44 protein-coding genes (1 of these 44 cut by a window edge) are annotated in these 57,671 nt (G+C 75.1%); 30 read left to right on the top strand and 14 right to left on the bottom strand.

From position 1 onward, the window contains the following. Window positions 1–144: 144 nt before the first annotated feature. Genes ACTMTB_RS22920 through ACTMTB_RS22910 form a run of 3 tightly spaced genes read right to left on the bottom strand, consistent with a single transcriptional unit; the run spans window position 145 to window position 3,361 of the window. Window positions 145–1,011 (bottom strand): carbohydrate ABC transporter permease, encoded by an 867-nt coding sequence (locus ACTMTB_RS22920; protein WP_280837708.1) that lies wholly within the window; start codon window positions 1,009–1,011, stop codon window positions 145–147. Then, entirely contained in the window at window positions 1,011–1,970 is a 960-nt protein-coding gene (locus ACTMTB_RS22915) for a carbohydrate ABC transporter permease (RefSeq protein ID WP_441148298.1), read from the bottom strand. The genes ACTMTB_RS22920 and ACTMTB_RS22915 overlap by 1 nt, the downstream gene beginning before the upstream one ends. Continuing rightward, window positions 1,967–3,361 carry an ABC transporter substrate-binding protein gene (locus tag ACTMTB_RS22910; protein WP_441148297.1) on the bottom strand — a complete coding sequence of 465 codons (1,395 nt, stop codon included), beginning with the start codon at window positions 3,359–3,361 and terminating at the stop codon, window positions 1,967–1,969. The genes ACTMTB_RS22915 and ACTMTB_RS22910 overlap by 4 nt, the downstream gene beginning before the upstream one ends. A gap of 116 nt (window positions 3,362–3,477) precedes the next feature. Between ACTMTB_RS22910 and ACTMTB_RS22905 the strand changes: the two genes are divergently transcribed. The 3 genes from ACTMTB_RS22905 to ACTMTB_RS22895 all read left to right on the top strand — a co-directional run bounded on the left by ACTMTB_RS22905 (window position 3,478) and on the right by ACTMTB_RS22895 (window position 6,742). Further along, complete coding sequence (locus ACTMTB_RS22905; RefSeq protein ID WP_441148296.1) at window positions 3,478–4,515, top strand: zinc-binding dehydrogenase; 1,038 nt, start codon at window positions 3,478–3,480, stop codon at window positions 4,513–4,515. After that, entirely contained in the window at window positions 4,515–5,333 is an 819-nt protein-coding gene (locus ACTMTB_RS22900; protein WP_441148295.1) for a TIM barrel protein, read from the top strand. The genes ACTMTB_RS22905 and ACTMTB_RS22900 overlap by 1 nt, the downstream gene beginning before the upstream one ends. Window positions 5,334–5,452: 119 nt before the next feature. Continuing rightward, complete coding sequence (locus tag ACTMTB_RS22895) at window positions 5,453–6,742, top strand: MGH1-like glycoside hydrolase domain-containing protein (protein ID WP_441148368.1); 1,290 nt, start codon at window positions 5,453–5,455, stop codon at window positions 6,740–6,742. A gap of 50 nt (window positions 6,743–6,792) precedes the next feature. Here the strand turns inward: ACTMTB_RS22895 and ACTMTB_RS22890 are convergent, their stop codons facing one another. Next, window positions 6,793–7,182 (bottom strand): hypothetical protein, encoded by a 390-nt coding sequence (locus tag ACTMTB_RS22890; protein WP_441148294.1) that lies wholly within the window; start codon window positions 7,180–7,182, stop codon window positions 6,793–6,795. Between the two features lie 122 nt (window positions 7,183–7,304). Between ACTMTB_RS22890 and ACTMTB_RS22885 the strand changes: the two genes are divergently transcribed. From ACTMTB_RS22885 to ACTMTB_RS22835, 11 genes are all read left to right on the top strand, one after another. Then, on the top strand, window positions 7,305–7,703 hold the full coding sequence (locus ACTMTB_RS22885) for an NUDIX hydrolase (RefSeq protein ID WP_441148293.1): 399 nt from the start codon (window positions 7,305–7,307) through the stop codon (window positions 7,701–7,703). Window positions 7,704–7,946: 243 nt separating this feature from the next. Then, a complete protein-coding gene (locus ACTMTB_RS22880) occupies window positions 7,947–8,357 on the top strand; it encodes a DUF2267 domain-containing protein (RefSeq protein ID WP_088962485.1) in 411 nt (136 codons plus the stop codon). Window positions 8,358–8,687: 330 nt separating this feature from the next. Then, window positions 8,688–12,185 carry an AMP-binding protein gene (locus ACTMTB_RS22875; protein WP_441148292.1) on the top strand — a complete coding sequence of 1,166 codons (3,498 nt, stop codon included), beginning with the start codon at window positions 8,688–8,690 and terminating at the stop codon, window positions 12,183–12,185. Next, window positions 12,182–15,325: a thioesterase domain-containing protein gene (locus ACTMTB_RS22870; protein ID WP_441148291.1), complete on the top strand. Its 3,144-nt coding sequence runs from the start codon at window positions 12,182–12,184 to the stop codon at window positions 15,323–15,325. The genes ACTMTB_RS22875 and ACTMTB_RS22870 overlap by 4 nt, the downstream gene beginning before the upstream one ends. After that, window positions 15,322–17,625, top strand: a complete 2,304-nt coding sequence (locus tag ACTMTB_RS22865; RefSeq protein ID WP_441148290.1) for a lantibiotic dehydratase — start codon at window positions 15,322–15,324, stop codon at window positions 17,623–17,625. The genes ACTMTB_RS22870 and ACTMTB_RS22865 overlap by 4 nt, the downstream gene beginning before the upstream one ends. Beyond that, a complete protein-coding gene (locus tag ACTMTB_RS22860) occupies window positions 17,622–21,137 on the top strand; it encodes an amino acid adenylation domain-containing protein (RefSeq protein WP_441148289.1) in 3,516 nt (1,171 codons plus the stop codon). The genes ACTMTB_RS22865 and ACTMTB_RS22860 overlap by 4 nt, the downstream gene beginning before the upstream one ends. 11 nt (window positions 21,138–21,148) lie before the next feature. After that, complete coding sequence (locus tag ACTMTB_RS22855; RefSeq protein WP_441148288.1) at window positions 21,149–26,623, top strand: type I polyketide synthase; 5,475 nt, start codon at window positions 21,149–21,151, stop codon at window positions 26,621–26,623. Between the two features lie 27 nt (window positions 26,624–26,650). Then, window positions 26,651–27,604, top strand: coding sequence for a TauD/TfdA family dioxygenase (locus ACTMTB_RS22850; RefSeq protein ID WP_441148287.1), 954 nt, complete (start codon window positions 26,651–26,653; stop codon window positions 27,602–27,604). Further along, window positions 27,604–27,792, top strand: coding sequence for an MbtH family protein (locus ACTMTB_RS22845; RefSeq protein ID WP_154937773.1), 189 nt, complete (start codon window positions 27,604–27,606; stop codon window positions 27,790–27,792). The genes ACTMTB_RS22850 and ACTMTB_RS22845 overlap by 1 nt, the downstream gene beginning before the upstream one ends. After that, window positions 27,789–30,908 carry a non-ribosomal peptide synthetase gene (locus tag ACTMTB_RS22840; protein ID WP_441148286.1) on the top strand — a complete coding sequence of 1,040 codons (3,120 nt, stop codon included), beginning with the start codon at window positions 27,789–27,791 and terminating at the stop codon, window positions 30,906–30,908. Before ACTMTB_RS22845 ends, ACTMTB_RS22840 begins: the two co-directional genes overlap by 4 nt. After that, window positions 30,905–36,457 carry an amino acid adenylation domain-containing protein gene (locus ACTMTB_RS22835; protein WP_441148285.1) on the top strand — a complete coding sequence of 1,851 codons (5,553 nt, stop codon included), beginning with the start codon at window positions 30,905–30,907 and terminating at the stop codon, window positions 36,455–36,457. The genes ACTMTB_RS22840 and ACTMTB_RS22835 overlap by 4 nt, the downstream gene beginning before the upstream one ends. Before the next feature lie 60 nt (window positions 36,458–36,517). Here the strand turns inward: ACTMTB_RS22835 and ACTMTB_RS22830 are convergent, their stop codons facing one another. Then, complete coding sequence (locus ACTMTB_RS22830) at window positions 36,518–37,753, bottom strand: hypothetical protein (RefSeq protein ID WP_441148284.1); 1,236 nt, start codon at window positions 37,751–37,753, stop codon at window positions 36,518–36,520. Window positions 37,754–37,794: 41 nt separating this feature from the next. Beyond that, on the bottom strand, window positions 37,795–38,310 hold the full coding sequence (locus ACTMTB_RS22825; protein ID WP_441148283.1) for an NUDIX hydrolase: 516 nt from the start codon (window positions 38,308–38,310) through the stop codon (window positions 37,795–37,797). A gap of 33 nt (window positions 38,311–38,343) precedes the next feature. Between ACTMTB_RS22825 and ACTMTB_RS22820 the strand changes: the two genes are divergently transcribed. Beyond that, on the top strand, window positions 38,344–39,090 hold the full coding sequence (locus ACTMTB_RS22820; RefSeq protein WP_441148282.1) for a class I SAM-dependent methyltransferase: 747 nt from the start codon (window positions 38,344–38,346) through the stop codon (window positions 39,088–39,090). A gap of 60 nt (window positions 39,091–39,150) precedes the next feature. Here ACTMTB_RS22820 and ACTMTB_RS22815 read toward each other — a convergent pair whose 3' ends face one another. Then, window positions 39,151–39,753: a DUF4291 domain-containing protein gene (locus ACTMTB_RS22815; protein WP_441148281.1), complete on the bottom strand. Its 603-nt coding sequence runs from the start codon at window positions 39,751–39,753 to the stop codon at window positions 39,151–39,153. A 95-nt stretch (window positions 39,754–39,848) separates the two neighbouring features. Here ACTMTB_RS22815 and ACTMTB_RS22810 point away from each other — a divergent pair, with 95 nt between their 5' ends. From ACTMTB_RS22810 to ACTMTB_RS22800, 3 genes are all read left to right on the top strand, one after another. Then, window positions 39,849–40,343: a type II toxin-antitoxin system PemK/MazF family toxin gene (locus tag ACTMTB_RS22810; protein WP_441148280.1), complete on the top strand. Its 495-nt coding sequence runs from the start codon at window positions 39,849–39,851 to the stop codon at window positions 40,341–40,343. 102 nt (window positions 40,344–40,445) lie between these two features. Further along, on the top strand, window positions 40,446–40,793 hold the full coding sequence (locus tag ACTMTB_RS22805; RefSeq protein ID WP_280837688.1) for an ArsR/SmtB family transcription factor: 348 nt from the start codon (window positions 40,446–40,448) through the stop codon (window positions 40,791–40,793). Further along, window positions 40,777–41,250 (top strand): SRPBCC family protein, encoded by a 474-nt coding sequence (locus ACTMTB_RS22800; protein ID WP_441148279.1) that lies wholly within the window; start codon window positions 40,777–40,779, stop codon window positions 41,248–41,250. Before ACTMTB_RS22805 ends, ACTMTB_RS22800 begins: the two co-directional genes overlap by 17 nt. 27 nt (window positions 41,251–41,277) lie before the next feature. Here the strand turns inward: ACTMTB_RS22800 and ACTMTB_RS22795 are convergent, their stop codons facing one another. Further along, the gene (locus tag ACTMTB_RS22795; RefSeq protein ID WP_441148278.1) at window positions 41,278–41,928 is read right to left on the bottom strand and encodes a GGDEF domain-containing protein; all 651 of its coding nucleotides are present in this window, start codon (window positions 41,926–41,928) and stop codon (window positions 41,278–41,280) included. 270 nt (window positions 41,929–42,198) lie between these two features. Here ACTMTB_RS22795 and ACTMTB_RS22790 point away from each other — a divergent pair, with 270 nt between their 5' ends. From ACTMTB_RS22790 to ACTMTB_RS22765, 6 genes are all read left to right on the top strand, one after another. Next, entirely contained in the window at window positions 42,199–42,441 is a 243-nt protein-coding gene (locus ACTMTB_RS22790) for a DUF397 domain-containing protein (RefSeq protein ID WP_441148277.1), read from the top strand. A gap of 127 nt (window positions 42,442–42,568) precedes the next feature. After that, on the top strand, window positions 42,569–43,456 hold the full coding sequence (locus ACTMTB_RS22785; RefSeq protein ID WP_441148276.1) for a helix-turn-helix domain-containing protein: 888 nt from the start codon (window positions 42,569–42,571) through the stop codon (window positions 43,454–43,456). A 109-nt stretch (window positions 43,457–43,565) separates the two neighbouring features. Next, the gene (locus ACTMTB_RS22780) at window positions 43,566–44,414 is read left to right on the top strand and encodes an SAM-dependent methyltransferase (RefSeq protein WP_441148275.1); all 849 of its coding nucleotides are present in this window, start codon (window positions 43,566–43,568) and stop codon (window positions 44,412–44,414) included. A gap of 137 nt (window positions 44,415–44,551) precedes the next feature. Continuing rightward, window positions 44,552–45,589, top strand: a complete 1,038-nt coding sequence (locus tag ACTMTB_RS22775; protein WP_441148274.1) for a LacI family DNA-binding transcriptional regulator — start codon at window positions 44,552–44,554, stop codon at window positions 45,587–45,589. Window positions 45,590–45,591: 2 nt separating this feature from the next. Further along, window positions 45,592–45,795, top strand: a complete 204-nt coding sequence (locus tag ACTMTB_RS22770; protein WP_154937752.1) for a hypothetical protein — start codon at window positions 45,592–45,594, stop codon at window positions 45,793–45,795. A gap of 120 nt (window positions 45,796–45,915) precedes the next feature. Continuing rightward, on the top strand, window positions 45,916–47,355 hold the full coding sequence (locus ACTMTB_RS22765; RefSeq protein WP_441148273.1) for a serine/threonine-protein kinase: 1,440 nt from the start codon (window positions 45,916–45,918) through the stop codon (window positions 47,353–47,355). A 6-nt stretch (window positions 47,356–47,361) separates the two neighbouring features. Here the strand turns inward: ACTMTB_RS22765 and ACTMTB_RS22760 are convergent, their stop codons facing one another. The 3 genes from ACTMTB_RS22760 to ACTMTB_RS22750 all read right to left on the bottom strand — a co-directional run bounded on the left by ACTMTB_RS22760 (window position 47,362) and on the right by ACTMTB_RS22750 (window position 49,615). Continuing rightward, window positions 47,362–48,171 (bottom strand): MOSC domain-containing protein, encoded by an 810-nt coding sequence (locus ACTMTB_RS22760; RefSeq protein ID WP_441148272.1) that lies wholly within the window; start codon window positions 48,169–48,171, stop codon window positions 47,362–47,364. After that, window positions 48,168–48,812 (bottom strand): phosphotransferase, encoded by a 645-nt coding sequence (locus ACTMTB_RS22755; RefSeq protein ID WP_441148271.1) that lies wholly within the window; start codon window positions 48,810–48,812, stop codon window positions 48,168–48,170. The genes ACTMTB_RS22760 and ACTMTB_RS22755 overlap by 4 nt, the downstream gene beginning before the upstream one ends. Before the next feature lie 98 nt (window positions 48,813–48,910). Next, entirely contained in the window at window positions 48,911–49,615 is a 705-nt protein-coding gene (locus tag ACTMTB_RS22750) for a carbon-nitrogen hydrolase family protein (RefSeq protein ID WP_441148270.1), read from the bottom strand. Window positions 49,616–49,694: 79 nt separating this feature from the next. On the opposite strand from ACTMTB_RS22750, the gene ACTMTB_RS22745 reads away from it, so the two are divergent. The 5 genes from ACTMTB_RS22745 to ACTMTB_RS22725 all read left to right on the top strand — a co-directional run bounded on the left by ACTMTB_RS22745 (window position 49,695) and on the right by ACTMTB_RS22725 (window position 55,370). Then, window positions 49,695–50,489, top strand: coding sequence for a DedA family protein (locus tag ACTMTB_RS22745; protein WP_441148269.1), 795 nt, complete (start codon window positions 49,695–49,697; stop codon window positions 50,487–50,489). Window positions 50,490–51,316: 827 nt separating this feature from the next. Further along, complete coding sequence (locus ACTMTB_RS22740) at window positions 51,317–51,910, top strand: hypothetical protein (protein ID WP_441148268.1); 594 nt, start codon at window positions 51,317–51,319, stop codon at window positions 51,908–51,910. A gap of 617 nt (window positions 51,911–52,527) precedes the next feature. After that, complete coding sequence (locus tag ACTMTB_RS22735; RefSeq protein ID WP_441148267.1) at window positions 52,528–53,457, top strand: hypothetical protein; 930 nt, start codon at window positions 52,528–52,530, stop codon at window positions 53,455–53,457. Between the two features lie 225 nt (window positions 53,458–53,682). Continuing rightward, the gene (locus ACTMTB_RS22730) at window positions 53,683–54,654 is read left to right on the top strand and encodes a pirin family protein (protein WP_280837675.1); all 972 of its coding nucleotides are present in this window, start codon (window positions 53,683–53,685) and stop codon (window positions 54,652–54,654) included. Between the two features lie 41 nt (window positions 54,655–54,695). Next, a complete protein-coding gene (locus tag ACTMTB_RS22725) occupies window positions 54,696–55,370 on the top strand; it encodes a hypothetical protein (protein ID WP_441148266.1) in 675 nt (224 codons plus the stop codon). 229 nt (window positions 55,371–55,599) lie between these two features. Here ACTMTB_RS22725 and ACTMTB_RS22720 read toward each other — a convergent pair whose 3' ends face one another. Both ACTMTB_RS22720 and ACTMTB_RS22715 read right to left on the bottom strand, forming a co-directional pair. Continuing rightward, the gene (locus ACTMTB_RS22720) at window positions 55,600–56,253 is read right to left on the bottom strand and encodes a DUF1345 domain-containing protein (protein ID WP_280837673.1); all 654 of its coding nucleotides are present in this window, start codon (window positions 56,251–56,253) and stop codon (window positions 55,600–55,602) included. Between the two features lie 49 nt (window positions 56,254–56,302). Continuing rightward, window positions 56,303–56,572 carry a DUF2795 domain-containing protein gene (locus ACTMTB_RS22715; protein WP_210777755.1) on the bottom strand — a complete coding sequence of 90 codons (270 nt, stop codon included), beginning with the start codon at window positions 56,570–56,572 and terminating at the stop codon, window positions 56,303–56,305. Between the two features lie 154 nt (window positions 56,573–56,726). Between ACTMTB_RS22715 and ACTMTB_RS22710 the strand changes: the two genes are divergently transcribed. Next, on the top strand, window positions 56,727–57,140 hold the full coding sequence (locus tag ACTMTB_RS22710) for a DUF2267 domain-containing protein (RefSeq protein WP_441148265.1): 414 nt from the start codon (window positions 56,727–56,729) through the stop codon (window positions 57,138–57,140). An 18-nt stretch (window positions 57,141–57,158) separates the two neighbouring features. Here the strand turns inward: ACTMTB_RS22710 and ACTMTB_RS22705 are convergent, their stop codons facing one another. Further along, window positions 57,159–57,671, bottom strand: the final stretch of a protein-coding gene (locus ACTMTB_RS22705) for a CaiB/BaiF CoA transferase family protein (protein ID WP_441148264.1). 654 nt of this gene lie beyond the right edge of the window; the window shows 513 of its 1,167 coding nt (coding positions 655–1,167); its start codon lies beyond the right edge, outside the window; the stop codon is at window positions 57,159–57,161.

Raw genomic sequence — 57,671 nt, 5'->3', positions numbered from 1 at the left:
CCCCCGTACCCGCCGGGGCGGGTTTTCGAACGATGCTACGGACGACGTGGCCGTTCGGCACGATGATCTGGCAGGTGTTTCGAGGCGTGATCGCGGTGTCCACGGACGGTGACCGGAGGTCGGTCACCGTCCGTGGGCGGGTGGTCAGCCCTTCTCCGCGCCGGCGGTGAGACCCTCGGTGAGCAGCCGCTCACTGGCGAAGAAGAGGATCACGATGGGCAGGGTGAGGATCACCGACCCGGCCATCAGCACGGTCTTGGGCACCTCGACGCCGTCGGCGAGCAGGGAGAGCCCCAGCGACACCGTCCACCGGTCGGGCTTGTCGACCAGGAAGAGCAGCGCGAAGAGGAACTCGTTCCAGGCGATCATGAAGTCGTAGAGCGCGACCGCCATGATCGACGGGGCGGCCAGGGGCAGGCTGATCCGGCGGATGATGCCGAGTCGGCCGGCCCCGTCGATTGCCGCGGACTCCTCCAGGCTGATCGGGATGGTCTCGAAGTAGTTCTTCAACATGTAGACCGAGACCGGCAGGGTCTGCGAGATGTAGACCAGCACCAGGCCGAACAGGGACCCGCGCAGCCCGGCCCGGGTGAAGACCACGAAGAGCGGGATGGCGATGACGATCGACGGGAACAGGTAGACGGCCAGGAACAGGACATTGACCTGCCGACGGCCGAAGAACCGCAACCGGGAGACGGCGTACGCGCCGGGGATCGCCACCAGCAGCGTCAGCAGCGTCGCGGCCAGGGCGACCAGGCCGCTGTTGCGGATGAAGGTGAGGAAACCCTGGCCGCCGTCCTCGGCGGCCTTCAACACCTCGGTGTACGTCGCCACGGTGAGCTCGCCCAGCGGCACCCACAGCGAGCCGGGGTCGAGCAGCAGCCGTTCGATGGGGCGTACCGAGAGCACCAGCATGTACCAGAACGGCAGCAGGGTGACCAGCAGGAACGCGGTGACCACCAGCCGGCGCAGCCAGCGCAGCGAGACGGTCTCGATCCGGTCGCGGTCCATCACGCCTCCCTGCGTCCGGCGAAGAAGCGCAGGTAGATCGCGACGAAGACGATCAGCACCACGGCCAGCACGACGGCCTGCGCCGCCGCCGCTCCGATGTCGGTCCGCGCGGTGAGGAACTGGTAGACCCGGACGCTGACCACCTCGGTGCCGGCGGAGCCGCCGGTGAGCAGGTAGACGTCGTCGAACTTGTTGAACGTCATGATGAACCGCAGCACGCCCAGCAGGGCGATCACCGGCATCAGCTGGGGCAGCAGGATGTGCCGGAACCGCTGGGTCGGGGTGGCGCCGTCCACCCGGGCGGCCTCCTCCAGCTCGCCGGGGACGGCCTGGAGCCGGGCCAGCAGGAACAGGAACGCGAACGGGAAGTAGCGCCACGCCTCGAACGCGATCACCGTGGCGAGGGCGGTCGAGTCCTGGGACAGGAAGGGGATCGGGGCGTCCCAGCCGAGGAAGCGCTGCCCCCAGTCGTTGACGATGCCGAGCTGGGGGTCGAGCATCACCTGCCAGACGAAGGCCACCGCGACCACCGGCGCCACGTACGGCAGCAGCATCGAGGCCCGGACCAGCGTCCGGCCCCGGAACGGCCGGCGGACCACCAGCGCGGCGACCAGGCCGAGCGCGATCGACCCGGCGGTGCCGCCGAGGCTGTAAAGCACCGTGGTCCACAGCGTGTCGGCGAAGCCCGGCGTATTCAGCACCCGGTCGAAGTTGCTCAGCGTCAGCTCACCGAAGAGCCCGGTCTTGCGCAGGGTGGCCAGGCGTACCCGCTGGAAGGCCAGCACCACCGTCCAGACGATCGGGATGCCGATCACCGCGACCACGACGAGCAGGGTCGGCGCAACCAGTGCGAGCCCGGCGCGCGACTCCCGGCGACGCAGCGTGAGCGGGCGTCGGCGGCCGGGGCCGGGCCGCTCCCGGGTGGGGGAGCGGCCGGCCTCCGGCGGAGCCGTCGTCAATTGACGCCCGCCTTGATCGCCTCCACGTCCTTCTTCGCCCGGGCGGCCGCCGCGCCGGCGTCGCTCTTGCCGCCGACGACGTCCGCGAGGGCCTTGGGTACGGGCAGTTCGCCCAGGATCGCGCCGACCAGCTTGCCCTGGCCCTGGGTCAGGCCCCAGCGCTGGAAGGTGTCCGGGCTCGTGCGCAGGCCGGTCAGCACCTCGGCGCCGTACACCTCGGAGAGTGGCTTCTTCGCGTCCACCCCGGCCTGGCTGGTGTTCCAGGCGGTGAGGAATTTCTCCTTGTCGTCGGCGGTGCCCTTGCGGACCGGGAAGCGCCCCTCCGGGGACATGCCGAACCAGCGCGGGTAGCCGTCGGAGAGCAGGTACTCCACGAAGGACTTCGCCGGGTCGGCGGCGGCCTCGTTCAGCACCGCCCAGGAGCTGATCTCGCCGTACTGGGCCGGCTCCGCGCCGTTCGGTCCCTTGATGGCGGTGACGAAGCCGCTGTTCTTCGCCAGCCAGCTCGGATCCTTCGCGCACTGGGGACAGGTCGGCTTGGCGTCGTTGCGCAGCCCGGCAAGCTCATCGAGGATGAACGGCGACCAGATCAGCATGGCGGCCTTGCCGGCGAAGTAGGTGGCCCGGGTGGTGTCCACGTCCTGCGCGCCCTTCACGGAGTGGTTGCGCATCAGGTCGCCGTAGAAGCGGAACGCCTCGACGCATTCGGGGGAGTCCAGCTTGACCGCGCCGGAGTCGTCGGTGAGCTGACAGTTGTTGGCCAGGGCCAGGTGCTCGAAGGTCTGCTGGGTGAAGACGTCGCCCGGGGCGGTGGCCGCTGTGATGCCGGCGACCCCGCCGGTGTTCAGCTTCGCCGCCGCGGCGGTGATCTTCTCGTACGTGTCGGGGGCGGGCAGGCCGGCGGCGTCGAAGAGGTCCTTGCGGTAGACCAGCAACTGCCCCCACCCGTCGCTGGGTACCGAGAGCTGCTTCCCGTCGTCGGAGGTCAGTTCCAGGGCCCGTGGCGAGAAGGTGTCCCGCCCCAGCTTGTCGACGATCTCCTTGTTGGCGTCGGGATGCAGCAGCTCGTTGCCGGCGAGGGTGCGGATGCCGGCGAGCGACACCGACCCGACGACGTCGGGCAGCTCCCCGGCGGCGGCGCTGGAGGCGATGAGAGAGGGGAACTGGTCCTCGTTGACGGTGACCAGATTGACCTTCACGCCGGTCTTGGCGGTGTAGTCGGCGATGATCGCCTTGGTGGCGGTGACCCGGTCGGCCACGTCCTCGAGGCTCCAGACGGTTATTTCGGAACTGTCGCTTTTAGACTCGTCGTCGCTGCAGGCCAGCAGGCTCGCCCCGGTTACTGCGAGGATCAGGGTGGCGGCCAGCATCCGCATCGGAGGGGATGACATCTGTGGCACTCCTCTCGAAGGGTACATGAGGGATTCAACGTGCTGGATTGATCAATCACAAGACATATAGCGATTTTTTGTTAAGATTGAGCCCGGTACGTCCCGGGAGTGGCACCATGGGCAACTGGGTTGTCTCGCTGGCCGGGCCGCGGCGCGTGAGCCTCGAGCCCTGCCCCACCGATCCGCTCGGCCCGGGCCAGGTCCGGGTCCGCACCTGCTATTCGGGCATCTCCGCCGGCACCGAGCTCACCCTGTTCCGGGGGAGCAATCCCCGGCTCAGCAAGGACTGGGACGACGCCAGCCGGATGTTCGTCCCCCGGCAGACCCCCGTGCCGTACCCGCTGGTCGGCTTCGGCTACGAGGAGGTCGGCGAGATCGTCGAGGTCGCCGACGACGTGGCCGACCGACATCCGGGCCAGCTCGTCTGGGGCATCTGGGGGCACCGGGCCGAGGCCGTCCTGCCGGCCGGCGCGGTCAACCCGCTCGCCCCCGGGCTCAACCCGCTCGCCGCCGTCTTCGCCCGCCCCGGCGCCATCGCGCTGACGGCCGTCCTCGCCGGGGACCTGCACCTCGGCGACTGGGTCGGGATCTTCGGGCAGGGCGTCATCGGGCTGCTCGCCACCCGGCTGGCCAGCCTTTCCGGGGCCCGGGTGGTCGCCGTCGACCGGGTGCCCGCCCGGCTGGAACGGGCCGCCCGCCTCGGGGCCCGGCGCACCGTCGACGCCGGTGTCGACTCCGCCGCCGCGGTGCTGCGCGAGGCCACCGCCGGCCGGGGCGCGGACGTCTGCCTGGAGCTGTCCGGGGCGTACCCGGCGCTGCACGAGGCGATCCGCGCCACCACCCACGCCGGCCGCGTGGTGGCCGGCGGCTTCTACCAGGGCCAGGCCGACGGGCTGGGCCTCGGCGAGGAGTTCCACCACAACCGGATCCAGCTGGTGGCGGCCCAGGTCTCCGGGCCCGCCCCGGCGCCCGGCCTGGCCGGCCGGTGGTCCGGTACCCGCATCGCCCACACCTTCATGGACCTGGTGGCCGAGGGCAGCGTCGACCCGCTGCCGCTGGTGAGCCACGTCGTGGACGCCCGCGCGGTGGCCGACGCGCTCGCGTTGCTCGACCGCGGTGCCGGTGACGTCCTACAAGTCGTGCTGGAGTTCTGATGTCCATCCCGCTCGCCTGCCAGGAGCAACTGCTCCCGGGCACCAACCTGCCCCAGAAGTTCGCTCTCGCCACCGCCCTCGGCTACCAGGGCATCGAGCTGCGCGGCCGGGGCGACCTCGCCCTCGCCCGCCGGCTGCCGGAGCTGCGCCGGGCCCGCGCCGAGGGGGTGGTCATGCCCACCGTCTGCGTGGAGATGGACCACTTCATCGGCGACTTCGACCCGGCGCGCTCCCGCGACGCGGTCGCCAACCTGCGCTCCCAGCTCACCGTGATCGCCGAACTCGGCGGGATCGGCGCGATGACCCCCGCCGCCTGGGGGATGTTCTCCCGCCGGCTGCCCCCGTTCGAACCGCCCCGCCCGCCCGGCGGCGACCGGCAGGTGCTCGTCGACGCCCTGGGCGACCTCGGCGAGCACGCCCGCGCCGAGGGCGTCACCCTCTTCCTCGAACCGCTCAACCGGTACGAGGACCACATGGTCAACCGGCTGGACGAGGCGGTCGCGCTCTGCGCCGCCGTCGGCCTGCCCTCGGTGCGGGTGGTCGCCGACACCTTCCACATGAACATCGAGGAGGACGACGTGCACGCCGCCCTGCGCGCCGCCGCGCCGTACCTGGGGCACGTGCAGGTCAGCGACTCCAACCGGTTCCAGCCCGGCGCCGGGCACCTGGACTGGCCGGCGCTGCTGCGCACGCTGCGCGACATCGGCTACCCGGGCTGGCTGGCGTTGGAGTGCCGGCTGCGCGGCGACCCGGTCCGGGCACTGCAACAGGCGGCGACCGTGCTCCGGCACGCCCAGCCCCGGCAGGCGGCGGCGTGAGCACCGGCGCTGCCGGCCCGTCCGGCCTCGGCGCGCCCCCCGCCGACGACCCGGACGGCGGCCCCGCCCCGAGGGCCGGCGCGCCGGCCCGGCCGGCGCCCGCCGGGCACCTCGCCGACCTGCGCCGGCTGGCCATCGCCACCCTCGACGCCAACTGGGAGCACGACCACACGGTGCCCTCGCGCACCCTCTACCCGCACCAGTGGAGCTGGGACTCGGCGTTCATCGCGATCGGGCTGGCCCACGTCCGCCCCGACCGGGCCTGGCGGGAGCTGCGCACGCTGTTCGCCGCCCAGTGGGCCGACGGGCGGGTGCCGCACATCGTCTTCAACCCGGCGCTGCGGGTCGGCTCGTACTTCCCCGGGCCGGAGTTCTGGGGCTCCGCCGCCGCCGAGGGCGCTCCGGCCGCCGCCACCTCCGGCATCGTCCAGCCGCCGGTGCACGCCCAGGCGGCCTGGCTGGTGCACCGCCGCGCCCCGTCCGAGGCGTCGGCCCAGGCGCTGCGCCGGCTGTACCCGAGGCTGGTCGCCCAGCAGCGTTACCTCACCGGCCGGCGGGACGTCGGCGGGGCCGGGCTGGCGGCCATCGTGCACCCCTGGGAGTCCGGCCTGGACAACAGCCCGGCCTGGGACGCGCCGATGGCGGCGGTGCCGGCCGACGCCGCCGTCATGCGGGCGTACCGTCGGCACGACACCGCGCACGCCGACGCCGCGCACCGCCCCACGGACCTGGACTACGCGCGGTACGTCGCGATCGTCGCCTCCTACCGCGACCGTCGCTACACCGACCAGGCGCTGGCCGGGTGGCATCCGTTCCTGGTGGAGTGCCCGCTGTTCAACGCGGCGCTGGGCGCGGCGGAGCACGCCCTGGCTCGGATCGCCGCCGTGGTCGGGGCCGATCCCGGCCCGCACCGCGACCGCGCGGCCCGGATCACCGAGGCCGTGGTCCGCCGGCTCTACGACCCGGCCACCGGCACCTTCCACCCACGCGACCTGCGCACCGACCGGCTGGTCCCGGCCCGTACCGTGCTGGGGCTGATGCCGCTGATCCTGCCCGACCTGCCGGGGCGCCAGGTGCGGGCGGTGCTGACCGAGGCGTGCTCGGCGCGGTTCGGCCTGGCCCCGCGCATGCCGCGTCCGCTGCCCACCCACGACCGCACCGCGGCGGACTTCGAGCCGCTGCGCTACTGGCGAGGCCCCAGTTGGATGAACACCAACTGGCTGCTCTGGCGCGGGCTGCGGGCGCACCACCGACCGGACCTGGCCGCCGGGCTGCGCGAGTCGATGCTGGCGCTGGTCGCCACCGGCGGCTGTCACGAGTACTTCCACCCGGACACCGCGGCGGGGCTCGGCTCGGCGGCGTTCAGCTGGACGGCGTCGCTGCTGCTCGACACCCTCGCCGAGGGGTGAGCGGCATCCGAACCGGCCCGTCCGGTCGGCCTCCCGGCGCGAGCCGGTCGTCAGTCCAGTCGCCGCCAGTCCGGGCCGGCCGGGGGCCCGTCCGAGGTCAGCGCCGCCAGCATCACCGACTCGACCTGCTCGGGCGTGAGGTGTTCGCGGTGGCCCGCGCCGGGGACGTAGGCGGCCCAGGAGCGTCCCTCGGCGTCCGACATCACCACGGCCACCGGATCGCGGTGGTCGCTGACCGCGGCGACCGTCCCCCAGGGGCGGTGCACGAAGACCTGCTGCCCCAGGTCGGGATCGAGCTCGCGCAACCACCGCCGGACGGTCTCCCGGTCGCCGAGCTCCACCTGTTCGCCGGCGACCCGGAACAGTCCCGTGCTGGTCAGGAGTTCCGCCACGTCTTCCGGCGGCTTCCGCCGCCGCCACCGGTCGCGCCACCAGCCCACTCGCGCCCCTCCTTCCGGGAGCACCCCGTGCGCTCCGATTGCCCCGCCGGCCTCCGCCGCCAAACCCGACATGCCGGGGGACGCCGTCTACAGTGGGTTCCCGTCGCACCGGAGGACCGCCCGTGGAACCCATCGACAAGATCGCCTGGATCCGGATCGCGCATGGCCGGATCCTCAGCACCCGCTCCCGGGGAAAGGATGTCTGGTACCTGCCCGGCGGCAAGCGCGAGCCCGGCGAGACCGACCGGGAGACGCTCACCCGCGAGATCGCCGAGGAACTGGGTGTGGTGATCGACCCGGAGACGGCCGTGCACCTCGGCACGTTCACCGCCCAGGCGCACGGCCACCCGGCGGGCACGCTGGTGCGGATGACCTGCTACACCGCCGAACACCACGGCGACCCCCGGCCGGACCACGAGATCGAGGAGGTCGCCTGGCTCGGGTACGCCGACCGGGACCGGGTCTCCCCGGTCGACCGGATCATCTTCGACGACCTGCGCCGGCGGGCCCTGCTGGCCTGAGCGACCTTGCGGGTGCCGCGCCACGAGTTCGCCCCCGAGGCGGGCGGTTTCCCGCTCGTCCCGGGGGGCGCGAGCCGCGCCGGAACCGGTCGGGTGAGGCGGCCGTTTGCGGCCGGCCGGGACGGGTAACCGCGGTCGGATTCCCGACCCGGCGGGACGGCCGCCGAGGGTCGGATTTCCGACGGACGACCCGGGGACTCCGGGTCGGAGGTACAGCCGATCGGCGGAACGGGAGGAGGACCGGTGCGCTTTCCCCTCTTCGTCGACGCGGTCGCCCGGCGGGCAGAGTTGCCGCCGGAGCGGGCCGCCGCGATCGCCCGTGCCGTGCTGGTGACGGTGGCCGAGCGGGTCCAGGCCGGCGAGGTCGACGACCTGAGCGCCCAGCTCCCCGACGAGCTCAGCGCATACCTGGCCGGGCCGCCGCCGGAGACCACGCCGGGCGCGGCGGAGACCTTCGGACCGGTCGAGTTCCTGCGCCGGGTGGCCGATCGGGCCGGCGTCGAGCCGGCCACCGCCCAGGTCGGGGTCCGGGCGGTCTTCGCCACCCTGCGCGAGGCGGTCACGGTCGGCGAGTTCCAGGACCTGGTGGCGCAGTTGCCGAAAAGTTTCACCAGGGACGTCGATCCAGCGCCACCGCGGCCGTACGATGAGTGACGTCGCCGCCACTGCGCACCCCGCCTGAGCTGCCATAACGGGAGCCGACCGGGCGGAAGATCCCCGGCCTACGGCCCCTTTCGCCGGAAATTTGCTCGCTGAAATTCCCTTAAGCTGAAACTCCTCTTCGCGCTAGGTGGATGATCGGCCGAATTTCCACGCCCGATCACCGAGGCGTCGTGGCCCCTTCGGGCTGACTCCGATCAATGGCCTGTTCCAGGAGTCATCGAGCCCTATTCTGGCTCCATTGTGAAGTCCTGGGGGGGATCATGATCACAATTGTCGATACCTGCGTGCCTGTCCACAGTGGAGTCGAGTCAGCTCCCTGAGATGGCACAACCAATGATCATCCAGCGTTTCGTGGACGTCGCTGCCGCCCATCCCGACCGGCCGGCGATCCTGGGCGAGACCCACGAGGTCGACTACGCCGAGCTGGCCGGCAGTGCCGGTGGCCACGCCGCCGCGCTCGCCGCCGCGGGCCTGCGCGCCGGCGACCGGGTCGCCCTGCTCACCGGGCACGGCGCGCCCACCGTCGCCGCCGTCCTCGGCGCCCTCGCCGCCGGCTGCGCGTACGTGCCGGTGGACCCGGGGTTCCCCGACGCGCGGCTGCGGCACCTGCTCGCCGCCGCCGAGGTGCGCGCCGTCGCCTGCGCCGCCGCGCACCGGGAACTGGCCGAGCGGCTGTGCGCCGACCGGCCCGGCACCCCCGTGATCGTCCTCGACGGGGTCGGGCGCGCCCCGCTGCGTCCCGTGCCGGTGCACCCGGACGCGCCGGCGTACGTGCTGTTCACCTCGGGCTCCACCGGCACGCCCAAGGCCGTCGCGCAGACCCACCGCAACCTGACGCACGTCGTGGACAACCAGATCCGCGACCTCGCCCTCGGCCCGGACGACCGGCTCAGCCTGCTCGCCTCGTTCAGCTTCGACGCCGCCATCCCCGACCTGTACCCGGCCCTGCTCACCGGCGCCGCCGTCGTCCCGGTGGACCTGCGCCGGCACGGCCTGGCCCACGCCGCCGACCAGCTGGTCCGACGCCGGGTGACCGTCTACCACTCCACCCCGACCGTCTACCGGTTCCTGCTCGACACCCTCGGCGCGCGCCGGCTCGACTCGGTGCGGGTGGTGCTGCTCGGCGGCGAGCAGGCCACCCACGCCGACGCCGCGCGCGGCCGGGACCGGTTCGCGTCGGACTGCGTCCTGGTCAACGGCTACGGCGCCACCGAGATGACCTTCGCCGCCCGGCACACGCTGCCGTTCGCCGAGGCCGACCCGACCGCCACCGGACCGCTGCCGATCGGCACCCCGTTGCCCGGGTACGAGCTGTCGCTGGACCGGGACACCGGCGAGATCGTGGTGCGCAGCCGGTACCTCGCCCCGGGCTACCTGGGGCAGGACAGCGACCGGTTCAGCCTCGGAGACGACGGCGTCACCCGGGCGTACCGCACCGGGGACCTCGGGGCGCGGCTGCCCGGCGGCGAGCTGGTCTGCCTCGGCCGGCTCGACCGGCAGGTGAAGGTGCGCGGGTTCCGGGTCGAGCTGACCGAGATCGAGGCGGTCCTCGCCGCCCAGCCCGGCGTCGCCGCCGTCCGGGCCATCGCCCGCGACGGCGAGCTGCTGGCGTACGCGACGCCCGCCGGCGGGCCCCTCGACCCGGCGGCCCTGCGCGCCGCCCTCGCCCGGCGGCTGCCCGAGTACGCCCTGCCCCGCGCGGTGGTCGCGCTCGACGCCTTCCCGCTCACCGTCACCGGCAAGGTCGACGAGCGGGCGCTGCCCGACCCGCCCCGGGACGTCCCGGCCGGGCACGGGCCGACCACCGAGACCGAGCGGGCGGTGCACGACATCTGGTGCGCGGTGCTCGGCCGCGACGCCGTCGGCCGGCAGGAGAGCTTCTTCGACGCGGGCGGCCAGTCCCTGCTCCTCGGCCAGGTGCAGCAGCGCCTCGCCGAGCGGTTCGGGGTGGCGCTGCCGATGGTGCGGCTCTTCGCGCACCCCACCGTGGCGGCGCAGGCCCGGCTGCTCGACGCGGCGGCCATCGACGACCGGCCCGGCGCACCGGCCCCCGCGCCCAGCCTGCCCGCCCCGGCCGCACCGACCGTCGCCGCCCGCGAGTACACCGGCGACGAGATCGCCGTGGTCGGGCTCGCCGGGCGGTTCCCGGGCGCGCCCGACCTGGCCACCTTCTGGTGGAACCTCTGCGCCGGGGTCGACTCGATCCACGATCACAGCGACGCCGAGCTGGCCGCCCTGGGCATCGGGCCCGGCCTACGAGCCGACCCCCGGCACGTGCGGGCCGCCGGCCGGCTCGACGGCGTCGCCGACTTCGACGCCGAGTTCTTCGCCATGGGCGAGCAGGAGGCCGCCCGCACCGACCCGCAGCACCGGCTCTTCCTGGAGACCGCGTGGGAGGCGCTTGAGGACGCCGGGCACGACCCGACCCGCTTCCCCGGGCTGGTCGGGGTCTACTCGGCCACCTCCGCCAACCGGTACTTCCTGTTCCACCTGCTGGACAACCCGGCCGTCGTGGGCGACGTGGACCCGGACGACTGGGAGGCCCGGCTGATCGGCCGGCAGTTCACCGACCACCTGCCCGGCCAGGTCGCGTACCGGCTGGGGCTGACCGGGCCGGCGGTCGCCGTGCAGAGTGCCTGCTCCAGCTCGCTGGTCGCGGTCTGCCTCGCCGCGCAGAGCCTCGCCGACTACCAGTGCGACCTCGCCCTCGCCGGCGGCGTCAACGTCACCTGGCCCCGCTACCGGCACACCCCCGGCGGCCTCGCCTCACCCGACGGCCGCTGCCGCGCCTTCGACGAGGCCGCCGACGGGGCCGGCTTCGGCTCCGGGGTCGGGGTCGTCGCGCTGCGCCGCCTCGCCGACGCCCAGGCCGACGGCGACCGGATCTACGCGGTGCTGCCCGGCTGGGCGGTCACCAACGACGGGCCCGACCGGGCCGGCTTCGCCGTCCCCGGCCCCGCCGGGCAGGCCGCCGCCGTCGCGAACGCGCTCGCCGCGGCCGACGTCGCGCCCGGCGAGGTCCGCTTCATCGAGGCCCATGGCAGCGGTACGCCGCTCGGCGACGCCATCGAGGTCGCCGCGCTGCACGAGGTGTACGGCGGCGCCGCGCCCGCCGAGTCCTGCGCGCTCGGCTCGGTCAAGACCAACATCGGCCACCTCGACGCCGGCGCCGGCGTGGCCGGGCTGATCAAGACCGTGCTCGCCGTGCAGCACGGGGTGATCCCGCCGAACCTGCACTTCACCCGGCCGCACCCGGAGATCGACCTGGCCGGCGGCCCGTTCTACGTGCCGACCAAGGCGCGCGACTGGCCGCCGGGCCCGCGCCGGGTCGCCGGGGTCAGCTCGTTCGGCCTCGGCGGCACCAACGCGCACGTGGTGGTCGAGCAGCCCCCGCCGGTCGAGCCGGTCGAGGCGCCCGAGGGTGCCGCGTACCTGCTGCCGGTCTCGGCGCGTACCCCCGGGGCGTTGCGCGCGGCGCTCACCCGGCTGCGGGCCCACCTGGCCGGCGCGACGCCGGCGCTGCCCGCGGTGGCCGCCACCCTGGCGCTGGGCCGGCGGGCCTTCGACTGCCGGGCGGCGGTGGTCGCCACCGACCCGGCCGGCGCGGTCGCCGCGCTGGACGAGCTGCTCGACGCCGACACCCGGATCGCCGGCCCGGCCGGCCGGCTGCGGGACCTCGCCGCCGACTGGGTCGCCGGCCGCGACGTCGACTGGGCCGCGCTGCACCCCGGCGAGGGCGTCCGCCGCACCGGGCTCCCCGGCTACCCCTTCCAGCGCCGGCGGTACTGGATTGACCCTGTTCAGAAAGGTGCGCGGTGAACTGGTTCGTCTCGCCCGGAAGCCGACCCCAGGCGCCGGTGCAACTGTTCTGCCTGCCCTACGCCGGGGCCGGCGCGAGCGCCTTCCGGCGCTGGCCGGAGGGGATCGGCCCGGACGTCGAGGTGCTGGCGGTGCAGCTGCCCGGACGGGAGAACCGGATCAGCGAGGACCCCCGGTTCAACGTCGGCGAGGTCGCCGACGCCATCGCCGGTCGGGCCGACCGCCCGTACGCGATCTACGGCCACTCCATGGGCGGCCGGGTCGGCTTCGAGGTGGTCCGCGAGCTGCGCCGCACCGGCCGCCCGCTGCCGCTGCGGCTCTACGTGGGTGGCGCGCGGGCGCCGCACGTCACCGCCCCGAGCCTCTTCGACGGGCTGTCCCGGGTGGACGACGACGAGCTGCTGCGCCGCCTCGGCGCCGGCGGCGGGCTCCCCGCCGAGCTGCTGGAACATCCCGAGCTGGTGCAACTGCTGCTGCCGCTGCTGCGTGCCGACTTCGGCCGGGTGGACAGCTACCGGTACGTCCCCGGCGAGCCGCTGCCGGTGCCGCTCGTCGCGTTCAGCGGCCGGCACGACCGGGCGGTCAGCCGGGAACAGAGCGCCGCCTGGGCCGCGCACACCGCCGCCGGGTTCACCCTGCACGAGATCGACGGCGGGCACTTCTTCCTCACCGACCGGCTGCCCGAGCTGCTCGCCGCGATCCGCGCCGACCTGGCCGAGGCCGTCCGCCCCCGCGCCGCCCCCGCCGCGTCTGCCGATGCCGGCTCCGGCGGCGCCGGGTCCGACGTGGTCGCGTCCGACCCTGGCGGGTCGACCGGCTCGTCCCCCGCGCACCGGGTGCCCCTGGGGGAGACCGGCTGGTCGGTGTGGCGGGACGCGGTGCTGCGCAGCACCGGCTTCCCCGCCGACGGGCTGACCCTGCTCGCCGCGCCGCACGCCGCCGCGGCCGCCGACGACCTGCTGGCCACCGGGGCCGGCGCCGACCGGTTCGACAAGGAGTTCGACGAGGCCGTCCGGGCGGCGGCGCACCGGATCAGCGAGCTGGCCGGCCAGCCGCTGCTGCGCGAGGCGGTCACCTGGCAGAACCGCGGCGCGCTCGTCGCCCTGGACGGCCTGGCCCGCGGCGGCGGCGACGCGGCCCGCAACGTGCGTCGCCGCGACCGCGAGCGGGCCCTGCTCAAGTACTGGCAGCGGTACGCGGGCAAGAACGAGACGGTCGGCTTCTTCGGGCCGAGCTGCTGGGTCACCCTCGACCCGGAGCAGCCGGAGGTGGCCCGGATCAGCCAGGGGCCGGGGCTGACCCGAAGCCGCTGGGTCTGGTTCGAGTCCTGGGCGCTGTCCGCGTACGCCGACCGGATCGGCACGGACCTGGCGGTGCGCCGCTGGTGGCCGCCGATGCTCTGCCCGCACCTGAGCGTGCGCGGACGCAGCGTGCTGCGCCCCGGCCGGCCGCCGGTGCCGCTGTCCCCGGTGGAGGCGGCGGTGCTCGCCGCCGTCGACGGCCGCCGGCCGGCGTGCCACCTGGTGGCCGACCCGGCGCTCGGGCTGCGCCGACCGGAGGACGGCTACGCACTGCTGGACCGGCTGGTGGCCCGGGAGCTGATCACCTGGGACGCCGCCCTGCCGGTCAGCCCGGACGCCGAGCAGGTGCTCACCGCCCGCATCGACGGGATCGGCGACGAGCCGGCTCGGGCCGCCGCGCGGACCGGCTGGGACCGGCTGCGCGCGGCCCGCGACGAGGTCGCCGCCGCGGCCGGCGACCCGGACCGGCTCCGGGTCGCACTCGACGACCTCGACGCCACCTTCACCGCGCTGACCGGGGCCGCGTCCCGGCGACGGGAGGGCCAGATGTACGCCGGGCGGACCATCTGCTACGAGGACACCAGCCGCGACCTCGACGTCGTCTTCGGCGCGCCGCTGCTGGCCGACCTCGCCGCCCCGCTCGACGTGCTGCTGCGCGCCGCCCGCTGGATGGTCAACGCCCTGACCGAGGCGTACGGGGCGGTGTTCCGGGGGCTCTACGAGGAGCTGCGCGCCGAGGCGGGGGACAACCCGGTCGCCCTGTCCGACCTCTGGTTCCTGGTCCAGGGCCTGTTCTGGGGCGGGGGCGAGCGCCCGGTCGACACCGTGGCCGCCGAGTTCGCGGCGCGCTGGGCCGGGCTGTTCGCGCTGGACACACTGCCCGCCGGCACCGACGAGGTCCGGCTGCGGGTCGCCGACCTCGCCGAGCGGATCGACGAGGTCTTCCCCGGGTCCCGGCCGTCCTGGTCCAACGGGGTCGTACACAGCCCCGACCTGCAGATCTGCGCCTCCGACGCCGATGCGCTGCGCCGGGGTGAATTCACCGTCGTCCTCGGCGAGCTGCACGCGGCCTGGTCGTCGTTCGACTGCGCGGTGTTCACCCCGTCGCACCCGGACGTGGAGCGGCTGCGCGCGGCGCTCGCCGAGGACCTGGGCGAGCGGCGGATCCGGCTGCTCTTCCCGAGCGAGTGGCCCCGGCGGACCAGCCGTACCGCCGAGTCGCTGACCGGTCCGACCGACCGGCACCTGGCGTTCCAGCCGGCCCCGGGCGCGGACCCGGCCCGGGTGCTGCCCACGGTGGACCTCACGGTGACCGACGAGAACGGCCGGCTGGTCGCCACCGCCCGCGACGGCCAGCGATGGCCGCTCACCGAGGTCTTCGCCGAGCTGCTCAGCGCGCATGCCGTCGACGGGTTCAAGCTGGTCGCGGCCGCGCCCTACACCCCCCGGATCACCCTGGACAACATGGTGGTGGCCCGGCAGACCTGGCGGACCACGGTCGGGGAGAGCGGGCTCGCCGCGGTGACCGGAGAGCGCGACCGCTACCTCGCGGCACGGGCCTGGCGACGGCGGCTGGGCCTGCCGGAGCAGGTCTACGTCAAGCTCGGGACCGAGGTCAAGCCCTGCTTCGTGGACCTGAGCAGCCCCGCCTTCGTGACCATGTTCTGCGCCATGGTCCGGGCCGCCCGCATCGACGGTGGCGACGAGGTTTCCCTGCTGGTCAGCGAGATGCTGCCCACCCCCGACCAGGCGTGGGTGCCGGACGGCACCGGCCGCCCGTGCTTCAGCGAGCTGCGGCTGCAGATCGTGGACGCCCCCGAGAGCGAGGATCGTCGATGAGCCATCTGCTGCCGCTGGGCGACACCGGCTGGTCGGTGTGGCGGGACGTGGTCCTGCGCAGCGCCGGTTTCCCCGCCGACGGGTTGGACCGGTTCGCGGCGCCCGACGCGGCCGCCGCCGCGGACGGGCTGCTCGCCGGGGAGGTCGCCCCGGAGATCGTCGACAAGGCGCTGCGCGAGGCGTTCGCCGACTCCTCGGCGGTGGCCGGCGAACTGGCCGCCGACCCGCTGCTGCGCGAGGCGGTCACCTGGCAGAACCCGGACATGCTGATCGCGCTGGACGGCCTGTTGCGCACCGACCCGGCGGTCCGCAACGTGCGCCGCCGCAAGCGTGAGCTGAGCCTGCTGCGCTACTGGCAGCGCTACTGCGGCAAGGCCGAGACGATCGGCTTCTTCGGCCCGGTCTGCTGGGGCACCTTCGACCCGGACGACCCGCGTACCCGGCTGGCGCCCGGACCCGGGCTGGTCACCCGCCGGCACGTCGGGTTCGAGGCCTGGGCGCTGATCGCGTACGCCGACCGGCTCGCCGACGACCTGGCGGTACGCCGCTGGTGGGCCCCGGCGCTGCAACCGCACCTGACCGTCCAGGGCCGGCAACTGCGCTGGCCGCTGCACCCGCCGATCCCGCTGTCGGCGGTGGAGGCCCGGCTGCTGGCGTCCTGCGACGGGCGCACCGCCGCCGTCGAGCTGGCCGAGCGGGCCCGCGCCGACGGCGACGTCCGCACCGTCGACGACGCGTACCTGCTGCTGGACCGGTTCGTCGAACGCGGCCAGCTGACCTGGGACGCGAACCTGCCGAACAGCCCGGCCGCGGAACGGGTGCTCGGCGAGCGGATCGCGGCGATCGGCGAGGAGGCCGTGCGGGCGGCGGTGGCCGCCGACTTCGACCGGCTCCGCGCCGCCCGGGACGCGGTCGCGGCCGCCGCCGGCGACCCGGACCGGCTGGGCGCCGCGCTGGCCGCGCTCAACACCCGGTTCACCGCGGTCACCGGCCGCCCCGCCACCCGGCAGAGCGGCCAAATGTACGCCGGGCGCACCGTCTGCTACGAGGAGACCGCCCGCGACCTCGACGTCACCGTCGGCGCCACGGTGCTGGACGCGCTGGCCGCCCCGCTCGCCGTCATCCTCCAGGCGGCCCGCTGGCTCACCGCCGAGATCGGTGCCGGCTGCGAGGCGATCCTCGCCGACCTGCACGACGAGCTCGCCGCCGACGGTCCGGTCCGGCTGGCCGACATCTGGTCGCTGGCCCAGGGGATGCTGATCGCCCCGGACGGACCCGTCGCCCGCGCCGGGGCGGACTTCACCGAGCGGTGGGCCGAGCTGTTCGGGCTGCGGCACCTGCCGGCCGGCACCGTCGAGCTGCGGCTGCGCGCCGAGGACCTGGCCGGCCCGGTCCGCGCGCTCTTCGCCGCCGAACGGCCCGGCTGGCCGTCCGCCCGGATCCACAACCCCGACCTGCAGGTCAGCGCCGCCTCCGCCGAGGCGATCGACCGGGGTGAGTTCCTGCTCGTCCTCGGCGAGCTGCACCCGGCCACCGTCGCCTACGACAGCGCGGTGCTCACCCCGTTCCACCCCGACCCGGCGGCGCTGCGGGCGGCGCTCGACGCCGACCTCGGACCGGCCCGGATCCGGGTGCTCTACCCGGAGAGCTGGCCCCGGCTGACCACCCGCACCACATACGCCCTCACCGGCCCGGCGGACCGCCAGCTCGGCATCGACACCGCGCGCGGCGGCGATGTCGACCGGCTGGTCCCGGCCACCGCCGTCACCGTGGTCCGCGACGGCGACGGGCTGATCGCGGTATTCCCGGACGGGTCCCGCTGGCCGGTGATGGAGATCTTCGCCCACCTGCTCGGCTCGCTGCTGTTGGACGCCTTCAAGCTGCTGGACCCGGCCCCGCACACGCCCAGGATCACCATCGACCGGCTGGTGGTGGCCCGGCGCACCTGGCGGACCACCGTGGCCGGCAGCGGGCTGGCCGGGCACGGCGACGAGACCGCGCGCTACCTCGCGGCGCGCCGCTTCCGGGCGGCCCTCGGCCTGCCGGAGCGCGTCTTCGTCAAGGTCGGCACCGAGGTCAAGCCCTGCTACGTCGACCTGACCGGCCCGCTGTACGCCCAGTCGCTGTGCGCCATGGCCGACGCCGCCGCGAAGACCGGCCCGGACGTGGCGGTGGTGGTCACCGAGCTGCTGCCCACGCCGGCGGACGCCTGGGTGCCCGACGCCGCCGGGCGCGGACACGTCAGCGAGCTGCGCCTGCAGATCACCGATCCAGCCACCTACCGGGGAGAGCACGGGTGACCGACATCCTGTCCATCAGCGCCGTCGCCGGGCCGCAGCTGCCCTGGCCGGACGGGACGCTGGCCGACCTGATCGCCGCCCGGGCCGCGCGCTGTCCCGACGCGGTCGCGGTCCGCCAGTGGGACGACCGGCTCACCTATCGGGAGCTGGTCGGCCGGGCGGCCGGGGTGGCCGCCGCGCTGCGGGCCCACGGCGTGGGCCGGCAGACCCGGGTCGGGGTCTGCGGGCGGCGCCGGCCCCGGCTGGTCGTGGACGTGCTCGGGGTGCTCCTCGCCGGCGGCTGCTACGTGCCGCTGGAGCCGGACGGCCCCCGCGAGCGGCAGCGCGAGGTCGTCGCCGACGCCGGGGTGTCGCTGCTGGTGGGCGATGCGGCGGCCGAACTGGCCGACCTGTCGGGCGTCGAGGTGGTCGAGTCGGCCGGCCCGGCCCCGCTGGCGCCCTGCCCGGCCCGGCCCGGCGACCCGGCGTACGTGCTGTTCACCTCCGGCTCCACCGGCCGCCCCAAGGGGGTGCTGACCACCCACCGCAACGTGGTCGAGTTCGTCACCGGGTGCGCCACGATCAGCGGCGCCGACGCCGGGGTGCGCAGCCTCGGCATCGCCTCGCTCGGATTCGACGCGGCCACCATGGACCTCTTCCTGCCGCTGCTGCTCGGCGGCGCGGTGCAACTGCTCGGCGCCGACGACCGGGCCGACCCGGCCCGGCTCGCCCGGTTCATCGCCGCGCACGAGGTGAACTGGGGCTTCATCACCCCGACCGTGCTGTCCATGCTGGACCCGGCCGACGTGCCGGGCTGGCGTACCGTGCTCTGCGGCGGCGAGGCCGTCCCCGCCGAGCTGGCCGCCCGCTGGGCGCCGGGGCGGCGCTTCCTCAACGGCTACGGCCCCACCGAGACCACCGTGCTCGCGGTCACCGGCGAGCTGAGCGGCGCCGAGACCGACCCGGTGCCGATCGGCTCGCCACTGCCCAACCACCGGGCGTACGTCGTCGACGCCGAGCTGCGGGCGGTGCCGCCGGGGGAGAGCGGCGAGCTGCTGATCGGTGGCCCCGGACTGGCCGACGGCTACCTCGACCGGCCGGGGCTGACCGCCGACCGGTTCGTCCCCGACCCGTTCTCCGGGCTGCCCGGCGAGCGGCTGTACCGCACCGGCGACCTGGTCCGCCAGGCGGCCGACGGGCGGATCGTCTACCTCGGACGTACCGACCGGCAGGTGAAGATCCGGGGCCAGCGCATCGAGCTGGGCGAGGTCGAGGCGGTGCTGGCCGGCGCCCCCGGCGTCGACCGGGTCGCGGTCGAGGCGGTGCCCGGGCCGGCCGGTACCGAGCTGGTCGCGGTCCTCACCCCGGCCGGCGCGCCCGGCGACGAGACGATCCGGGCCTACGCCCGGGCGCGGCTGACCGCGGCGATGCTGCCGGCCCGGCTGCTGCGCCGCGACGACCTGCCGGTCAGCCCGGTCACCGGCAAACTGGACCGGCCGGCGTTGCGCGCCCTGGCCGTGGCCGCGCTGACCGCCGGACCCACCGCCGGGGAGCCGGCCGGTGCGGCCGACCCGGTGACGGCGACGGTGACCCGGATCTGGACCCGGCTGCTCGGCGGGACCCCCGGCCCGGACACCGACTTCCTCGCCGCCGGAGGCAACTCCATCGCCGCGATGCGGCTGGTCGCCGCGCTCCGCGCCGAGCTGGGCCGGCACATCGAGATCTCCGACGTGCTCGCCGGACGCACCCTCGGCGGCCTGGTCGCCCGGCTGCGCGCCGCCGCCCCGGCCGACACCGAGCCGCTGACCACCGGCAACCCGCCCACCCTGTCCCCACCGCAGCGCCGGCTCTGGTTCGTCGACCAACTCGCCCCCTCCAGCGCCCCGTACAACATCGCCGTCGCGCACCGGCTGCGCGGCCCGCTGGACACCGCCGCGCTCGGCGCGGCGCTGCGGGCCGTCGCCGAGCGGCACGACGTGCTGCGCTGGCGGATCCCGCAGGCCGCCGGGGTGCCGTACGCGGTCTGCGCGGAACCCACCGACGTGGCCGTGCCGGTGGTCGACCTGACCGGCAGCGCCGACGCCGAGGCCGAGCTGGCCGGGATGCTCGCCGCCGGCGCGGCGCACGCCTTCGACCTGGCCACCGGGCCGCCCTGGCAGGTGACCGTCTACCGGCTCGGCACCGACGCGCACGTGCTGGCGATGACCATGCACCACGCGGTCTTCGACGGCTGGTCCGAGGCGGTCCTCTACGACGACCTCGCCGCCGCGTACGACCGGGCCGTCACCGGGGCCACCCCGACGTTGCCGCCGCCGGCCGCCACGTACGCCGACTACGCGGTGTGGCGGGCCGGGCGCGACGCCCGCCGGGGCGCGGCGGACCTGGCCTGGTGGGCCGAGCACCTGCGCGGCGTGCCCACCGTGCTGGAGCTGCCCCGCGACCGACCCCGCCCGGCGGTGCAGACCTACGCCGGCGCCGAGGCCGCGGTGCGCCTCCCGGAGCCCGCCGACCGCGCGGTCCGCGCCCTGGCCGCCCGGCGCGGCACCACGGTCGCCGCAGTGCTGCTCGCCGGCTTCGGTGAGCTGCTGCGCCGGCTCACCGGCGGCGACGACCACGTGGTCGGGGCGATCGTCGCCGACCGCCGGCTGGCCGCCTTCGACGACGTGGTGGGCTTCTTCATCGACACCGTGCCGGTGCGGCTGCGCACCGGCGGGGCCACCTTCGCCGAGCTGGTCGACCGGTGCGCCGCCGAGCTGCACGAGGTCACCGCCCACCCGGGCGCGCCGCTGGAACGCCTCGTCGAGGCTCTCGGCGTCGGCCGGGACACCTCCCGCGCCCCGCTGGTGCAGGTGCTGTTCAACGTGCTCAACTTCGCCCCGCCCCGGCTGGCGCTGACCGGGCTGACCGCCGTGCCGGTCCCGGTGCCCAAGCCCGGCTCGCCCTTCGACATCACCGTCTACGTGGTCGAGTCCGACGGCCGCGTCGGCGTCGAGGTGGTCCACAACCCGGACCTGTTCGACGCGGACCGGATCGACGCGCTCCTGGCCGACCTGGCCGAGCTGGTCGGTGCGCTCGCCGCCGACCCGCACGCGCCGGCCGACGCGGTGGCCGCCGCGCTGCCCCGGCCCACCGTGCGCACGCCCCAGCTCGGCGCGATGACCGTGGCGGCCGCCGAGGCGCCGCGCATTTCGATGCCGGCCGGTCCGGGCGGGTTGACCGACACCGAGGAGCTGATCGCCGGCATCTGGCGGGAGGTGCTCGACACCGACCGGGTCGGGGTCACCGACAACTTCTTCGACATCGGCGGGCACTCCCTCGCCCTGGCCGCGGTGCACGCCCGGCTCACCGCCGCCACCGGCCGCTCGATCACCATGCTCGACCTGTTCCGCCACCCCACCGTCCGGGCGCTCGCCGCCAGCCTCGACGGCGCCGCCGACCGGCCGGAACTCGCCCGCGCCGCGCTGCGGGCCGCCGCCCGCCGCAGCCGCACCCGCCGCAACCCACCCCGCCGCCCCGGCGGCACCGCGCAATGAAGGACACGCAGATGGACAACCCGATGGCACCCGACCTCCCCGCCGACGACGGCATCGAGCCGATCGCGATCGTCGGGCTCGCCGCCCGGCTGCCCGGCGCGGCCGACGTCCGCCAGTTCTGGCGCAACCTGGTCGACGGCGTCGAGTCGGTCACCGAGCTGAGCCGGGAGGAGCAGCTGGCGCGGGGCGCCACCGTGGAGGAGGTCGACGACCCGGGGTGGGTCAACCGGGCGCCGCTGGTCGACGGGTACGACGAGTTCGACGCCGGGCTGTTCGGGATGACCGCCCGGGAGGCGGAGATCACCGACCCGCAGCACCGGCTGTTCCTGGAGAGCTGCTACACCGCGTTGCAGGACGCCGGCTACGACCCGGCCCGCTACGACGGCGCGGTCGGCGTGTACGCGGGTACCGGCGGCAACACCTACCTGCACCGGTACGTCCTGCGCAACAAGCGCGTCGGCGGCGGCCCGCACGGGGTGGTCTCCATCGCCACCGGCAACTCGCCCAACTACGTGGCCACCAACGTGTCGTACCGGCTGGACCTGCGCGGGCCGAGCCTGACCGTGCACACCGCCTGCTCCACCTCGCTGGTCGCGTTCCACCTGGCCTGCGAGGCGCTGCGCAACGGCGAGTGCGACATGGCGCTCGCCGGCGGGGTCAACGTCGAGCTGCCGCACGTCGGCTACCTGGGCATGGAGGGCTTCACCTCGCCGGACGGGCGGTGCCGGCCGTTCGACGCCGCCGCCAACGGCACGGTCTGGGGCAGCGGCGTCGGCGTCACCCTGCTCAAGCGCCTCTCCGACGCGATCGCCGACGGCGACGCGATCCGGGCCGTGGTGCTCGGCAACGCCATCAACAACGACGGCGCCGGCAAGGTCGGCTTCACCGCGCCCAGCATCGACGGGCAGATGGCGGCGGTCGCCCAGGCCGTCGGGATGGCCGGGATCGACCCGCGCAGCATCAGCTACGTCGAGGCGCACGGCACCGGCACCGCGATGGGCGACCCGATCGAGGTCGCCGCCCTCTCCGCCGTCTACACCCGGGACACCGACGACCGGGGCTGGTGCGGCATCGGCTCGGTGAAGTCCAACATCGGCCACCTCAGCCAGCCCTCCGGCATCGTCAGTGTGATCAAGACGGTGCTCGCGATGGAGCACGGCCTGATCCCGCCGAGCATCAACTTCGAGCGGCCGAACGCGGCGATCGACTTCGCCGACACCCCGTTCTACGTGGCGAACACGCTGACCAAGTGGGACACCGACGGCGGGCCGCGCCGGGCCGGGGTCAGCTCCTTCGGCATCGGCGGCACGAACGCCCACGTGGTGCTCCAGGAGGCGCCGGCGGCGTACCGGGCCGACCAGAGGGTCCGCCCGGCGCAGCTGCTGCACGTGTCGGCTAAGACCGCCACCGCCCTGGACACCGCCGTGCAGCGCCTCGCCGAGCACCTGGCGGTCGCCACCGACGGCGGGCCGCAGCTGCTCGCGGACGTGGCGCACACCCTGCGGGTGGGCCGGCAGGAGTACCCGCACCGGGTCGCCGTGGTCGCCGCCGACCTGCCGGACGCGGTTACCGCGCTGCGCACCCCGCGCCGCCGCCAGTCCGGCGTCGTCGACGGCCCCGCGCCGCGCGTGGGCCTGCTCTTCTCCGGGCAGGGCTCCCAGTACGCCGGGATGGGCGCGCAGCTCTACGCCGAGGAGCCGGCCTTCGCCGCCACCGTGGACGAGTGCGCCGAGCTGCTCCGCCCCGAGCTGGGGCTGGACGTCCGCGACCTGATCCTCGGCCGCGACCCGGAGGCGGGGGAGAAGCTCACCGAGACCCGCTACACCCAGCCGGCCCTCTTCGTCGTCGAGTACGCCCTCGCCACCCTCTGGCTGCGGGCCGGGGTGCGGCCCGCCGCGATGATCGGTCACTCGATCGGCGAGTACGTCGCCGCCACCGTCGCCGGGGTGCTGAGCCTGCCGGACGCGCTGCGGGTGGTCGCCGCGCGGGGACGGCTGATGCAGTCCCTGCCGGCCGGCTCGATGCTCGCCGTGGCGCTGGACGAGTCGGTGGTCGCGCAGCGCCTGCCCGAGGGGCTGGCCATCGCCACCGTCAACGGCCCGGGCACCTGCGTGGTGGCCGGCGAGAGCGACAAGGTCGCCGCGTTCGCCGAGACGATCAAGGGAAAGAGCAAGGCGCTGCGCACCTCCCACGCCTTCCACTCGCCGATGATGGAACCGATCCTGGCCGAGTTCACCGCCCTGATGGCGGGGGTGCCGCTGCGCCCGCCGGCGATCCCGTTCCTGTCCAACGTCACCGGCACCTGGATCACCGCCGAGCAGGCCACCGATCCGGCGTACTGGGCCGCGCACCTGCGGCGGCCGGTGCGCTTCGGCGACTGCGTGGCCGCGCTGCTCGCCGAGGGCACCTGGGCGTTGCTGGAGTGCGGCCCCGGCCGGCAGCTGGCCAACCTGGCCCGGATGCAGGTCGCCAAGGCCGGCCCGGCCCAGCGGGCGCTGACCCCGCTGGGCAGCCTGCCCGGCCCCGGCGAGCGCAGCGGCGACCTGGCCGCCCTGCTCACCAGCGCCGGCGCGCTCTGGTGCGCCGGCGTCGAGGTGCGGCTCGACGCCGATCCGGCCGCCCGTCGGGTGCCGCTGCCCACGTACCCCTTCGAACGCCGCCGCTACTGGGTGGACCCGGACCCGGTGGACCAGGCGCCCGCCGCGCCGGCGCAGCGCGGGCCGCGCCCGCTGCCGGAGTGGTTCGCCGTGCCGGTCTGGCGGCAGGCCGCCGCCGAGCCGCGGACCGCGCCGCTGGGTCGCTGCCTGGTCCTGGCCGACGGTCCGCGCGGCGACGCGCTGGTCGCGGCGCTGCGGGCCGCGGGCGCCACGCCCACCGTGGTACGCGCCGGCGAGCGCTTCGCGGCGGTCGACGGCGGGTACCGGCTGCGGCCCGGCGCCCGCGAGGACCACGACGCCCTGGTGGCGGCGCTCGCCGCCGACCCGCCGGAGCGGCTGGTGCACGCCTTCGCCCTCGACGGCGACCCGGCCGGCACCGACGTCGCCGCCGCCTGGGCCGCCCAGGACCGGGGCTTCTTCAGCGCGCTGCACCTGGTGCAGGCGCTCGCCGGCGCCGGGCTGACCGCCGACGAGCGCGCCCGCACCCTCGACCTGGTCACCGCCGGGATCGGGGACGTGACCGGCGCCGACCTCATCCGCCCCGAGCACGCCACCCTGGCCGGGCTGGCCCGGGTGCTCCCGGCGGAGCTGCCGGGGCTGGCGGTCCGGCTGCTGGACGCCGACCCGGCCTCGTCCGACGTGGACGCGCTCGTCGCCGAGCTGCGCCGGCCGGTCGACCCGGCCCGCGCGGAGCTGGCGCTGCGCGGGCCGCGCCGCTGGGTGACCGGCTACGAGCAGGTCACCGTCGACGCCGAGGGCGAGCCGGGCGCGCTGCGCGACGGCGGCCGGTACGTGATCACCGGCGGTCTGGGCGGCATCGGCGTCACGCTGGCCGAGGACTTCGCCCGGCGGGCCCGGGCGAAGCTGGTGCTGCTGGCCCGTTCCGGCCTGCCGCCGCGCGAGCGGTGGGACGACCACCTGGCCGTGCACGGCGGCGCGGACCGGGCGGGCCGGGCGATCGCGGCGATCCGCCGGATGGAGGCGGCCGGCGCGTCGGTGCTGGTGCTCGCCGCCGACGTCACCGACCCGGCCGACCTGCGCCGGGTCCGGGCGGCCGCCGAGGCGGAGTTCGGTGGGATCGACGGCATCGTGCACGCCGCCGGCCTGCCCGGCGGCGGCATGGCCGAGGTCAAGGAGCGGGCCGAGGCGGAGCGGGTGCTCGCGCCGAAGCTCGCCGGCACGCTCGCCCTCGCCGAGGTCTTCGGCGACCTGCCGCTGGACTTCGTGGTGCTCTGCTCCTCGATCACCGCGGTGGTCGGCGGCTTCGGCCAGGTCGACTACTGCGCGGCGAACAGCTTCCTCGACGCGTACGCCCGGGCCGGCGCGGGCTTCCGGGCGCCGGTGCTGTCGCAGAACTGGGGCGGCTGGGCCGAGGTGGGCATGGCCGTGGAGACTGACGCGCCGGCCGGCTTCCGGGCCGCCGGGCGGGACACCGTCACGCATCCGGTGGACCACCCGGTGCTCACCACGGCGGTGACCGGCCCGGACGGCGTGGTGCTGCACGGCCTGGTCTCCGCCGACACGCACTGGCTGCTGGACGAGCACCGCATCGGCGGCGTGCCGGTGGTGCCCGGCACCGCCCACCTGGAGTCGGTCCGGGCGGCGGTGGCCGCCGGGCTGCCCGCCCCGACCGGGGACGCGGCGGTGGAGCTGCGCGACGTGGTCTTCCTGGAGCCGTTCTCGGTGCCCGACGGCACGGTCGCGCAGTACCGGGTCGAGCTGACCCCCGCCGAGGACGGCGTGGACTTCGCGGTACGCAGCCTCGCCGCCGGGCAGCTGCGCACCCACGTCCGCGGCGCGGCCGGCTGGACCGACGAGCCGGCCCCGCCGGCGCGGGTGCCGGCGGTGACCGGCCGGCGGGTGGACGACGACGCCTCGTTCGGCCGGGGGCGCACCAGCATGCTGACCTTCGGGCCGCGCTGGGCCGCGCTGGCCGAGCACCACCTGGGCGAGGGGGAGGAACTTGCCCGGATCACCGCGCCCGCCGCGGCGGTCGGCGACCTGCCCTCCTGGGGGCTGCACCCGGCGCTGCTGGACGTGGCCACCGCGTTCGGTCGGGGCCAGGGCAGCGGCACCTACCTGCCGCTGTCGTACGGGCGGATCGTGGTGCGCGGCGCCCTGCCGGCGCAGTTCCACAGCCACCTGCGGCACCGCGACAGCGCCACCGACGAGGTCGTCACCGCCGACGTGTCCCTGCGGGACGCCGACGGCCGGGAACTGGTCGCGATCAGCGACTTCGTGCTGCGCCGGGTCGACCAGGGCGCGGTGACCGGCGGGCTGACCACGGTGGGCGCACCGGCGCAGCCGCCCGCCCCGGAGCCGGGTGTGCCGACCGAGGACATCCGGCCGGTCGACGGGGCCGAGGCGTTCCGCCGCAGCCTCACCGCCGGGCTCGGCCGGCAGGTGGTGATCGCCACCCGGACCGTCGACGACATCCGCGACCGCGCCTCCCGGGTCACCACGGAAGGTCTGGAGACCGCCGACGAGCCGGCCCTCGCCGCCCCGGCCGGCGGCGGCGCCGCCTCCCCCGCGCCGCGTACCGAGCTGGAGATCACCATCGCCCAGGTCTGGAAGGACGGGCTGGGGGTGGCCGAGGTGGGCGTGGACGACGACTTCTTCGCCCTCGGCGGCAACTCCCTGGTCGCGGTCCAGCTCATCGCCGCGATGCGCAAGGCGACGGGGGTACGGCTGCCGATGCGCAGCCTCTTCGAGACCCCCACCGTCGCCGGCCTGGCCGCCCGGATCGAGGAGCTGCGCGCCAGCGCCGCGCCCGCCGACGAGCCCGCCCCGGCCACCATTCCCGCCATCCCGCGGCTGCCCCGCGACTGAGCGTCGAGAAACAGGAGTGACAGAGCAATGAGCGACACGATCGCCACGCTGCCGGTGGTCGTCGAGAACGACGGCACACCACTGACCGAGCTCATCGACAAGCGGCGGACGGAGCTGCGCGCCACGCTCGCCGCCCACGGCGGGCTGCTGTTCCGCGGCTTCGACGTCGGCGGGGTGGACGGCTTCGACCGGGTGGTCCGCGCGTTCTCCGGCGAGCCGCTGACCTACACCGAGCGGTCCTCACCCCGGCACGCCATCAAGGGCCGGGTCTACACCTCGACCGACTACCCGCCGGACGAGGAGATCTTCCTGCACAACGAGAACTCGTACCAGGCGCGCTGGCCGTTGACGTTGTTCTTCTACTGCATCAGCCCGCCGGACACCCTCGGCGCCACCCCGCTCGCCGACGTCCGCCGGGTGTACGCCGAGATCGACCCGGCGGTCCGCGAGGAGTTCGTCCGGCGGCGCTGGATGCTGGTGCGCAACTTCCACGCCGACTTCGGCACCCGCTGGCAGGACGTGTTCGGCACCGACGACCGGGCCGAGGTCGAGGCGTACGCGGCGGCGAACCGGATCCGGCTGGAGTGGGTCGGCGCGGACGGGCTGCGCACCCGGGCGGTACGCGACGTGGTGCACCACCGGCCCGGCTCGGACACCCCGCGCTGGTTCAACCACGCCACCTTCTTCCACGTGAGCACCCTCCCGAAGGACTACCAGGCGGGGCTGCTGGACATGTTCGGCGCCGACGGGCTGCCGGCGAACACCTACTACGGCGACGGCGGCGAGATCCCCGCCGACGTCATGGACCACCTGCGGGCCGCGTACCGGGCCGCCAGCGTCCGCTTCGACTACCGGCGCGACGACGTGCTGGTGGTCGACAACATGACCGCCGCGCACGGCCGGGAGCCCTTCACCGGGGCCCGCCGGATCGCCGTGGCGATGGCCGAACCGCACACCCCCGAGAGCGCTGGAGAGCACTGATGGCCGACTCCCGATTCCTGGTCGTCCGCAACGACGAGGAGCAGTACTCGATCTGGCCGGCCGACCGGGAGCTGCCCGCCGGGTGGCACGACGCCGGCTTCGCCGGCACCCGCGAGGAGTGCCTGTCCCACGTCGACACCGTCTGGACCGACATGCGTCCCCGCTCCGTACGGGAGGTGCCGTCATGACGCGGGAGTGGACCTTCCCGGCCTCCTTCGCCCAGGAGCGGGTGTGGATGGCCAACCAGTTGGACACCGCCTCGCCGGTCTACAACGTCTCCACCCCGTGGCGCTTCCCGGCCGGCATCGACGCCGACACCGCCGGCGAGGTCGTCGGCCGGGTCGTCGCCCGGCACGAGGCGCTCCGCACCCACCTGCGGATGGACGACGGCGCCCTGGTGCAGGTGGTGCGCGAGCACGAGCCGGTCCGGCTGCCCGCCGACGACCTGCGCGACCTGCCCGAGGCCGAGCGGGCCGCCCGGTACGCCGCCCTGCGTACCGAGCTGGCCCGCACCCCGATCCCGCTCGACGCCCCGCCGCTGTGGCGGGCCCGGCTGGTCCGCCTCGACGACGCCTGGACGCTGCTGTTCGTGGTGCACCACGCCGTCTTCGACAGCCACTCGGCGGTGCTGCTGGTGGCCGAACTGGCCGCGTTCAGCGAGGCCGCGCTGTCCGGCGCGCCCGCCGCCGTGCCCGAGCTGCCCATCCAGTACGCCGACTTCGCGGTCTGGCAGCGCGACCAGCTCACCGGCGCGGAGCTGGACCGCCAGCTCACCTTCTGGACCGGCCAGCTCGCCGGGGCGCCGCCGGTCACCGGCCTGCCGCTGGACCGCCCCCGCCCGGCCCAGCTCGGCTTCGCCGGCGACGAGGTGCGCTTCGCCCTGCCCGACGGGCTGCTCGACCGGGTCGGCCGGCTCGCCGCCGGGTCGGCGGCCACCCCGTACATGGTGCTGCTGGCCGGGTTCGCCGCCCTGCTGTCGCGGATCTCCGGCGACACCGACGTGGTGGTCGGCGTCTCCACCGCCGGCCGGGACACCGCCGAGCTGACCCCGCTGATCGGCATGTTCGTCAACCCGGTGGCGCTGCGCTGCGACGTCGGCGGCGACCCCAGCTTCACCGAGCTGCTCGGCCGGGTCCGGGCCGGCCTGGTGGACGCGATGGAGCACGGCCAGACCCCGTTCCAGCGGATCGTCGAGGCGGTCGCCCCGCAGCGCGACCCGGCCGTGCAGCCGATCTTCCAGACCGCGCTGAACTTCATCCCCGACTCCGGGCTGGACCCGGTGGAGCTGGGCACCACCAAGGACGACCTCGCCTTCGACGTCACCACCGGCGAGAGTCGCCTGGTCTACCGCACCGACCTGTTCGACCGGGGCACCGCCGAGGCGGTGGTCGCGCGGTACGTGCGGCTGCTCACCGCCGCCGTCGACGACCCGGGGCAGCCGGTCTCCGCGCTGCCGCTGCTCGACGACGCCGAGCGGGACCTCGTCCTGCGGGCCTGGAACGGCGAGGACGCCGCCCCGGCGTTCCGCTCGGTCATCGAGCGGGTCCAGCGGCAGGCCGCCGCCACCCCGGACGCGGTCGCCCTGGTCTGCGAGGGCGTCTCGCTCACCTACGCCGAGCTGAACGCCGCCGCCAACCGGCTCGCCCGGGTGCTGGTGGCCCGGGGCGCCGCCCCGGAGACCCGGGTGGCGCTCGCCCTGCCCCGCTCGCCCGAGCTGCTGGTCGCCGTCCTCGCCGTGCTCAAGTCCGGCGCCGCGTACGTCCCGGTGGACACCGGCTACCCGGCCGGCCGGATCGCGTACCTGCTCGCCGACGCGGAGCCGACGCTGGTGCTGGCCCTGCCGGAGACCGCCGCGCTGGTGCCCGCCGCCGCGCTGGTGCTCGACGGGGAGGTCGGCGCCGACCAGGCCGACGGCGACCTGACCGACGCCGACCGGGTCGCCCCGCTGCGCCCCGAGCACCCGGCGTACGTGCTCTACACCTCCGGCTCCACCGGCCGCCCGAAGGGCGTGGTGGTGGAGCACCGGGCCGTGGCCGCGTACCTGGCCTGGGCCCGGGACGCCTACCCGGGGCTGGCCGGCACCGCGCTGCTGCCCTCGCCGGTCTCGTTCGACCTCACCGTGACCGGCCTGCTCGGCCCGCTCACCGCCGGCGGCACCGTCCGGCTGGCCGGGATCGACTCGCCGCACGCCCAGGTCGGCGGCCGGCCGAGCTTCCTCAAGGTCACCCCGAGCCACCTGCCGCTGCTCGACGCCGCGCTGTCGCCGACCACCGACCTGGTGATCGGCGGCGAGGCGCTCACCGGCGAGCAGTTGGCGGGCTGGCGGGCCGCGCACCCGGACGTGGCGGTCGTCAACGAGTACGGCCCGACCGAGGCGACCGTCGGCTGCGTCGCCGCCCGCGTCGCGCCCGGCCGGCCGCTGGATGCCGGACCGGTGCCGATCGGTCGGCCCACCGCCGGCGCGCGGGTCTACCTGCTCGACGCCGCGCTCCGGCCGGTGCCACCCGGCGTGGTCGGCGAGCTGTACGTCGCCGGGGACCAGGTGGCCCGGGGCTACCTGCGCCGGCCCGGCCGCACCGCCGAGCGCTTCCTGCCCTGCCCGTACGGCCCGCCCGGCCGGCGGATGTACCGCACCGGCGACCTGGCCCGCTGGCGCACCGACGGCACCCTGGACTACCTGGGCCGCCGCGACGACCAGGTCAAGGTGCGCGGCATGCGGATCGAGCTGGGCGAGATCGAGTCGGCGATGCTGGCCCACCCGCAGGTCCGCGAGGCCGCGGTGGCGGTGCGCACCGACTCGGGGGAGCCGGCCCTGGTCGGCTACCTGGTCGGCACCGCCGACGAGGCCGCCCTCGCCGCCGAGCTGGCCCGCGAGCTGCCGGCCCACCTGGTGCCGGCCGCGTTCGTCCGGCTCGACGCGCTGCCGCTGACCCCGAACGGCAAGCTGGACCGGGCCGCGCTGCCCGCGCCAGCGGCCACCGTGGCGCCCGACGGCTACGTCCCGCCGCGTACCGACGCCGAGACCCTGGTGGCCGAGGTGTACGCCGAGATCCTCCAGGTGGAGAAGGTCGGCGCGCTGGACGACTTCTTCGTCCTCGGCGGCAACTCGCTGCGCGGCATGCGGGCGATGGCCCGGATCCGCGCCGAGGTGGACGTCGACCTGCCGATGCGGGCGCTGTTCAGCAGCCCCGTCGTCGCCGACCTGGCCGCCCAGATCGAGCAGCGGATCGCCGCCGACCTGGACGACCTCTCCGAGACTGAGGTCGCCGCGTTGCTGGCGGCGGAGAAGGACAACCCGACATGACGGACCTGAAGGATCCCGCCCGGGAGGCCGCCCGGGCGGCGCTGATCGCCCAGCGGTTGCGCCGGCGGCAGGCCTCGCCCACCGCCCGGATCACGCCCCGCCCGGAGGGCGTCGAGGTGCCGCTGTCGTACGCCCAGGAGCGGGTCTGGTTCATGGACCAGCTCGCGCCGGGCGAGGCGGCGTACCACATCGCGGTGCCGCTGCGGGTGCGCGGCCCGCTGGACGTCACGGCGCTGCGCGCCGCCCTGGCCGGGCTGACCGCCCGGCACGAGTCGCTGCGTACCCGTTTCCCGGCCGACGCCGACGGCCGCCCCACGGTCGTCGTCGCCGACTCCGTCGAGGTGCCGCTGACCATCGTGGACGCCCCCGACGAGCGGGCCGCGCAGGCGCTGGTGGACGCCGCCGCGGCCGAGCCGTTCGACCTGGCGGCCGGGCCGCTGCTGCGCGCCCTGCTGATCCGGCTCGCTGACGACGATAATCCGGCCTCCGCGCCGCAAGACGGCACTCCGGACCGGATGAACGTCGCCGACGACCACGTGCTCTTCCTCGGCCAGCACCACATCGTCGGCGACGGCTGGTCGGTGGACGTGCTGCTGCGGGACCTGATCACCCACTACCGGGGCGGCGAGCTGCCCGCCCTGCCGGTGCAGTACGGCGACTTCGCCCACTGGGAGGCCCGGGAGCTGGCCGGGCCGCAGGCCCGGGGGCACCTGGACTGGTGGAAGGGGCGGCTGGCCGGGATCACCCCGCTGGAACTGCCGCTGGACCGGCCCCGCCCGGCTACCCAGACCTACCGGGGCGACTTCGTCGAGTTCCAGGTCGACCGGGCGGTCACCGACGGGCTCGCCGCGCTCACCCGCGCGTCGGGCGGGACCCTGTTCATGACCCTGCTCGCGGCGTACCAGGTGCTGCTGTCCCGGCACGCCGGGCAGGACGACTTCGCCGTCGGCGCCTCGGTCGCCGGCCGGTCCGCCCCGGAGCTGGAGGACGTCGTCGGCATGTTCATCAACATGCTGCCGATGCGCGCCGAGCTGGCCGGCGACCCGACCTTCACCGAGCTGCTGGAGCGCACCCGGCGGGCCGTGCTGGACGGCTTCGAGCACGCCGAGGTGCCGTTCGCGAAGGTGGTGCACGAGCTGGGGCTGCCCCGCGACGTCAGCCGGTCGCCGGTGTTCCAGGCCATGTTCGTCCTGCAGAACTACGAGATGGGCCGCTTCTCCGGCGTCTCGGACGCCGATGAGGTGAGCTTCCGCTGGACCCCGATGGAGCTGCGGGCCACCCGGTTCGACTTCGAGCTGCACGCCGTCGAGGTGCCCGACGGCATCTGGGGCAAGCTGGTCTTCAACACCGACCTGTTCACCCGCGACACCGTCGAGCGGATGGCGCGACGGTGGACCACCCTGCTGGCCGCGATCGTCGCCGCCCCGGACACCCCGGTCGCCGCCCTGGACCTGCTCCCGCCCGCCGAGCGGGCCCTGCTGGCGAGCTGGAACGACACCGCTGCCGACTTCCCGGCCACCCAGACGCTGCACGGGCCGATCGAGGAGCGCGCCGCCCGCACCCCGGACGCCGTCGCGGTCACCATCGAGGGCCGGTCGACCACGTACGCCGAGCTGAACGCCGCGGCCAACCGGGTCGCGCACCGGCTGCGCGCCGCCGGCGTCGGCCCGGAGACCCTGGTCGGCGTCTGCGCGGAGCGGTCGGTGGAGCTGGTCACCGGCCTGCTCGGGGTGCTCAAGGCCGGCGGCGCGTACCTGCCGCTGGACCCGGAGTACCCGGCGGACCGGCTGGCCTTCATGGTCGACGACGCCGCCGCGCCGGTGGTGCTGGTGCAGGAGCACCTGCGCGACGCGCTGCCGACCACCGACGCCACCGTGCTGGTTCTGAACGACCCCGGGACCTGGGCCGACCAGCCCGCCGACGACCCGACGCCGGCGGCGGGCCCGGAGCACCTGGCGTACGTCATCTACACCTCCGGCTCGACCGGCCGGCCCAAGGGCGTGCCGAACACCCACCGGGGCATCGTCAACCGGCTGGACTGGATGCAGCGGACCTACCGGATCGGCCCCGACGACGCGGTGCTGCAGAAGACCCCGGCCAGCTTCGACGTCTCGGTCTGGGAGTTCTTCTGGCCGCTGCGCGAGGGCGCCCGGCTGGTGCTGGCGAAGCCCGGCGGGCACAAGGACGCCGGCTACCTGCGCGACCTGCTGGTCGCCGAGCGGGTCACCACCGCGCACTTCGTCCCGTCGATGCTGACCGTCTTCCTCGCCGAGGAGGGTGTCGAGGCGGCGACGGCGCTGCGCCGGGTGATCTGCTCGGGTGAGGAGCTGCCGCCGGCCACGGCGGTCGACTTCACCGTCCGGCTGCCCGGGTGCGAGCTGCACAACCTGTACGGCCCGACCGAGGCGGCCATCGACGTCAGCGCCTGGCACTGCGACCCGGCGCTGCTGCCGGGCCTGACCACCGTCCCGATCGGCGCTCCGATCGCCAACCTGCGACTGCACGTGCTGGATCCGAACGGCAACCCCTGCCCGGTCGGGGTGGCCGGCGAGCTGCACATCGGCGGGGTGGGCCTGGCCCGCGGCTACCACCGCCGGCCCGCGCTCACCGCCGAGCGGTTCGTGCCGGACCCGTTCGCCGGCGAGCCGGGCGCCCGGCTCTACCGCACCGGCGACCTGGCCCGCTGGGTGACCGCCCCGGCCGGCGGGGTGATCGAGTTCCTGGGCCGGATCGACCACCAGGTGAAGCTGCGCGGCCTGCGGATCGAGCTGGGCGAGATCGAGAGCGCGCTGCGCGAGCAGCCGGCGGTGACCGAGGCGGCGGTGATCGTCCGCGAGGACACCCCCGGCGACAAGCGGCTCACCGCCTACCTGGTCGGCGCGGCCGAGCACGCCGCGCTGAAGGCGGCGCTGAAGGAGACCCTGCCTGAGTACATGGTGCCGGCCGCCTTCGTCACCCTGGACGCGCTCCCGCTGACCCCCAACGGCAAGCTGGACCGCCGGGCGCTGCCCGCGCCGGTGCTCACCCGCGAGGCGTCGGTCGCCCTGGTGGAGCCGCGCGACGACACCGAGCGGCTGCTCGCCGGCATCTGGTCGGAGGTGCTGGGCGTGGCCACGCTCGGCATCGACGACGACTTCTTCGACCTCGGTGGGCACTCCATGCTCGCCACCCAGGTGGTGGCGAAGATCCGCAAGGCCGAGCACGGCGGGCGCGCCGTCGGCGTGATGGACCTGTTCCAGCAGCGGACCATCCGCGACCTGGCCCGGTTCATCTCCGGCGGCGACGGCGGCGGGGACGGTCCCCGCCGGCTGCTCTACGAGCTGACCAGGCCGATCCCGGCGGCGCAGCGGGTGCTCAGCTACGTCTGCGTCCCGTACGGCGGCGGCAGCGCCATCGTCTACCAGCCCCTCGCCGACGCGCTGCCCGCCGGCCACGCCCTGTGGTCGCTGGCCATCCCCGGCCACGACGTCGGGCTCAGCGAGGACGGCCTGCCGTTCGACGAGCTGACCAGCCGGGTCGCCGAGGAGATCCTGGAACGCGTCGAGGGACCGATCGCCCTCTACGGCCACTGCGGCGTGGGCAGCGCGATCGTCGCCGAGGTGGCCCGCAAGGTGGAGGCCGCCGGCCGGGACCTGGAAGCGGTCTACATCGGCGCGATGTTCCCGTTCGCCCGCCCCCGGGGCGCCTTCGCCGCCCTGCGCAACCGGCTCGAACAGCTGCGCAGCAACCGGCACTACGCCAGCTGGCTCAAGTCGATGGGGGTGGACACCGACGAGCTGGACCCGGAACAGGCCGACCGGATCATCAGCAACATGCGGGCCGACTCGCGGGCCTCCGAGGAGTACTTCACCGGCCTGCTCGACCGGGGCGCGACGAAGCTGCGCGCGCCGATCATCTCGGTGGTCGGCTCGGAGGACCCGGTGACCGACTACCACGCCGAGCGGTACGCCGAGTGGCAGTTCCTCAGCGACACCCTCGGCCTGGTGGTGCTCGACCAGGCCGGGCACTTCTTCCTCAAGTACCGCGCCGAGGAGCTGGCGGAGATCCTCACCCGGGTCCACCCGGCGGTCACCGCCGGGGACGTCTCCACGCTCACCCCGCAGGCCAGGGGAGCCGACGCCGGCTGGGTGGTCGCCGCCCACCAGCGGGTGGGCGGGTCCGACGGGCCGGAGCCGGCCGTGGTGAAGCCCAGCATGGCCCGGTTCGTCGCGGTCACCGCCGGGCAGCTGGTCTCCACCACCGGCTCCGCGCTGACCGCGTTCGCGCTGCCGATCTGGCTGTTCACCCGCACCGGGTCGGTGGCCGACCTGGGAATGCTCTGGGCGCTGGCGCTGATCTGCGGCGTGCTGATGCTGCCGGTGGCCGGCGCGGTCACCGACCGGGTCAGCCGCCGCCGGATCATGATGGTCGCCAGCTGCATCGCCGGGTCGATCCAGTTGGTGCTCGCCGCGCTGCTCTGGACCGACAACCTGGTCCTCTGGCACATCTACGCCCTGGTCGCGTTGAGCCAGGTCGCCGGCTCGTTCCAGCGGATCGCGTTCCAGTCGGCGGTGCCGCAGCTGGTGCCGAAGCGCTACCTCGGGCACGCGATGGGCATCACCCAGCTCTCCAGCGGCTTTGCGATGCTGCTGATGCCCGTCTTCGCCGCCGGCCTGCTCGCCGCCATCGAACTCAAGGGCATCCTGCTCATCGACGTGGCGAGCTACCTGGTGGCGGTGCTGACCCTGGCCCTGGTGCGCTTCCCCGACCTGCTCGGCTGGCGACCCCGGGAGCGGCTGCTGGTGGCGATCGCCAACGGGCTGCGCTACTCCTGGCAGCACCGGGGCTTCCGGCTGATGCTCGGCTACTTCGCCCTGGGCAACATCTTCCTCGCCCCGGCGCTGGTGCTCACCACCCCGTTGGTGCTCTCGTTCGGCACCGCCACCCAGGTCGCGCAGGTGGCCCTGGCGGAGGCCTGCGGCGCGGTGGCCGGCGGCGTGCTGATGTCGCTGTGGGGCGGGCCCCGGCGCCGGCGGATGGTCGGCGTGCTGGTCGGCAACCTCGGCACCGCCGTCGGCTGCGTGCTGGTCGGCCTGGACGCCTCCGTGACGATGGTCTGCGTCGGCGCCTTCTGGCTGGCCATGGCGATGACCACCGCGCAGTCGATCTACGCGACCATCGTGCAGGTCAAGGTGCCGCAGCGCTTCCACGGCCGGGTGTTCAGCCTCAACCAGACCATCGCCTGGTCGACCCTGCCGATCGGGTTCGCGCTGCTCGCCCCGGCGGCGACCAGCATCTTCGAGCCGATGCTCGCCCCGGGCGGGTCGCTGGCCGGATCGGTGGGCGCGGTGATCGGCACGGGGCCGGGCCGGGGCATCGGTTTCGCGTACGTCTGCTTCGGGCTGGCCCTGGTCCTGATCACCCTGGGCGGGTTCGCGATCCGGATGCTGCGCCGCTTCGACGTCGAGGTGCCCGACTCGCTGCCCGACGACCTGATCGGTGCGCAGGAGCGGCAGCGGCGGCTCGCGGAGCGGGCGGCGGCGCAGGAACGGGAGCCGGTCGCGGCGTGACCCGGCGTGGGGCCCTCCATCGAGGAGGGCTCCACGCCGGGCGTGCCCGCCCCGGCCGGGTCAGAACTCCTCGGGCGGGTCCGCCAGGTCCGTCGCCGCCGGCTCCTCCGGCTCGGCCACCCAGGCGGAGAAGACCGGCACCCCGTGCCACGGCCCGCCATTGCGGTCGGTGGCCACCGCGACGACCGCGTACGGGTGGCCGAAGCGCAGCTCCGCGGTGCGGGCGACGCCCTCCGGGGCGAGGCTGGCCAGGGCGAAGGCGGCGGTCACGGCGGCCGCCTCGAAGCCGTACCGGCCGTAGCGGGCCATCGCCGCCTGGCGCGCCTCGAGCCGTGGGGTGGGCTCGCCGAGCAGCCCGCCCAGCGTGCGGACCACCGCGGGGAAGCCCAGCGCCGGGGCGGTCAGGTCGTGCTCGTCCCGCGCCGACCAGCAGGGCAGCACCGCCGTGTGCCGCTCCTCCCGGCCGTCCGGGGCGCGGGTGTGCACCCGCTTCTCCCGTACCGTCCACGCCGGACCGGCGCCGAGCGGCAGCGCGAACAGCGACCGGCGGCCGGCCGGCGTCGCCTCGTCGACCGCCGTGGCGGCCACCTCGTACGCGGCGGCGAGCACGTCGGCCGCGGGGGCCGAGGGGTCGGCGGCGACCGACACCACCACCAGGCCCGCGCCGTCGCGCTCGACGGCGGGCGCGGCGTGCACGGCGACGTCGCCGGCCGGTCCGGTCGCGGCGATCCAGGCCCGGTGGCCGCGCGCGGGAGTGCGGAGCACCCGGTCGAGCCGCCCCGCCCAGGCGCTGGCGCGGCCGAGCTGCCCGGCCGGGGCGAGGTCGAACGGGTCGGCCCAGGAGATCCGGGTGGCCAGGGCGCTGGCCAGCGCCAGCAGCACGTCCGGCGACCGGGTCAGCGGGAACCGGTCGATCAGCCCCAGGGTGTGCTCGCGGGCCCAGGCGTCCAGCCCCGGCTGGTCGGGCAGTGGCCCGGTCGCGGTGGTACGCGGCAGCGTGGCCCGCCACTCGGCCAGCCGCGCGGTGTCGTGGCCGGCCTGCTGCCAGACGGCGGTGGCGGACGGCACCAGCGGGTGGGGCCGGTCCACCAGGGCCCCGGCCAGCTCCGCCGCGGCGGGCGCGCTCACGCCCAGGACGTCCTCCAGCTCGTCCCGGTCGGCGCCGGTCGCGGCCGGCGCGGCCAGCGCCAGCAGCAGCCAGGCGCCGAGCGGTGAGGCGACGTGGTGCCGGTCGCCGGCGCCGGCGTGCAGCCGGGCGGCGTAGCGGGCCAGCGGGGTGTGCAGGGTCGTCGTCATGCCCCTACTGTGCCCATCCCCGGCCCGGTCGGCACCCCCGCTCAGGACCACAGCTCGAACGGCTCGTCGATCTCCTCGCCGGCGAGGAACCGGGGAAGCAGCGCGGGCAGCCGCCCCGGGTAGAAGCGTTCCGTGCTGCCGACCACCTCGTCGACCGTCCACCAGCGGAACCCGAAGTAGTCCTCCACCTCGTAGTCCAGCCGCTCGGCGCCGTCGACGTCCGGCCCGGCGGCGTCGAGCCGTACCGTCATCACCACCTCGTCCTGCAGGTGCCGGCGCTGCCGGTGGATGAAGCTGGCCCGCCGCCGCCAGGCCGGCGGGCCGAGCCGGGCGGCGGTGACCACGAAGCCGGTCTCCTCCCGCAGCTCCCGCACCGCGGTCTCGGCGTACGTCTCGCCGGGATCCATCCCGCCGCCCGGCAGCTCCCACCAGGTGCCGAGGCGGGGATGGTCCGGGTCGCGGGTGTGGAAGAGCAGGACCCGGTCCTGCGCGTCGCGCACCACCAGCCGGACGGCGGTGCGTTCGACGACCGGCAGGTCTCCCGGCAGTTCGATCATGTCTCTCCTTCGGGCGCGTCGACCGGTGGCAGGATGGCGGTCGTGGCGGAGGTCTTCGGCGAGGTCGCGGGCGACTACGACGACGCGCGGCCGGGCTACCCGCCCGCGCTCGCCGAGGCCATCCTCGCCTACCACGGGCGGGTGCCGCCCCGGCTGGTCGAGGTCGGCGCGGGTACCGGCCTGGCCACCGGGCTGCTGGCCCGGCTGGGCGCGCCGGTGACCTGCGTCGAGCCGGACCGACGGATGGCCGCGGTGCTGGCGGCCCGCCACCCGGGGGTCGAGGTCGTGGTGGCCCCCTTCGAGGAGTGGCCGCCGCCGCCCGGCGGGGTGCCCCTGCTGGCCTGCGCGATGGCCTGGCACTGGCTGGACCCGGCGACCCGGTGCCGGCGGGCGCACGACGCGCTCACCCCGGGCGGCACCCTGGCCCTCTTCGCCCACCGCTACGACTACGTCGACCCGGCCCGGGCGGCGGCGCTGCGGGCGGCGTTCGAGTCGGTGGACCCGGACCGGCAGCACGACCGCCCGGACGGCTGGTTCGGCGCGGAGATCGCCGCCAGTGGGCTCTTCGTCGAGGTCCGCACCGAGCGGTTCCGCCGTCCGGTGCCGCTGACCACGGCCGCCTACCAGCGCCTGGTCCGCACCTTCTCGCCGCAGCTGCGCCGCCCGCCGGAGCTGCGGGAGCGGGTGCTGGCGGCGGTCGGTGCGGCGGTGGACGGATTCGGCGGCACGGTGACGCTGGACCTGCGGACCACCCTGGTGCTGGCCCGCCGTCCGCGCTGACCCTCCCGGGCCGGCGCCGCACCGAGCTGCCGCCGCCGCGGTCGCGCCTCGCCCGGCTGTTCAGCTCGGCGTCGCGCCGATCGTGGCGGCCGGTCCGGCCGGCAGCGGATAGGGGCGCTCGTCGGGCAGCAGCGCCGCCGCGGCCCGGTCGTCGCCGGCGTCGAGCAGCGCCCGGATCTCCCGTGCCGTCGCGGTGACGTCGGTCAGCCCGACCACCCACTCGTCGACGTACCGGTCGGCGGCGGCGCGGGCGAGCCCGAGCTGGAGCGACCGGTACGACAGCGGGGCCAGCCGCAGCGACCGCTCCGGATCCCACTGCACCCGCACGTCGCTGCGCTTCAGCTCGCGGGCCCAGGCGGCCCGGTCGGCGTGCCGGGCCGGGTCGGGAGTGCTGGGGCAGGCCCGGCCGAGCGCCCACTCGAAGCCGGCGCGGGTCAGCTCGACCGCCAGCACCCGTTCCTGGCCCGGCTTGGTGGCCCAGCCGCAGCGGTACATCATCCACCGGAACGAGGGCTTGATCCAGGTCATCCGGCCGCGCCGGAACGGCGGGCAGAACCGGCCGGCGGACAGCGCCGCCGCCGCGATCTCCGGCGGGTACGCCTGGTAGACGGTCAGCGTCGTGTCGGTGAAGCGGGCCCGGATCTGCCGCTGGGGAACCTGCACGCTCCGATCCTCGCCACCCGCCCCCTGACCGGTCGAGCGGATTACCCCGCCGGCGGGCCGCGCGCCCGGGCGGCGGTGGGGTTAGGCTGCCGCCCGTGGCAGGTCTGTTGAGGAACGTCGTCGCCCGGCTCAATCGGGCGACCGGAGGCGCGGCCGCGCCGGCCGGTACCGCCGGCCGGATTCCGGCCCAGGTGGCCCGTCGCCGCCAGGTCGGCGTCCTGCAGCGCCGGGAGCTGACGTACGCCCCGGAGCTGGACGGCCGGGCCGACCCGGGTGAGATCGTCTGGACCTGGGTGGCGTACGAGGACGACCCCCGGCAGGGCAAGGACCGCCCGGTGCTGGTGGTCGGCCGGCACAGCCGCACGCTGTTCGGGCTGATGCTCTCCAGCCAGGGCGAGCGTGACGGCCAGCGGCACTGGCTGGCGCTCGGCCCGGGGGAGTGGGACCGTGACCGGCGCCCGAGCTGGGTCCGCCTCGACCGGGTGCTGACCATGCGCGAGGACAGCATCCGGCGCGAGGGCGCGGTGCTGGACCGGGGCCGCTTCGACCGGATCGGCCAGGCCCTGCGCGCCGGCTACGGCTGGCGCTGACGAGGCCGCTCGGCCGAGCCGATTTTGCGTGTTCGTCCTTGACAGGGCACCCCCGACGAGTACATTCAACCTATCGGTTTATAACCCAGGTGGTTGATTACAGTGACCTCACCAGATCAGGTCGGCGCCGTGTTCGCCGCCCTCGCGGATCCGACCCGCCGGGCCATCCTGGCCCGCCTGGCCGCCGGCGAGGCGACGGTCAACGAGGTGGCCGCGCCGTTCCCGATCTCGATGCAGGCGATTTCCAAGCACCTGAACGTGCTGGAGGCGGCGGGGCTGATCGTGCGCACCCGCGAGGCGCAGTGGCGGCGGTGCCGGATCGAGCCGGCGGCGTTGCGGCTCCTCGCCGAGTGGGTCGACCAGTACCGCCGGCTCTGGGACGACCGGTACGACACGTTGGACGGTTACCTGCGAGAGCTGAAGGAGAACAACCATGAACCCGACCGGTGACCTGACCGTCGCGCTGCCCACCGACCGCGAGGTGGTGCTCACCCGGGTCCTCGACGCGCCCCGCGACATGGTCTGGGCGGCGCACACCGACCCCGCGCACCTGGCGCGGTGGTGGGGTCGGGGCAACCCCCTCGACGTCGAGATCGACTTCCGGGTGGGCGGCCGGTACCGGTTCGTCGAGCACGCCCCGGACGGCAACTCCTACGCCTTCCGCGGCGAGTTCCTCGAGATCGCGGCCCCCGAGCGGATCGTGCAGACCTTCGAGTTCGAGGGCGCGCCCGGTCACGTGGCCGTGGAGACGCTCGTCTTCACCGAGCAGGACGGCCGCACGATGGTCTCCGGCACCACCCGCTTCGACACCGCCGCCGAGCGGGACGCGATGGTGGGCTCGGGCATGGAGGAGGGCGCGCGGCAGTCGTACCGGGCGCTGGAGGAGTACCTCGTCACGCTGGTCTGAGCGGCCCCGACGACGTCGGCCGGGTGCTCAGCATTCGGCCAGGCGCGGGCCGTCCAGGAGCTGTCGGGGGGACCGGCGGGCCGTCACGCCCTTCGCCCGGTACATCGCGGCGTCGGCGGCGCAGAGCGCCTCGGCGAGCTGGGTCGGGCCGCTGACCGGCGCCAGGCCGACCGAGGCGGTGACCCGTACGCTGCGCCCGCCCACCGGGATCGGCGCGGCCATCGCCTCGCAGAGCCGGCGGGTGGCGTGGTCGATCCAGCGGCGGTCGACCGACGGGCTGCTCAGCAGGCCGGCGAACTCGTCCCCGCCGAGCCGGGCGACCAGGTTGTCCCCGGCGAAGGCGGTGAGCCGCTGCGCGACGCTGACCAGCACCTGGTCCCCGGCGGCGTGCCCGTAGCGGTCGTTGACCTGCTTGAAGTCGTTGAGGTCGAGCACCACGGCGATCAGCGGCCGCCCGCCGGCGTCGGTGAGCAGCGCGGCGGCGATCCGGTAGAAGGCGCGCCGGTTGGGCAGACCGGTCAGCGGGTCGTGGCTGGCGGCGTGCCGCTCGGCGGCCAGCTCGGCCTGCAAATATTCGATCTCCGCCTCCGCCCGCAGCGCCCGGCGGCGCAGCTGCCACACCGAGACGAGCGCACCCGCCGCGGAGATGCCGGACGCGACGCTCAGCGGATCCGGCACGAGACCTCCCTCGCGGCGTCGGCGGACGGCCCGGGACGCCGGCCGGCGTGCGGTGCCCAGCCGTCGTTCTCCCAGGGGCTGCCCGGGTTGGGGGTAACCGAAAGTGAACGGTCGGGTACCGCACACGTGGGTTATCATGCTCGCTGTCCAATGCAGATGCAATAGCAGATGCACGTGCAGCACGGCATGATCCGGCGTCGCCGTCCTCCCCGCCGCGACACCCTCCACTTGCGACATCGGACGGCTCATCACCGCACAGAAAGACCCCTCATGCAGCAGCCCGAGAACGGCGTACCCGTCACCCAGCTCCCCGAGCTGCGGTGGCAGAAGAGTCGGCGGAGCAACCCCAGCGGCAACTGCGTCGAGCTGGCCGAACTCCCCGGCCGGACGGGCATCGCGGTCCGCAACTCCCGCCATCCCGAGGGTCCCGCGCTGATCTACACAGTGGACGAGATCACGGCGTTCGTCCTCGGCGCCCGTGACGGGGACTTCGACAACCTGATCGATCGATAGTCGGTCCCGCCGGCGGGACCATCTCGGCCGCGCGGAGGAGTTCGATCACCCACCGTCCATGGCATGCTTACACGTCGGTCGGGGGTGGGGCGCCCGGCCGGCGCAAGGCGAGCAGGTGGAGGGCGACGTGGCGATGGCGACCGCGGAAGGGGGTCCGGCAACCGGGCCCACCGTGCTGCGCATGCTGCTCGGCGCCCAGCTACGACGCCTGCGCGAGGCCAGCGGCGTCACCCGCGAGGGCGCCGGCTGGGAGATCCGGGCCTCCGAATCCAAGATCAGTCGGATGGAGCTGGGCCGGGTCGGCTTCAAGGAACGCGACGTCGCCGACCTGCTCACCCTCTACGGGGTCAGCGCCGCCGACGAGCGGGACGCGCTGCTCAAGCTCGCCCGCGACGCCAACAGCCCGGGCTGGTGGCACCGGTACGGCGACGTGCTGCCGAGCTGGTTCCAGGCGTACCTCGGCCTGGAGGCCGCCGCCTCGCTGATCCGCACCTACGAGGTGCAGTTCGTCCCCGGCCTGTTGCAGACCGCCGCGTACGCCCGCGCCGTCGTCCTGCTCGGCCACCGGAACGCCCCGGCCGAGGAGGTCGACCGGCGGGTGGAGCTGCGGCTGCGCCGACAGGAGCTGCTGCGCCGCGCCGCCCCGCCACAGGTGTGGGCGGTGGTCGACGAGGCCGCCCTGCGCCGCCCGATCGGCGGGCCGGCGGTGATGCGCGGCCAACTGGACGCCCTGATCGAGGCCACCCGGTCGCCGCACGTGCGGCTGCAGGTCATCCCGTTCGCCGCGGGCGGGCACGCCGCCGCTGGCGGGGCGTTCACCATCCTGCGGTTCGGCGACGACGACCTGCCCGACATCGTCTACATCGAGCAGCTCACCAGCGCCATCTACCTCGACAAGCGCGACGATCTCGACTACTACGCCGTGGCCATGGAGCGGCTCTGCGTCGAGGCGGCGCCGCCCGAGCGGACGCCGGAGATCCTGGCCCGGCTCCGCGACGAGCTCTACCCGGCGTGACCGTCGCCCGGGGCGACGCGGTGTCCGCGGCTGCCTCTACCATGATCCCGACCGGCGACAGTGGACGGAGGCCATCGCGCGCGATGGCGCAGAGTCATGGAGGCGACACGTGACCACCGAGGCCCCGGGTACCACCACGGACTCCGCCCACCCGAGCGACCGGATCGACACCTCGGTGGCGCACCCCGCCCGGCGCTACAACTACTGGCTCGGCGGCAAGGACAACTTCCAGGCCGACCGGGAATCCGGTGACGCCATCTCGGCCCGCTTCCCGACCATCCGCACCAGCGCCCTGGAGAACCGGCGCTTCCTCCAGCGGGCGGTGCGCCACCTCACCCGCGAGGCCGGGATCCGGCAGTTCCTCGACATCGGCACCGGCATTCCGACCGCCGACAACACCCACGAGGTCGCCCAGCGGCTCGCGCCGGAGTCCCGGGTGGTCTACGTCGACAACGACCCGATCGTGCTGGCCCACGCCCGGGCGCTGCTGACCAGCTCGCCCGAGGGCGCCACCGCCTACATCGACGCCGACCTGCGCGACCCGGAGAAGATCCTGCGCCACCCGGACCTGCTGCGCACCATCGACCTGTCCCAGCCGGTGGGGTTGATGCTGGTGGCGATCCTGCACTTCGTCCCGGACGCCGACGACCCGTACGCGGTGGTGCGCCGCCTGCTGGAGGCACTGCCGCCCGGCAGCTACCTCGCCGCGTCGCACGCCACCCACGAATACCTCCCCCCGGCCGTCGCCGCGGAGGCCAGGGCGGCGGCCCGGGGCGGCGGTCCGCACGGCCTGATCAACCTACGCACCCTCGACGAGTTCACCGGCTTCTTCAAGGGGCTGGAGCTGGTCGAGCCCGGCCTCTGCTCGGTGGCCGAGTGGCGGGCCGAGGCCGAGCCGCAGCCGCGCCCCTCGGTGGCGGAGGTCAGCATGTACGGCGGGATCGCCCGCAAGCCCTGAGCCCGGTTTCCCGAGGAACGGCGTCGGCTGCGGCCGGCGCCGTTCGTCGTGTCGTGTCCGTTCTCCTTGACCGTTCCGAGTCGGTCCGGCTAGTCTCTGAATCGATCCAGACTGAATCGATCCAGAAGGGGGCCCGGGTGCGACCGACACTCCAGGACGTGGCCACGGCGGTCGGTGTGTCACGCAGCACCGTCTCCAACGCGTACTGCCGCCCCGACCAGCTCTCGGCGGCGCTGCGCACCCGGATCCTCGACACCGCCCGGCAGCTCGGCTACCCGGGCCCGAACCCGACGGCCCGCTCGCTGCGGCGGGGCTTCGCCGGCGCGATCGGCGTCCTGTTCACCTCGCAGCTGTCGTACGCCTTCACCGATCCGTTCGCCGTCCGGTTCCTGGCCGGTGTCGCCGCCGCAGCCGAACGGCACGGCACCAGCCTGCTGCTCGTGCCGCTGCCCACCGGGTCGATGCAGGCCAGGGCGGCCGTGGAGAACGCGGCGGTCGACGGATTCTGCGTCTACTGCGCCGCCGACGAGCACTGGGCCCTGGACGTGATCCGCGGTCGCGGGCTGCCCTTCGTCACCACCGCGCCCCCCGCCGACCGGTACGTCGGCATCGACGAGCGGGCCGCCGCCCGGTCCGTCGCCGACCACCTCGTCGGCCTGGGGCACCGCCGGGTGGCGCTGCTCGCCGACACCGTGCTGCCCGAGGCGCCACCGGGGCCGCTGCGGCTCGCCGGTGCCGACGCCGCACCGCATCCGACCACCCGGGGTCGCCTGGCCGGTTTCGCCGACGCCCTGGCCGCGGTCGGCGTCGACTGGCCCGACATCACACTGCTCAACGCCACCGGCAACAGCCGCGCCGCCGGGGCCGAGGCGGTGGCCGGCCGCTTCGCCGGCGACGATCCGCCGACGGCCGTGCTGGCCGCCTCCGACGTGCTCGCGCTCGGCGCCCTGGACGCCCTCGGGGAGCGGGCCGCCACGGTCTCGGTCACCGGCTTCGACGACGTCGCCGAAGCGGCCGCGGCCGGCCTCACCACCGTCCGGCAACCGGCCGAGGAAAAGGGCCGGATCGCCGCCGAACTGCTGCTCGACCCACCGGCCGACGACGCCGCCGGGCAGATCCTGCTCCCGACCGAGCTGGTCGTCCGCACCTCCACCCGCCCCGTACCGAGGAGTTGACCATGGAACAGCCGACCGGCTTCACCCTCGCCATCGACGCGGTCACCCGCCACGTCAACTCGGCCCGCCCCGACGCGCCGGTACGCCCCGAGCGGGCCCGCCGCCACCGCCTCGCGCCCGTCCGGCTCGCCGCCGCGCACGCGCTGCGCCGGCTCGCCGACCTCACGGAGCCGGCGCCCGCGCCCGCCCCGACCTGCCGCCCTTGACCGCCGGGGTGGCCGAGGCCACCCGGTAAGCACCCGGTAGGGTGCTTTTCCGGCCAGACGACGCCCAACCGGGCACCACGGTTGGTGTCCGGCCGGGCGGGCCGGGCAGACTGGAGCATCATGTCGTCGCTCACGCCCGCCACGCGCCTGCACGATCGGTACGTCCTGCGCGCGCCCATCGGCCTCGGCGGAATGTCCGAGGTATGGCGCGCCGACGACGAGGTGCTGCACCGCCCCGTCGCGGTCAAGGCCCTCGCCGCGCAGCTCGCCGCCGACCCGCAGCTGCGGGCCACCATCCAGCGGGAGGCGCGGGCCGCCGCCCGGCTCACCCACCCGCACGTCACCCAGGTCTACGACTACGGCGAGGCGACCCTGCCCGGCGGCGTGGTCGTGCCGTACCTGGTGATGGAGCTGGTCGAGGGGCGCAGCCTCGCCGACCGGCTCACCGCCGGCCCGCTGGCCTGGCCGGACGCGGTCCGCGTGGCCGGTCAGGTGGCGGCCGCGCTCGCCGCCGCGCACCGGATCGGCGTGGTGCACCGCGACGTCAAGCCGGCCAACGTCATGCTCACCGAGACCGGCGCCAAGGTCCTCGACTTCGGCATCGCCGCCCTTGCCGGGCCCCGGCACCCGCTCGCCGGTCAGACCGGCGAGCTGATGATGGGCACCCCCGCCTACTTCGCGCCGGAACGGCTCACGCCCGGCCCGCCGGACCCGGCCAGCGACGTGTACGCCCTCGGCGCGCTGCTCTACCGCACCCTCACCGGCCGGGCTCCGCTACCGGTGCAGACCTGGGAGGACGCCCTGGAGGTGCACGCGCGGCACACCCCGGTGCCGCCGCTGCGGATCCCCGGGCTGCCCGCCGACATCGCCGAGCTCACCATGGCCTGCCTGTCCGTCGACCCGGCCCGCCGGCCCACCGCCGCGCAGCTCGCCGCCCGGCTCGGCGCCGGCCGACCGGCCGAGCCGCCCACCGCGCTGCTGCCGACGGTGCCGACGCCCCCGCAGCCCACCCTCGTCGACCGGTCCGCCGCGGCGCCGCGGCCGCCCGCCGGCCGTCCCGCGCCTCCGGTCGCCGCTCCGCCGCGCCGCCCGAACCGGGCGCTGGGCGTGCTGGTCGCGGCCGGCGTCGCGCTGCTGCTCGGCCTGGTCGGCGTGCTCGTCCTCGACGACGGGCCCGACCACCGCACCCCGGCCGCGCCGATCACCGCGGTGGAGGACGAGCCCACCGTCGAGCCGACCCCGTCGGCCGAGCCGTCCACCGCCCCACCGTCGCGGGACGAACGGCCCGCGCCACGCACGGCGGGGCAGCTCGCCGACGAGTTCGCGGCCCTGCTCGACCGGGCGGAGGCCGCCGGCGACATCGACCCGGAGACCGCCGACGAGCTGCGCGACAAGCTCGGTGAACTGGAGGAGGGCAAGCCCAAGGACCGGCTCAAGCGGCTGCGCGAGCTGGCCGGCCGGCTCGCCGAGGCGGTCGAGCAGGACCGCATCGACGACGACACCGCGTCCGAGCTGCGCGACCTGCTGGCCGGCTGGCCGCGCTCGCGGAGCAACGACTGACCCGGCTCAGACCACCTCGACCGGGTCGCCGACCTCGACCCGACCCGCCCGCACCACCACCGCGTACGCACCGACGCACGGCTGCGGCCCGAGCCCCGGCAGCGGCACCACCCGGTTGAGTCGGGCGGCAGCGCGCAACCCGTCCGGGTCGGGCGGCAGCGGTCCGTGCGCCAGGGTGGGCACCGCGCAGCGCGGGGTGGGCGCCACCACCCCCAGCACCAGTTCGGTTCCGACGCGCAACTCCCGACCCACCCAGCCGTTCTCCACGAAGGCCGGGCCGGCGTCGACAACCAGGTTCGGCCGGTACCGCACCAGGTCGACCGGCCCGAGCGCGGCCAGGGTCGCCGTGGCGACCAGGTGCACCGGCGCGAAGTCGACCAGGCTGCCCGGCGGGGCCGCCCCACCGAGCCGGCTCTGCGTCGTCGGCGTCACCGCCGTCACCCCGGCCGACAGCACCGCGTCCGGGTCGGCCCGTTCCAGCACGGCGTCGTCCGGCACCGCCGCGGTCAGCCGTACCGCCCGGCCGAGCAGCCCGGAGAGGACGTCGGCCGCCCGGTCGTCCGCCGTGCTCAGCAGCGTGCCGTCGGGGAGGGTGAGGCGTACCGGATCGGGGGTGCCGCCGGCCGCGCGGACGGTGAGCAGGCCCCGCCACAGCCGTGGCTGCTTGGCGCTGGCCACCCGCCCGGTGGTCCGGTCCACGAGGGCGAGCCGGCGGTCCCCGGCCACGCCCCGCTCGTCGACCGTCGCGGCGGTCAGCGGCTCACCGAGCATCGACTTCACCGGGTAGCGCCAGAGCTGCCGGAGCCCGCCGGTCACCCGGGGGCCGTCCGCACCCGGGCCGCGGCCTGCGCGACCCGCCCCGGGTCGAGCGGCCCCGTACGCACGCGCAGGTTGATCGCCGGGTCCAGCAGCCGGACCGGCCCGGTCTCCGCCAGGAACGCCGTCAGCAGCTCGCCGGCAGGCGCGGCGAACGGCGAGGCCGGGTCGGTGACCACCTCCGCGATGATCAGCGCGGTCATCGCCAGATCCAGCTCCGGTGGGCCCTCGCGGGCGCTGCCCCAGTCGATGACCACCGGCCCGTCAGCGGTGACGATGACGTTCTGCGGATGCAGATCCAGGTGCAGGACCCGGGCGGCCGGATCGGGGGAGCGCCGCGCGCGCAGGGCGTGCAGCCGGTGGTGCAGGGTGGCCAGGATCCGGGCGCCGGAGCGGATGTCGGCGACGCCGGTGACGAGCGCCTCGGCCAGCGTCGGCCCGGCCAGCCGGGACATCTCCAGGTCGGGTCCGTCGGCCCGGAACACCTCAGGCACCGGGTAGCCCTGCCCGCGCAGGTACGCCATCAGCTCCGCCTCGGCGCGGACGTCGCCACCGTCGCGATTGCGGCGGATCACCCGGTCCGCGCCGAGGGCGTACACGTCGGCGTCCCGGCCGGAGGCGAGCGGCGTGGCGGCGGGCACCGGCCCACGGTAACCGGCGGCCCCCGTTCCGCGTGGCCCGCCCGCGCGGCCACACCGGTCCGGCCGGCCGCAGGCGCGGGGTCGACGGCCGACCGTGGTCAGTGGAGGGTGGCGCGGGCGACCTCGCCGGGCGCGGCGCCGGCGCGGACCACCGGCGTGCCGTCGGGCCGCCACACCCCGGAGCCGCCGGCGCTGCGCGGGTAGTGCCGGCCGGACGGCCCGGCGAAGCTGGCGGTCGCCACCCACACGCCGTGCTCGGCGGCGACCCGCCGGGCCCGCGCGTCCGGCACCGCCGCGTCCGCGGGCGCCTCCAGCACCCCGGCCAGGTACGCGTCGACGCCGAGCGCCACGGTCCGCGCCGCGTGCTCCACCACCCCGGTGTCCTTGCAGATGGCCAGGCCCAGCCGCCAGCCGTCCACCTCGACCACCGCCGGCTCCCGGCCCGCCACGAACCGCGCGGCCTCCGCCCCACCCAGAAACATCTTCCGGTACGCCACCCGCGCGCCGCCCCCGTCCACGGCCAGCACACCGATGTACGCCGCGCCGGCGTCGTCGGCGACCGGTGCCCCGGCCAACGCCAGCGTGCCCGTCGCCAGGCACGCCGCGACCAGTGGCGCCAGCCGGGGGTCGGCCGGGTCGAGCGGGGGAGCGTCCAGCTCGTACCCGGTCAGGGAGAGCTCGGGGAAGAGCACCACCCGGGCGTCGGCGGCGCGGACCAGCGCGGCGTGCGCCGCCACGTTGGCGGCGACGTCGTACGGGACGCAGTGGGGCTGGGCCACCGCGAGGGTGAGTGGCGTACGCACGGGTGGGCTCCCTTGCTGGATCGGCTCGGCGCGGGTGCCGGACGTGGTCGATGCGCGCGTCGGCTCGTAACTTTGGTCCATGATCCCTGGCTCTCTGGCGCTCAACCCCCGCGCGGTCGTGTCCACCTCCGAACCGTCCGCGGAAGGGCCGGTCGGCTATGTCACCGGACTGGTGGAGCGGCTCGGCGGCCCGGGCGCCGGGCTGGCCGTGGCGCTGGAGAACCTCTTCCCGCCGATCCCGAGCGAGGTCATCCTTCCGCTGGCCGGCTTTGCCGCCGCGCAGGGAAAGATCAGCCTCGTCGGGGCGATCCTGTGGACCACGCTCGGCTCGGTGGTCGGCGCGTGGGTGCTGTACCTGATCGGCGCCGCCCTGGGCCGTGACCGGATGCGCGCCATCGCGGCCCGGCTGCCGCTGGTCAAGCTCAGCGACGTCGACCGGACCGAGGCGTGGTTCCTCAAGCACGGGGTCAAGGCGGTGTTCTTCGGGCGGATGATCCCCATCTTCCGCAGCCTCATCTCCGTGCCGGCCGGGGTGGAACGGATGCCGGTCCGCACCTTCCTGCTGTACACGACCTTGGGCAGTCTGATCTGGAACACCACCTTCGTGCTGGCCGGCTACCTGCTAGGCGAGAACTGGCACGTGGTCGAGTCGTACGTCGGTTCGTTCCAGAAGCTGGTCATCGCCGCCTGCGTGGCCGCCGCGGTCTGGTTCGTCGTCACCCGCGTACGCCGTGCCCGCCAGGCCCGCAGCTCCGCCGTTTCGTCCCCCGACCCGTTCGACCCGGCGCCGTCAGCCGGGCCGGTGCAGGTCGGCGAGGTGAGCGGTCACCGGGGCACCGTCTACCGCGCCTCCTCCTGGCGCCCCGACGCCTGACCCCAGCCGACGGCCCCTTGCCCTGGACGGCGTTCCCGCGGCTCGCCAAGGCCCGCCCGTCGCGCCCGGTCTGGAGCGGTGCCCGCGGTTCGGACTCCAACGCGCGGTCTGCGGCGTGTCGCGAGTTCCCGCGCCCGCGGGAATCCGACGCGCGGTTTGCGGCGTGTCGCGGGTTCCTGCGCCCGCGTCACCGCGACACACCGCAAACGGTGCAGCCGAAAACGCGGCACTCATCGTGGCGCCCGGCGAAGGCCGGGAGGGGACGACTGGCGCCTGCACCACTCCAAGGGCCTATGCGCGGATTGTTCGATTCGGTGCGGGCGCGCCCAGCTGGCTGGCCAGGCGCTCATGCATGGACTGTCCGATTCTGGTGCCGGCTGGGGTGCCGTCCGATGTCCGGGTCTGGGCCGGCGAGTGGCGGGTCGTCCCGTGACCGGGGGCACCCTGGCGGTGGAATGGTGGCCGGGCCGGTGTCGTTACATCACCTGGACGATCGCAGCAGCACCCCGCTGGCCTGGCCCGATCAAGTGGGCCGCCCGGGGTGCCCGGCCCCGGAATGACGACGGGCCCCGGGTCGTTACATCACCTGGACGATCGCAGCAGCACCCCGCTGGCCTGGCCCGAACGCGTGGCCGGCCCGGGATGCGGGCCCCCGGAATGATGGTGGGCCGCCGGTCGTTACACATGGACCCGGCGCCGTGAGCCCCCCGCTCGCGAAGCCCGCCGGGCGAAGACTTTCCCCTGATCTTTGAGCGCCTTGTCGTGGTGCTTGCGCCCGCTCGACCCCCGTCGGGTCTGGGTGCCAACCCCCGAATGGAGCCACTCTGATGAACACGACCATTCTGCGTAAGAGCGTTCTGGGTATCGCTGGTCTGGCCTTCGCCGGTGGCGTCTTCGCCGGCCCGGTCACCGAGGCCCACGCCACCCCGGCCATGGACGCCAAGGCTGTTGCTGTGGTGCAGGCCGACAAGCCGGGTGTGGACAAGGGCAAGCTGATCCCGCACGGTGTGCAGGGCAAGCAGTCGCGCATCGACCTGGGCAGCGAGCAGACGGCGAACGTGAAGGCGATCATCGCGGCGACGAAGAAGTCGGGTATGGACGAGCGGGCCGCCGTGGTGGCGATCGCCACCGCGCTGCAGGAGTCGAAGCTGGAGAACCTGGGCCACCTGGGTGACCGCAACGACCACGACTCGCAGGGCCTGTTCCAGCAGCGTCCGTCCAGCGGTTGGGGCACGGTCGAGCAGATCACCGACCCGGAGTACAGCACGATGGCGTTCCTGAAGGGTCTGAAGCAGGTCGACGGTTGGCAGGACATGCCGCTGACCAAGGCCGCGCAGACCGTGCAGGTCTCGGCCTACCCGGACCACTACGCGCAGTGGGAGCAGCAGGCCGCCGACCTGGTCGCCAAGCACTGGAACTGAGCGCGCTTCAACGACTGCTGATCGCATCTGAACGACACGCTGGCCGGCATCCCCGAGCGGGGTGCCGGCCAGCGGCATATCGGCCCGGGAACCAGCCCCCTGTCCGAGCGAATCTTGGACACTTACCGTTCCGTCGGAACGACAACTGTCCAAGATCGCCCCGGACCAGACCCGACCACCCCTGTTGATCATGAGGTTGGCAGCGGTGAAGGAGATCCACTCCGCTGCCAACTTCATGATCAACGCATCTCGGTCGGGGGAGCGCGGCGCGGTCGGCGACGGCGGGCCCAGGGAGGGGTGTGGGGGCGCGAGGCCCGCGCGGAGGCTGTCGACGGCGGGGTGTGGCCCGCCGTGACCGGCGCAGGGATCAAGCCTGACCGCCCGGAGCCGGGCACGGCGGGCCACACCCCACCCACCGACCACCGCAACGCACGGGGCAGCGAGCGACACCGGCAACCGTTGCCTTCAAACGGCCAGCCCCAACCCAACGAGCCCCACCCGAAGAACGAGCCGCAAGCACCCGGCCAGCAGAAAGAGCAGGCTCCCACCCCCGCAGCGGTGATCCGTTCCGACCCGGGTTACGTACTGCCCGGCGGGGACCGTGAAAGGGGAGCACCATGGCGGAGCCGGACCGGCACGACCATCCGACGACAGAGGGCACGGGGGAGGGCTGGGAGCCGGTCGTCGTGGTGACCGGTGGGCCGCCGCCGGACGGTCCGTCCTGGCCGCGCGGCGCCCGCCTGCTGACCGCCGCCGCGATCGTGGTGCTGGCGCTGGGCGCGCTCGCGGTGACAGTCACCCTGGCCAACCCGGACCGGCTCGGCGTGGCCTTCTCCGGTGGACGGGGTGCCGCGCCGTCGGTCACCGTCGCCGCCGAGCCGGGCGGCGCGGGCGCGGTTGAGGCCGCACAGGCGGCGGAGGAGGCGCAGGCGGCCGCCGAGGAGAGCCTGACCGCGCCGGTGGCCGGCCGCCGTCGGGCGACGTTCGAGCTGGTCGACGGGGTGAGCGCGTTCCGGCTGCGTACCGCGGAACTCGGCGACGAGCTCTACCGGATCAGCAGCCCCGGTGACTCCGGGGTGGTGCCGCGGCCCGAGCTACTCGGGGACCGGGTCCGGTTGCGCCTTACCGCCAGCGGTCGGTCCGGGGCGGGATCGGTCGACGTGGTGCTCAACTCGCGGCTGGTGTGGCGGCTCCGCCTGGTGGGCGGGGTCAGCGCACACCAGCTCGACCTGGGGGAGGCCCGGCTGGCCGGGGTGGACCTGGTCGGCGGGGCGTCGCGCATCGACCTGAGTCTGCCGCCCACCGTCGGCACCCTGACGGTGCGGATGACCGGCGGCGTCAGCCAGTTCACGCTCCGGGCGCCGGGCGCGCCGCCGGTCCGGGTCCGCGCCGCCTCCGGCGCCGGCGGCGTCACCGTGTACGACGATCGGCACGACGGCCTCGCCGTCGGGGAGACGGTCAGCTCGCCGAACTGGGACCGCTCGGTCGACCGGATCTACGTCGACCTGGTGGGTGGCGCCAACCGGGTCACGATCGGCGCCGAGTAGGGGCGCGGGCCACCGACAGCGCCAACGCGATCAAGCGGCGCACCTGGAAGCGGCTGTGCTCCCCGGTCGAGAGCGCCGAAGCCGACGTTGATGCGCGCGGACCGGGATCACCGTACGGCCGGGCGAGCCGGGACGATGGCAGGGCGGCAGCGACGACGGTGGAGTGGACCACGGGAACCGGGCCACCCTCGGTGCGCGAGCCCACCGTCGGCATAGAGTCGGGCGGTGGACCGTACCGAATCGTTGCCGGCACAGACCCGACCGCCCGGCGTGGCCCCGGTCGATCCGGGCAGCGTGCTGCTGCCCGGCCACGACGTGCCGCTGGGGCGTTACACGACCGTGCGGCGGCTGCTGCCGCAGCGTCAGCGCCGGCTGGTCGGCGCGTGGTGCTTCGTCGACCACTTCGGCCCGGACGACGTCGCCGAGCGGCCCGGGATGGAGGTGCCGCCGCACCCGCACACCGGCCTGCAGACGGTCACCTGGCTGCTGGAGGGCGAGATCGTGCACCGGGACAGCCTCGGCAGCGTCCAGCCGATCCGCCCCGGCCAGCTCAACGTGATGACCTCGGGGCACGGCATCGCGCACTCCGAGCGGTCGCCCGCCACGCACCCGCCGGTGATGCACGGCGTGCAGCTGTGGGTGGCGCTGCCGGACCCGGCGCGGGCCGGCGCCGCCGACTTCGCCCACCACGCCGAGCTGCCCCGCTGGCGCGACGGCGAGCTCGACCTCACCCTGCTCGTCGGCGAGCTGCGCGGCGAACGTTCGCCGGCCGTGGTGCACACCCCGCTGCTCGGCGTCGAGCTCGAGGCCCGCGACGCGGCGACGGCGACGCTGCCGCTGCGACCCGATTTCGAGTACGGCCTGTTGGCGATGTCCGGCGCGGCGCAGGTCGACGGCCTGGACCTCGCCCCCGGCGCGCTGCTCTACCTGGGCGCCGGCCGGGACCGGCTGGACCTGCGGGCCGACGCGGGCAGCCGGCTGATGCTGCTCGGCGGTGAGCCGTTCGACGAGCCCCTGGTCATGTGGTGGAACTTCGTCGGCCGGTCGCACGAGGAGGTGGCCGCCGCCCGGGAGGACTGGATGGCCGGCCGGCGGTTCGGGGTCGTCGCCGACGACGCTGCCCCGCCGCTGCCCGCCCCGGAGATGCCGACCACCCGGCTCAAGGCGCGCGACCGGCGCGGCGACGTCCGGGGCTGACCGGCAGGCGTGTCCTGCGTCGGGGCGGGTAGTCGCGGGGCATGACCCGCAGTGTGATGACCGAGGACAGGAAGACCGAGGACAGGAAGCGGCTGGTACGTCGGCTCGCCGGCGCCGGCCGTGGTTTCGCCGAGCAGTACGGCTTCCGGGTGACCAACAACCCGTCGAGTCTGTTCCAGCTGCTCTGCCTGGCCGTGCTGCTGGCCCGCCGGGGTGACTTCCGGCGTGCCCTGGACAGTGCCCACGCCCTGCCTGACAACGGCTGGGACAGCGCCGCCCGGCTGGCCCGCTCGCTGCACGCCGACCGGACCCGCGTGCTGCGCGAGGCCGGTCAGCGCGGCGACGTCGACGAGCTGGCGAATCTCCTGGGCGACCTGGCCCGTACCGTCGTCGAGCGGTACCGGGGCGACCTGCGCCGGTTGCGCGCGTCGGCCGGGCACGACCCGGGTCGGGAGCGGGCGCTGCTCACCGAGCTGCCCGGAGTGGACGACACGGTCGCCGACCTGTTCCTGCGCGAGACGCAGGCGCTGTGGCGGGAGGTCGCGCCGGTGGCGGACAAGCGGGCGTTGACCGCCGCCCGCCGGCTGGGGCTCGGGCGTTCCGCCGACGACCTGGCCGAGCTGGCCGGCAGCGGCGAGTCGGAGCGGTTGGCGTGGCTGGTCGGCGCGCTGGCCCGGGTCGACCTGGAGCAGCGGTACGCCGAGGTGACCCGCTGAGCCACGGGTGCCGTGGCCCACAGTCTTGGCAAAATCAGCCGTACGGGTGATGTCATATCGTATGATGATCGTGGCAGCGATGCCCGCCCGGTTCGGGCGAACATCCACCGCTTGGCGGTACGCGACCCGGTTCGGGCGTGGACCCGCCAGGGACAGGTACGCGTGGCGCCCCAGGTCGCGGTTCGTGACCCGGGGCGCCCGCCTGTTTCCCCCAGCCGAGCCTCGGACTTCACCGGGCCAACGTGGCCAGCAGGTTCACCGTCGCGGCGATGATGATCGCCCCGAACAGGTACGACAGCAGCGCGTGCCCCAGCACCGTCCGGCGCATCTCGTGGCTGGTCAGGTTGGTGTCGGAGACCTGGAACGTGGCCCCGATGGTGAACGCCACGTACGCGAAGTCGAGATAGCAGGGCTTGCCGGGCTGGTGGAAGTCCACCCCACCGTCCGGGCCGGTGTAGTAGATCCGCGCGTACCGGGCGGTGTAGACGGTGTGCACCACGCACCAGGACAGCAGCACGCTGGCCATGGCGAGCGCGCCCGAGGCGTCCCGGTACACGCCCGGCTGCGCGGTACGCGCGTTGGTCAGCACCAGCGCGACCGCCAGCAGACTGGCCAGGCAGGCGATCAGCAGCAGGACGTCCCGGACGGCCCGGTTGGGGTCCTCGTACACGGCCAGCGCCGCGGTGCGCCCGGCGTCCAGCGGCCAGAGCGTCCGCCAGACCAGCAGCAGCCAGCACAACGCCGCGGCGTCCCAGCCCACCAGCGGAGCCAGGCCGGGGGAGACCAGCGCGGCGAACAGCCCGCCGGCGCACAACCCGACCACGCCCATCACGGTGAGCTGGACGGCGGCCGGGGTGTGCCCGTGCGGCGTCCGACCGGTCACGGGTGGTACCTCGGCGGCCCGGTGGCTGCCCGCACCGCGCGCCGGCGGTTCAGATGCGGCGCAGGTGCTGCGAGACCCGCGTGTGGCGCTCCCGCTCCTGCGCGGCCCGCTGCGAGGGGCTCAGCTCCGGGGCGGCGTCGATGGCGGCGGAACGGGCCACCTCGTTGCCGTTGGCGTAGTCCACCGGCGGCAGCGCGCGCAACGCCTTGAGCACCTCCGGCGGGGCGCCCTCCCGTTCCGCCTCGCGCACCACGTCGTCCTTCTCCGCCGGGTAGTCCAGGCTGGACAGGTACTGCAGGACGTCGGTGTAACTCGCCATGGCGTGAGCTCCCTCGCCGCCTCGATCCGGTCACGACCGGCGGCGGTTACCCGTCCGGCCCCGGGTCACGCGCCGACCGGCCAGGAAATCGGCGCCGTTTCCGACGCCGCGGGCCGGGTACCCGACCCGTCCGACCCGAAGGGAGCGCGCCCCGATGAACTACGACACCTTCGTCGACCAGGTCGCCCGGCGGACCCGGACCGGCTCCGAGCAGGCCGTGCGGCTGACCCGCGCGACGCTGGAGACCCTCGCCGAGCGGCTCACCGGCGGGGAGGTGCTCGACCTCGCCAGCCAGTTGCCCGCGCCGTTGCAGCTGGTCCTCAAGCCCGGCCCGAGCATCGAGGCGGCCCAGCGGTTCGGCGCCGCCGAGTTCGTCGCCCGGGTCGCGCAACGGGCCGAGATCGACGAGACCGCCGCCCGGGAGGCCGTCCGGGCGGTCTTCACCACCCTGCGGGAGGCGCTCACCGGCGGCGAGTTCGACGACGTGGTGACCCAGCTGCCGCGCGACTACCGGCAGATGGTGGAGCCGGCGCTCACCCCCGGCGGGAGCGTGCTGCGCCGCGCCTGAGCCGGGGGACGGGACGGCTCAGGCCACCGCGCCGGCGGCCCGCAGGGCGGCGACCCGCTCGGCGTCGAAGCCGGCCTCGGCCAGCAGTTCGTCGGTGTGCTCACCGGGTCGGGGCGGGGGCCGGCGGACGGAGGTCGGGGTCGCGGAGAACCGGGGCGCCGGTGCCGGCTGGGTCACCCCGGCGTGTTCCACGAAGGTGCCCCGCGCCCGCAGGTGCGGGTGCTCCGGCGCCTCGCGCCAGTCCAGCACCGGCGCCGCGCAGGCGTCCGAGCCGGCCAGCAGCTCGGCCCACTCGTCCCGGGTACGGGTGCGGAACAGCCGCGCCCACGCCTCGCGCAGCGCCGGCCAGTTGGCCGGGTCGTTCCGGTCGGGGGCCTCGTCGCCGGCGAGCGGGAAGCCGGTGAGCCGGACCAGTTCGTCGTAGAAGCGCGGCTCCAGGGCCCCGACGGCGAGGTGCCGCCCGTCGGCGCACTCGTACGTGTCGTAGAACGGCGCGCCGCCGTCGAGCAGGTTGACCCCGCGCGGGTCCTG

The sequence above is a fragment of the Micromonospora sp. L32 genome, from assembly GCF_052068055.1.
Taxonomy (GTDB): Bacteria; Actinomycetota; Actinomycetes; order Mycobacteriales; family Micromonosporaceae; genus Micromonospora; species Micromonospora purpureochromogenes.
The sequence above is the reverse complement of the archived record's forward strand: the minus strand, read 5'-3'. Positions and strand labels throughout refer to the sequence as shown.

Bases quoted from the DNA above. Each gene is read 5' to 3' on its own strand.
- ACTMTB_RS22920 (WP_280837708.1), bottom strand. From the start codon at position 1,011: ATGGACCGCGACCGGATCGAGACCGTCTCGCTGCGCTGGCTGCGCCGG.
- ACTMTB_RS22910 (WP_441148297.1), bottom strand. From the start codon at position 3,361: ATGTCATCCCCTCCGATGCGGATGCTGGCCGCCACCCTGATCCTCGCA.
- ACTMTB_RS22905 (WP_441148296.1), top strand. From the start codon at position 3,478: ATGGGCAACTGGGTTGTCTCGCTGGCCGGGCCGCGGCGCGTGAGCCTC.
- ACTMTB_RS22900 (WP_441148295.1), top strand. From the start codon at position 4,515: ATGTCCATCCCGCTCGCCTGCCAGGAGCAACTGCTCCCGGGCACCAAC.
- ACTMTB_RS22875 (WP_441148292.1), top strand. From the start codon at position 8,688: ATGGCACAACCAATGATCATCCAGCGTTTCGTGGACGTCGCTGCCGCC.
- ACTMTB_RS22865 (WP_441148290.1), top strand. From the start codon at position 15,322: ATGAGCCATCTGCTGCCGCTGGGCGACACCGGCTGGTCGGTGTGGCGG.
- ACTMTB_RS22855 (WP_441148288.1), top strand. From the start codon at position 21,149: ATGGACAACCCGATGGCACCCGACCTCCCCGCCGACGACGGCATCGAG.
- ACTMTB_RS22850 (WP_441148287.1), top strand. From the start codon at position 26,651: ATGAGCGACACGATCGCCACGCTGCCGGTGGTCGTCGAGAACGACGGC.
- ACTMTB_RS22845 (WP_154937773.1), top strand. From the start codon at position 27,604: ATGGCCGACTCCCGATTCCTGGTCGTCCGCAACGACGAGGAGCAGTAC.
- ACTMTB_RS22840 (WP_441148286.1), top strand. From the start codon at position 27,789: ATGACGCGGGAGTGGACCTTCCCGGCCTCCTTCGCCCAGGAGCGGGTG.
- ACTMTB_RS22835 (WP_441148285.1), top strand. From the start codon at position 30,905: ATGACGGACCTGAAGGATCCCGCCCGGGAGGCCGCCCGGGCGGCGCTG.
- ACTMTB_RS22830 (WP_441148284.1), bottom strand. From the start codon at position 37,753: ATGACGACGACCCTGCACACCCCGCTGGCCCGCTACGCCGCCCGGCTG.
- ACTMTB_RS22825 (WP_441148283.1), bottom strand. From the start codon at position 38,310: ATGATCGAACTGCCGGGAGACCTGCCGGTCGTCGAACGCACCGCCGTC.
- ACTMTB_RS22820 (WP_441148282.1), top strand. From the start codon at position 38,344: ATGGCGGTCGTGGCGGAGGTCTTCGGCGAGGTCGCGGGCGACTACGAC.
- ACTMTB_RS22800 (WP_441148279.1), top strand. From the start codon at position 40,777: ATGAACCCGACCGGTGACCTGACCGTCGCGCTGCCCACCGACCGCGAG.
- ACTMTB_RS22790 (WP_441148277.1), top strand. From the start codon at position 42,199: ATGCAGCAGCCCGAGAACGGCGTACCCGTCACCCAGCTCCCCGAGCTG.
- ACTMTB_RS22770 (WP_154937752.1), top strand. From the start codon at position 45,592: ATGGAACAGCCGACCGGCTTCACCCTCGCCATCGACGCGGTCACCCGC.
- ACTMTB_RS22765 (WP_441148273.1), top strand. From the start codon at position 45,916: ATGTCGTCGCTCACGCCCGCCACGCGCCTGCACGATCGGTACGTCCTG.
- ACTMTB_RS22745 (WP_441148269.1), top strand. From the start codon at position 49,695: ATGATCCCTGGCTCTCTGGCGCTCAACCCCCGCGCGGTCGTGTCCACC.
- ACTMTB_RS22740 (WP_441148268.1), top strand. From the start codon at position 51,317: ATGAACACGACCATTCTGCGTAAGAGCGTTCTGGGTATCGCTGGTCTG.
- ACTMTB_RS22735 (WP_441148267.1), top strand. From the start codon at position 52,528: ATGGCGGAGCCGGACCGGCACGACCATCCGACGACAGAGGGCACGGGG.
- ACTMTB_RS22725 (WP_441148266.1), top strand. From the start codon at position 54,696: ATGACCCGCAGTGTGATGACCGAGGACAGGAAGACCGAGGACAGGAAG.
- ACTMTB_RS22715 (WP_210777755.1), bottom strand. From the start codon at position 56,572: ATGGCGAGTTACACCGACGTCCTGCAGTACCTGTCCAGCCTGGACTAC.
- ACTMTB_RS22710 (WP_441148265.1), top strand. From the start codon at position 56,727: ATGAACTACGACACCTTCGTCGACCAGGTCGCCCGGCGGACCCGGACC.